This window comes from Marivivens marinus (assembly GCF_035969385.1).
Classification (GTDB): Bacteria; Pseudomonadota; Alphaproteobacteria; order Rhodobacterales; family Rhodobacteraceae; genus SELP01.
Window position 1 is genome coordinate 54,472 of record NZ_JAYKKJ010000007.1, and the last position, 57,671, is coordinate 112,142.

The 57,671-nt window shown below is 64.4% G+C and carries 52 protein-coding genes and 2 tRNA genes (2 of these 54 only partly in view); 33 read left to right on the top strand and 21 right to left on the bottom strand.

What is annotated here, in order from left to right; all coding sequences use genetic code 11:
• Positions 1-137 carry the 3' end of a hypothetical protein gene (locus tag U3648_RS11915; RefSeq protein WP_420859455.1) on the top strand. 226 nt of this gene lie to the left of the window's left edge, so 137 of the gene's 363 nt are visible here — the last part of the coding sequence; its start codon lies off the left edge, out of view; the stop codon is at positions 135-137.
• Between the two features lie 47 nt (positions 138-184).
• Here U3648_RS11915 and U3648_RS11920 read toward each other — a convergent pair.
• The 7 genes from U3648_RS11920 to U3648_RS11950 form a co-directional block, all read right to left on the bottom strand.
• Positions 185-259 (bottom strand) — tRNA-Gly (locus U3648_RS11920).
• A 22-nt stretch (positions 260-281) separates the two neighbouring features.
• Positions 282-356 (bottom strand) — tRNA-Gly (locus U3648_RS11925).
• 94 nt (positions 357-450) lie between these two features.
• The gene (locus U3648_RS11930) at positions 451-1,725 is read right to left on the bottom strand and encodes an aspartate aminotransferase family protein (RefSeq protein ID WP_420859456.1); all 1,275 of its coding nucleotides are present in this window, start codon (positions 1,723-1,725) and stop codon (positions 451-453) included.
• Between the two features lie 5 nt (positions 1,726-1,730).
• Positions 1,731-2,834, bottom strand: coding sequence for a mandelate racemase/muconate lactonizing enzyme family protein (locus U3648_RS11935; RefSeq protein ID WP_420859457.1), 1,104 nt, complete (start codon positions 2,832-2,834; stop codon positions 1,731-1,733).
• Positions 2,831-3,937 carry a mandelate racemase/muconate lactonizing enzyme family protein gene (locus U3648_RS11940; protein WP_420859458.1) on the bottom strand — a complete coding sequence of 369 codons (1,107 nt, stop codon included), beginning with the start codon at positions 3,935-3,937 and terminating at the stop codon, positions 2,831-2,833. The genes U3648_RS11935 and U3648_RS11940 overlap by 4 nt, the downstream gene beginning before the upstream one ends.
• Positions 3,934-5,016 (bottom strand): alcohol dehydrogenase family protein, encoded by a 1,083-nt coding sequence (locus U3648_RS11945; protein ID WP_420859459.1) that lies wholly within the window; start codon positions 5,014-5,016, stop codon positions 3,934-3,936. The genes U3648_RS11940 and U3648_RS11945 overlap by 4 nt, the downstream gene beginning before the upstream one ends.
• A complete protein-coding gene (locus tag U3648_RS11950; RefSeq protein WP_420859460.1) occupies positions 5,013-7,469 on the bottom strand; it encodes an FAD-dependent oxidoreductase in 2,457 nt (818 codons plus the stop codon). Before U3648_RS11950 ends, U3648_RS11945 begins: the two co-directional genes overlap by 4 nt.
• A 74-nt stretch (positions 7,470-7,543) precedes the next feature.
• Here U3648_RS11950 and U3648_RS11955 point away from each other — a divergent pair, with 74 nt between their 5' ends.
• From U3648_RS11955 to U3648_RS11975, 5 genes are all read left to right on the top strand, one after another.
• On the top strand, positions 7,544-8,434 hold the full coding sequence (locus tag U3648_RS11955; RefSeq protein ID WP_420859461.1) for a MurR/RpiR family transcriptional regulator: 891 nt from the start codon (positions 7,544-7,546) through the stop codon (positions 8,432-8,434).
• A 1-nt stretch (position 8,435) separates the two neighbouring features.
• Entirely contained in the window at positions 8,436-9,524 is a 1,089-nt protein-coding gene (locus U3648_RS11960; RefSeq protein ID WP_420859462.1) for an aromatic ring-hydroxylating oxygenase subunit alpha, read from the top strand.
• Between the two features lie 83 nt (positions 9,525-9,607).
• The gene (locus U3648_RS11965; RefSeq protein WP_420859463.1) at positions 9,608-11,059 is read left to right on the top strand and encodes an aldehyde dehydrogenase family protein; all 1,452 of its coding nucleotides are present in this window, start codon (positions 9,608-9,610) and stop codon (positions 11,057-11,059) included.
• 4 nt (positions 11,060-11,063) lie between these two features.
• Positions 11,064-11,486, top strand: a complete 423-nt coding sequence (locus U3648_RS11970) for a GFA family protein (RefSeq protein WP_420859464.1) — start codon at positions 11,064-11,066, stop codon at positions 11,484-11,486.
• 12 nt (positions 11,487-11,498) lie between these two features.
• The gene (locus tag U3648_RS11975) at positions 11,499-11,888 is read left to right on the top strand and encodes a carboxymuconolactone decarboxylase family protein (protein ID WP_420859465.1); all 390 of its coding nucleotides are present in this window, start codon (positions 11,499-11,501) and stop codon (positions 11,886-11,888) included.
• On the opposite strand, the gene U3648_RS11980 is transcribed toward U3648_RS11975, so the two are convergent.
• Positions 11,885-12,754, bottom strand: coding sequence for a LysR family transcriptional regulator (locus U3648_RS11980; protein WP_420859466.1), 870 nt, complete (start codon positions 12,752-12,754; stop codon positions 11,885-11,887). The genes U3648_RS11975 and U3648_RS11980 overlap by 4 nt on opposite strands.
• Positions 12,755-12,861: 107 nt before the next feature.
• Between U3648_RS11980 and U3648_RS11985 the strand changes: the two genes are divergently transcribed.
• Both U3648_RS11985 and U3648_RS11990 read left to right on the top strand, forming a co-directional pair.
• The gene (locus tag U3648_RS11985) at positions 12,862-14,412 is read left to right on the top strand and encodes a proton-conducting transporter transmembrane domain-containing protein (protein ID WP_420859467.1); all 1,551 of its coding nucleotides are present in this window, start codon (positions 12,862-12,864) and stop codon (positions 14,410-14,412) included.
• A gap of 15 nt (positions 14,413-14,427) precedes the next feature.
• Complete coding sequence (locus U3648_RS11990) at positions 14,428-16,836, top strand: YbcC family protein (RefSeq protein WP_420859468.1); 2,409 nt, start codon at positions 14,428-14,430, stop codon at positions 16,834-16,836.
• Between the two features lie 48 nt (positions 16,837-16,884).
• On the opposite strand, the gene U3648_RS11995 is transcribed toward U3648_RS11990, so the two are convergent.
• Positions 16,885-17,343 carry a GatB/YqeY domain-containing protein gene (locus U3648_RS11995; RefSeq protein WP_420859469.1) on the bottom strand — a complete coding sequence of 153 codons (459 nt, stop codon included), beginning with the start codon at positions 17,341-17,343 and terminating at the stop codon, positions 16,885-16,887.
• Between the two features lie 197 nt (positions 17,344-17,540).
• Here U3648_RS11995 and carA point away from each other — a divergent pair, with 197 nt between their 5' ends.
• Positions 17,541-18,701 (top strand): glutamine-hydrolyzing carbamoyl-phosphate synthase small subunit, encoded by a 1,161-nt coding sequence (gene carA / locus U3648_RS12000; protein ID WP_420859470.1) that lies wholly within the window; start codon positions 17,541-17,543, stop codon positions 18,699-18,701.
• Positions 18,702-18,733: 32 nt separating this feature from the next.
• Positions 18,734-19,042 carry a DnaJ family domain-containing protein gene (locus U3648_RS12005; RefSeq protein WP_420859471.1) on the top strand — a complete coding sequence of 103 codons (309 nt, stop codon included), beginning with the start codon at positions 18,734-18,736 and terminating at the stop codon, positions 19,040-19,042.
• A gap of 39 nt (positions 19,043-19,081) precedes the next feature.
• On the opposite strand, the gene U3648_RS12010 is transcribed toward U3648_RS12005, so the two are convergent.
• On the bottom strand, positions 19,082-19,993 hold the full coding sequence (locus U3648_RS12010; RefSeq protein ID WP_420859472.1) for a pirin family protein: 912 nt from the start codon (positions 19,991-19,993) through the stop codon (positions 19,082-19,084).
• Between the two features lie 168 nt (positions 19,994-20,161).
• On the opposite strand from U3648_RS12010, the gene U3648_RS12015 reads away from it, so the two are divergent.
• Entirely contained in the window at positions 20,162-20,644 is a 483-nt protein-coding gene (locus tag U3648_RS12015; RefSeq protein WP_420859473.1) for a hypothetical protein, read from the top strand.
• A gap of 7 nt (positions 20,645-20,651) precedes the next feature.
• Here the strand turns inward: U3648_RS12015 and U3648_RS12020 are convergent, their stop codons facing one another.
• The 3 genes from U3648_RS12020 to U3648_RS12030 are packed head-to-tail and all read right to left on the bottom strand — an operon-like array spanning position 20,652 to position 23,495.
• Complete coding sequence (locus tag U3648_RS12020; RefSeq protein WP_420859474.1) at positions 20,652-21,236, bottom strand: TadE/TadG family type IV pilus assembly protein; 585 nt, start codon at positions 21,234-21,236, stop codon at positions 20,652-20,654.
• A 1-nt stretch (position 21,237) separates the two neighbouring features.
• Positions 21,238-21,753 carry a TadE/TadG family type IV pilus assembly protein gene (locus tag U3648_RS12025; protein WP_420859476.1) on the bottom strand — a complete coding sequence of 172 codons (516 nt, stop codon included), beginning with the start codon at positions 21,751-21,753 and terminating at the stop codon, positions 21,238-21,240.
• 17 nt (positions 21,754-21,770) lie between these two features.
• Positions 21,771-23,495, bottom strand: coding sequence for a pilus assembly protein TadG-related protein (locus U3648_RS12030; protein WP_420859477.1), 1,725 nt, complete (start codon positions 23,493-23,495; stop codon positions 21,771-21,773).
• Between the two features lie 394 nt (positions 23,496-23,889).
• Between U3648_RS12030 and U3648_RS12035 the strand changes: the two genes are divergently transcribed.
• From U3648_RS12035 to ribD, 12 genes are all read left to right on the top strand, one after another.
• A complete protein-coding gene (locus U3648_RS12035; RefSeq protein ID WP_420859478.1) occupies positions 23,890-25,143 on the top strand; it encodes a sarcosine oxidase subunit beta family protein in 1,254 nt (417 codons plus the stop codon).
• Between the two features lie 11 nt (positions 25,144-25,154).
• Positions 25,155-25,415: a sarcosine oxidase subunit delta gene (locus tag U3648_RS12040; RefSeq protein WP_129679761.1), complete on the top strand. Its 261-nt coding sequence runs from the start codon at positions 25,155-25,157 to the stop codon at positions 25,413-25,415.
• The gene (locus tag U3648_RS12045) at positions 25,412-28,342 is read left to right on the top strand and encodes a sarcosine oxidase subunit alpha family protein (protein WP_420859479.1); all 2,931 of its coding nucleotides are present in this window, start codon (positions 25,412-25,414) and stop codon (positions 28,340-28,342) included. The genes U3648_RS12040 and U3648_RS12045 overlap by 4 nt, the downstream gene beginning before the upstream one ends.
• Positions 28,335-28,880, top strand: a complete 546-nt coding sequence (locus tag U3648_RS12050; protein WP_420859480.1) for a sarcosine oxidase subunit gamma — start codon at positions 28,335-28,337, stop codon at positions 28,878-28,880. Before U3648_RS12045 ends, U3648_RS12050 begins: the two co-directional genes overlap by 8 nt.
• 206 nt (positions 28,881-29,086) lie before the next feature.
• Positions 29,087-31,066, top strand: coding sequence for a DNA primase (gene dnaG, locus U3648_RS12055; protein WP_420859481.1), 1,980 nt, complete (start codon positions 29,087-29,089; stop codon positions 31,064-31,066).
• Positions 31,067-31,203: 137 nt separating this feature from the next.
• Positions 31,204-33,192 (top strand): RNA polymerase sigma factor RpoD, encoded by a 1,989-nt coding sequence (gene rpoD / locus U3648_RS12060; protein ID WP_420859482.1) that lies wholly within the window; start codon positions 31,204-31,206, stop codon positions 33,190-33,192.
• An 8-nt stretch (positions 33,193-33,200) separates the two neighbouring features.
• Positions 33,201-33,620, top strand: a complete 420-nt coding sequence (locus tag U3648_RS12065; RefSeq protein ID WP_420859483.1) for a YegP family protein — start codon at positions 33,201-33,203, stop codon at positions 33,618-33,620.
• Positions 33,617-34,000, top strand: coding sequence for a type II toxin-antitoxin system death-on-curing family toxin (locus U3648_RS12070; protein ID WP_420859484.1), 384 nt, complete (start codon positions 33,617-33,619; stop codon positions 33,998-34,000). The genes U3648_RS12065 and U3648_RS12070 overlap by 4 nt, the downstream gene beginning before the upstream one ends.
• A gap of 32 nt (positions 34,001-34,032) precedes the next feature.
• Positions 34,033-34,299 (top strand): HlyU family transcriptional regulator, encoded by a 267-nt coding sequence (locus U3648_RS12075; protein ID WP_420859485.1) that lies wholly within the window; start codon positions 34,033-34,035, stop codon positions 34,297-34,299.
• 4 nt (positions 34,300-34,303) lie between these two features.
• A complete protein-coding gene (locus tag U3648_RS12080; protein ID WP_420859486.1) occupies positions 34,304-34,717 on the top strand; it encodes a secondary thiamine-phosphate synthase enzyme YjbQ in 414 nt (137 codons plus the stop codon).
• Positions 34,718-34,830: 113 nt separating this feature from the next.
• Positions 34,831-35,298: a transcriptional regulator NrdR gene (nrdR, locus tag U3648_RS12085; RefSeq protein WP_420859487.1), complete on the top strand. Its 468-nt coding sequence runs from the start codon at positions 34,831-34,833 to the stop codon at positions 35,296-35,298.
• The gene (gene ribD / locus U3648_RS12090; protein ID WP_420859488.1) at positions 35,295-36,383 is read left to right on the top strand and encodes a bifunctional diaminohydroxyphosphoribosylaminopyrimidine deaminase/5-amino-6-(5-phosphoribosylamino)uracil reductase RibD; all 1,089 of its coding nucleotides are present in this window, start codon (positions 35,295-35,297) and stop codon (positions 36,381-36,383) included. Before nrdR ends, ribD begins: the two co-directional genes overlap by 4 nt.
• Before the next feature lie 24 nt (positions 36,384-36,407).
• On the opposite strand, the gene U3648_RS12095 is transcribed toward ribD, so the two are convergent.
• The 3 genes from U3648_RS12095 to U3648_RS12105 form a co-directional block, all read right to left on the bottom strand.
• Positions 36,408-38,447: a capsular polysaccharide biosynthesis protein gene (locus U3648_RS12095; RefSeq protein WP_420859489.1), complete on the bottom strand. Its 2,040-nt coding sequence runs from the start codon at positions 38,445-38,447 to the stop codon at positions 36,408-36,410.
• Positions 38,444-39,574: a polysaccharide biosynthesis/export family protein gene (locus tag U3648_RS12100; protein WP_484510934.1), complete on the bottom strand. Its 1,131-nt coding sequence runs from the start codon at positions 39,572-39,574 to the stop codon at positions 38,444-38,446. The genes U3648_RS12095 and U3648_RS12100 overlap by 4 nt, the downstream gene beginning before the upstream one ends.
• A 145-nt stretch (positions 39,575-39,719) precedes the next feature.
• Positions 39,720-40,931: a capsule biosynthesis protein gene (locus U3648_RS12105; RefSeq protein WP_420859490.1), complete on the bottom strand. Its 1,212-nt coding sequence runs from the start codon at positions 40,929-40,931 to the stop codon at positions 39,720-39,722.
• A 225-nt stretch (positions 40,932-41,156) separates the two neighbouring features.
• Between U3648_RS12105 and U3648_RS12110 the strand changes: the two genes are divergently transcribed.
• The 4 genes from U3648_RS12110 to nusB all read left to right on the top strand — a co-directional run bounded on the left by U3648_RS12110 (position 41,157) and on the right by nusB (position 44,113).
• Positions 41,157-41,756, top strand: a complete 600-nt coding sequence (locus tag U3648_RS12110; protein WP_420859491.1) for a riboflavin synthase — start codon at positions 41,157-41,159, stop codon at positions 41,754-41,756.
• Positions 41,757-41,986: 230 nt separating this feature from the next.
• Positions 41,987-43,114 (top strand): 3,4-dihydroxy-2-butanone-4-phosphate synthase, encoded by a 1,128-nt coding sequence (gene ribB / locus U3648_RS12115; protein ID WP_420859492.1) that lies wholly within the window; start codon positions 41,987-41,989, stop codon positions 43,112-43,114.
• Positions 43,115-43,118: 4 nt separating this feature from the next.
• Complete coding sequence (locus U3648_RS12120; protein WP_420859493.1) at positions 43,119-43,658, top strand: 6,7-dimethyl-8-ribityllumazine synthase; 540 nt, start codon at positions 43,119-43,121, stop codon at positions 43,656-43,658.
• Positions 43,655-44,113 carry a transcription antitermination factor NusB gene (nusB, locus tag U3648_RS12125; RefSeq protein WP_129679793.1) on the top strand — a complete coding sequence of 153 codons (459 nt, stop codon included), beginning with the start codon at positions 43,655-43,657 and terminating at the stop codon, positions 44,111-44,113. Before U3648_RS12120 ends, nusB begins: the two co-directional genes overlap by 4 nt.
• A gap of 188 nt (positions 44,114-44,301) precedes the next feature.
• Here nusB and U3648_RS12130 read toward each other — a convergent pair whose 3' ends face one another.
• Positions 44,302-45,648, bottom strand: a complete 1,347-nt coding sequence (locus tag U3648_RS12130) for an MmgE/PrpD family protein (protein ID WP_420859494.1) — start codon at positions 45,646-45,648, stop codon at positions 44,302-44,304.
• Between the two features lie 167 nt (positions 45,649-45,815).
• On the opposite strand from U3648_RS12130, the gene U3648_RS12135 reads away from it, so the two are divergent.
• The gene (locus tag U3648_RS12135) at positions 45,816-46,709 is read left to right on the top strand and encodes a LysR substrate-binding domain-containing protein (RefSeq protein WP_420859495.1); all 894 of its coding nucleotides are present in this window, start codon (positions 45,816-45,818) and stop codon (positions 46,707-46,709) included.
• A 5-nt stretch (positions 46,710-46,714) separates the two neighbouring features.
• On the opposite strand, the gene U3648_RS12140 is transcribed toward U3648_RS12135, so the two are convergent.
• The gene (locus U3648_RS12140) at positions 46,715-49,132 is read right to left on the bottom strand and encodes a GcvT family protein (protein WP_420859496.1); all 2,418 of its coding nucleotides are present in this window, start codon (positions 49,130-49,132) and stop codon (positions 46,715-46,717) included.
• Between the two features lie 23 nt (positions 49,133-49,155).
• Positions 49,156-50,406, bottom strand: coding sequence for an aminotransferase class V-fold PLP-dependent enzyme (locus U3648_RS12145; protein WP_420859497.1), 1,251 nt, complete (start codon positions 50,404-50,406; stop codon positions 49,156-49,158).
• 232 nt (positions 50,407-50,638) lie between these two features.
• Between U3648_RS12145 and U3648_RS12150 the strand changes: the two genes are divergently transcribed.
• The 3 genes from U3648_RS12150 to U3648_RS12160 all read left to right on the top strand — a co-directional run bounded on the left by U3648_RS12150 (position 50,639) and on the right by U3648_RS12160 (position 54,214).
• Entirely contained in the window at positions 50,639-51,907 is a 1,269-nt protein-coding gene (locus tag U3648_RS12150; RefSeq protein WP_420859498.1) for an MFS transporter, read from the top strand.
• Positions 51,908-51,972: 65 nt separating this feature from the next.
• On the top strand, positions 51,973-52,560 hold the full coding sequence (locus U3648_RS12155) for a DUF924 family protein (RefSeq protein WP_420859499.1): 588 nt from the start codon (positions 51,973-51,975) through the stop codon (positions 52,558-52,560).
• 112 nt (positions 52,561-52,672) lie between these two features.
• Entirely contained in the window at positions 52,673-54,214 is a 1,542-nt protein-coding gene (locus U3648_RS12160; RefSeq protein WP_420859500.1) for a sensor domain-containing diguanylate cyclase, read from the top strand.
• A gap of 59 nt (positions 54,215-54,273) precedes the next feature.
• Here U3648_RS12160 and U3648_RS12165 read toward each other — a convergent pair whose 3' ends face one another.
• Together U3648_RS12165 and mazG are read right to left on the bottom strand one after the other, a co-directional pair.
• Positions 54,274-55,278, bottom strand: coding sequence for a Fe(3+) ABC transporter substrate-binding protein (locus tag U3648_RS12165; RefSeq protein ID WP_420859501.1), 1,005 nt, complete (start codon positions 55,276-55,278; stop codon positions 54,274-54,276).
• Between the two features lie 68 nt (positions 55,279-55,346).
• A complete protein-coding gene (gene mazG, locus U3648_RS12170) occupies positions 55,347-56,189 on the bottom strand; it encodes a nucleoside triphosphate pyrophosphohydrolase (protein ID WP_420859502.1) in 843 nt (280 codons plus the stop codon).
• A 62-nt stretch (positions 56,190-56,251) separates the two neighbouring features.
• Here mazG and U3648_RS12175 point away from each other — a divergent pair, with 62 nt between their 5' ends.
• The gene (locus U3648_RS12175) at positions 56,252-57,412 is read left to right on the top strand and encodes a M20 aminoacylase family protein (protein WP_420859503.1); all 1,161 of its coding nucleotides are present in this window, start codon (positions 56,252-56,254) and stop codon (positions 57,410-57,412) included.
• Between the two features lie 54 nt (positions 57,413-57,466).
• Positions 57,467-57,671 carry the beginning of an agmatinase gene (gene speB / locus U3648_RS12180; protein WP_420859504.1) on the top strand. Its footprint extends 761 nt past the window's final position, so 205 of the gene's 966 nt are visible here — the first part of the coding sequence; its start codon is at positions 57,467-57,469; the stop codon falls past the right edge of the window.

A 57,671-nucleotide genomic window follows, 5' to 3' on the forward strand; every position in this document is an offset into this window, starting at 1 on the left:
ACTACTACGTCTCTGGGACGAACGACCAAAAAATGGCCGCGATGCGCGGCTTGCAGGACCGGCATTCGATGGCCTCGACCTATTCGATGTTTGAACGCAATGCCAATTGGTGTCTGGCGACATTCCCGATCCGATAGGCCCGGACAAAAACGGCGCCCCGAAGGGCGCCGTGTTTTGGTCCGAATGGAGCGGGCGATGAGATTCGAACTCACGACCCTTACCTTGGCAAGGTAATGCTCTACCCCTGAGCTACGCCCGCGCTGCCATTCGGCGGTCCAATCTGGAGCGGGCGATGAGATTCGAACTCACGACCCTTACCTTGGCAAGGTAATGCTCTACCCCTGAGCTACGCCCGCGCCGATTGGTGCGCGTCAGATAGGAAAACCGCGCGGGACGCGCAAGAGGAAAATGCGCCCCGCCCCCTGATTTCTGATCTGACCAACTTCAGGATCACGACAATTGCGCCGCCGCCGCCCGCATGGCCGCCCGGGTCTGGTCAAGGTCGGCGTCGGTCAGGGCGAGGCAGGGATAGGTCTTGCCCGGCGACTTGAATATCCCGCCAGCCCGCAACGCATCGTTCCAGACCTTGGCCCGTCCCCCGTCCGCCGCCTGAACCGCGCGGTAGTCGCGCGGCGGCTGGTCGGTAAACACCACTTCGAACAGGGTCGGGTCGCCGACGATCTGATAGGGGATGCCGGTCGGGTCGAGCGCCTCGCGCACCATCGTCTGAACTGCCTCTCCCAGCCCGCGCAGCCGGGCGTATTGCCCGTCGCGCCGAAGAACCTCCATCGTCTTCAGCCCGGCAACCGCCGCCACCGGATTGCCCGACAGCGTGCCCAGTTGCATCAGCCAGCGGTCCGCGCCCACGGCGGGCTTGTCGAAATGGGCCATGATGTCCGCCCGCCCCGCGATCGCCGCCAAGGGGAAGCCGCCGCCGATGATCTTGCCCAGCGTGGCGATATCGGGCGTCAACCCGTAAAGGGTCTGCGCCCCGCCATAGTCAAAGCGGAACCCGGTCACCACCTCGTCGAAGATCAGGACGATGCCGTAGTTGTCCGCCTCGTCCCGCAACAGCTGCAGGAAACCGGGCAGGGGCGGGATGATCCGTTGCAGCGGTTCGACGATGATCGCCGCCACCTGATCCCCCCATTCGGCGAGGAGCGAGCGGATATAGTCGAAATCGTTGAAAGGCGCGATCAGCATCTCTGCCGCGACCGAGGTGGGGATGCCCGCGCTATCCGGCACCGCCTGCGGAAAGTTCACCCGCGCGGCGGGGGCCAGCGACATCTGCGCCTCGGCGCTCATCCCGTGGTAGCCGCCTTCGAATTTCACGATCTTGTCGCGGCCGGTGAAGGCGCGGGCCAGCCGCATGGCATACATGTCCGCCTCGCCCCCGGAGGAGACATAGCGGATCTGCTCGGCGCAGGGCACGGCGCGGCAGATCTCCTCGGCAAGGTCGATGCCCGCGGCGTTGTTGGCGAAAAAGGTCATCCCTTTCGGCAGTTGTTCGAACACCGCCTCCAGCACCTCGGGGTGGCCGTGGCCCAGAAGCATCGGGCCGGACCCGATCAGGTAATCGACATAGTCGTTTCCGTCCTCGTCCCGGACGCGGGCGCCTTGCCCGTCGCGGATGACGATGCCGGGGTCGAAATTGCCGAAACCGCCGCCGGGCAGGACGGCGCGGGCGCGGGCGGTCCAGTCGGACTGGCTGTGAATGCGGTTCATCGGGGCTACTCCAGAATCAGGTCGGGCTGGCCAAGCCGGTCGCGGTCGGGGGTGATGCCAAGGCCGGGGCAGTCCGGCGGGGCCAGCCGCCCTGCGCTGCGCACCGGCCCGTCATCGGCAATGCGCGGGGACACATAGCCCGACAGGTCGCAGACGTTCAGCACCCGGCGCGGGTCCGTCGCCGCGCCCAGATGGGACAGGGCGGCGGTGGTGATGTCCGACCCCCAAGTGTCTTCGATGCACATCTTCGGGCCAAGGTGCAGGCACAGGTCGCGCGCCGCCCGCATGGCCGACAGCCCGCCGAATTTCGACAGTTTCAGCGCCACCGCGTCCATCACCCCGGCCCGGTGCCCGTGCAGCAGGCTGGCGGTGTCATGTGCATTTTCATCCAGTTTCATCGGCAGGTTGGTGGCGGCCTTGACCCGGGCGCAATCCTCGATCGTGGCACAGGGCTGTTCCAGCATCACGTCGAACGCGGCCGCGGTCCGTCCGACCCGGATCGCATCGAGCGAGGTCGCGCCGCAGTTCCAGTCCCCGTAGACCAGCGGCCCGGCGCCCACCGCCTCGCGCACGAGCCGCAGGCGGGCCACGTCGGTTTCCCAGTTCGCGTCAGCGCCCAGTTTCACCTGAAACTGGGTGATCCCCTGCGCCTGCGCGTCGCGGGCGATGCGGGCCATTTCTTCGGGGGCGATGCAGGTGATGGAATGGTAAAGCGGCATATCCGCCGCCCGCCGCCCGCCCAGAAGCGCGAACAGCGGCAGGCCCGCCACCTTGCCGGTGATGTCCCACAGCGCGATGTCCAGCGCCGATTTGGCATAGCGGTGGCCGGGCAGCCAGTCGTTCACCTTGGCCATCAGCGCCTCCGGCCCGACCGGGTCGGCCCCAAGGATCACCGGGGCCAGTTCGATCAGGGCAGGGGCCACGCCGCGGGCATAGGCCGGCAGGTAATGGGGGATCGGGCAGACCTCTCCCCAGCCGGTCAGTCCGGCGTCCGTTTCAACCGCGATCACGGCGGTTTCAACGGTGTCGCAGGTCTTGCCATCGGCCATGTAATAGGCCTCGTGGCTGGTCAGGGGCAAGTGCCACAGGGTCAGTCGCGTGATCTTCATCGGTAGACTCCAACAGGGTCGCCAAGCGCATCCTCGTCCGGGTGAACCCCAAGGCCCGGTGCCTCGGGCAAGTGCAGGTGGCCGTCGATGTTCCGGGGGCCGCGCCCGCCCGCGATGTCCACGGTCAGCATGTCCTGACAGGCCCAGACCGCGTGGCAATTGTCATCGGGGATGGTGGCAGCAAGATGCAGCGCCTCGCAATCGGCCAGAACGGAGCCGCCGGTGGCCATGACGAACATATCGATCCCATGGGCAAGGGCGATGTCGCGCATCCGCGCCGCCTTGGTCAGCCCGCCGACGCGATTCAGTTTGATCCCGAAGACCTCTGCCAGACCGTCGCGGGCGATCCGGGCGGCGTCCTGAAGGGTGACAAGGCTTTCATCCACGCTGACCGGGGCGGAATGCAGCGGCCGGATCGCGGCGATATCGTCCAGCGTTTCGCAGGGCTGTTCGAACATGACCTGAAGGTCCTCGGTCGCCCGCATGACCCGCAGCGCCTGCTGCCGGGTCCAGCCCCGGTTCACGTCATAAAGGACGATCTCGCCGGGTTTGCGGATCGATTCCACGTCGCGGATACGGGCGATATCGCGTTCCACATCGCCCCCGATCTTGACCGAATGGGCCACGTATCCGCGCTGGCGGTAGCGGTCCATCACGGCGCGGGTTTCTTCCACGGTCTTTGCCCCGACGGACGAGGCGATGGGCCGCGGCGTGCGGCTGCCCCCGCCCATCAGGTCGGCAATCGGCAGGCCCGCCGCCTGTCCGGCGATGTCCCAGCAGGCCATGTCGATGGGCGATTTCGCATAAAGGTGGCCGGGCAGGGACAGGTCCATCACCCGCTCGACCTCCAGCACCTTGCGCGGGTCGAGGCCAAGGAGGAACGGTGCCATCGTTTCGATGCCCGCCCGGATGCCGGGGCCATGCGCGGGCACATAGGTATGCCCCCAGGGCGTGCCTTCGCCCCAACCGGTGATCCCGGCGTCGGTCTCAAGCTTCACCAGCGTGGCATCAAGGCATTCGAACTTCAGCCGCCCGCCAGACAGCCAATAGGGATGCTCCAGCGGCAGATCGACGTGGTAGACGGTGATCGCGGTGATCTTCATGGGGTCACCACGATGTTGCCGGTGTGCTGCTTGGCGATAAAGGCTGTTTGGGCTGCGTGTAGCTGCTCCAACGGATAGGTGGCGGCCAGCGCCGGGCGGATTGACCCGGATTCAATGTAGGTCACAAGGTTTTCCATCACCTCCGGGTCGATCACGGTCGATCCGGTAAAGGTCAGGTCGCGCAGGTAAAGCGTCCGCAGGTCAAGGTCTACCATCGGCCCGGCAATCGCGCCGGAACAGGTGTAGCGCCCGCCGCGTTCCAGAATGTCGATCAGGGTTGGCCAATAGGGGCCGCCGACCACATCGGCGACGACAGTGATCCGGTCGTCGCCCAGTGCAGCGCGCAGGTTGTCCGGCGCGCGGGGCAAGACCCGGTCCGCGCCAAGGGCCGCGACATCGGCGTGCTTGGGTTCAGAGGCGAGCGCGATCACCCGTGCGCCGCGCCGCTTGGCCAGCTGCACCAGCGCACCGCCCACCCCGCCAGAGGCGCCGGGCACCAGAACAGTGTCCTCTGCCGTCACTTTCGCGCGGGTCAGCATCCCTTCGGCGGTGGAATAGGAACAGGAAAACGTTGCCAGTTCCGCGTCCGACAAATCGGACTGGATGGCGATGGCATTGGTGGCCGGGATCGTCGTGTATTCGGCAAACCCGCCGTCCCGTTCCGACCCGAAATAGCCGGTCTTGTTCTTGTCGGCGGGGTCCGCCGGATCGCGCAGCCAGTTGTCTGTGATCACCCGTTCCCCGATCCGGCCCGCGTCCACCCCGTCGCCTACGGCCACGATCCGGCCGCAGACATCGGCGCCCTGAATGCGCGGGAACTGGATCGGCGATCCGCCCCAGGCCGGGTCGTCGTCGTTCAGGGCGGCAAAGGCGCCACCGGTCGTGGCCTCGGTCACGGCCTTGGAATACCAGCCGGACCGCGTGTTCACGTCGGTGTTGTTCAGCCCGCAGGCACCGACCCGGATCAGCACCTCTCCCGGGGCCGGATCGGGCCGGGGCCAGTCGTCGCGCATCACCATCTGGTCCATGTCGCCATGGCCCATCGTGACCATGGCCCGCATCGTCTTTGGAAGTGTCATTCGGCAGGCTCCACGATTGCGTCGGTTCGGGGCAGAAGGCTTTCGGGATCGTGGGCGGGGGCGCCAAGAATACGACCCTTGCGCGGCTGGCCCGCGATGATCAGGTCAACCTCTTGCCCCGGAACGTTGGCCGCGGGTTTGACATAGGCAAAGGCCAGGATCTTGCCGACCGTATGCCCATAGGCGACCGAGGCGGTGGAGCCCACGACCTTGCCGTCAATCAGCACCGGTTCGCCGCCGTGGCCGTCATGCACCCCGTCCGGGTCGATCTCCAGATAGGCGCAGACCCAGCGCAGGGACGTATCCAGCGTCTTGTCCTTGCCCAGATAGTTCTTGTCGGTCCGGGCAAAGCGCCGCACATCGGCTTCGGCCAAGGTCACCTCGTTCGTCAGTTCGCCCGCGCCCTTGAATGCCTTTTCCATTCGCAGGCTGTTCATGGCGAAACTGCCGTAGTTGGCGATGCCATGATCCACGCCCGCCGCCCAAAGCGCGTCATAGACGGCCAGCGCCCCGCCGCGCGGGATGTGCAATTCCCATCCCAATTCGCCTGCATAGGACATGCGGAACGCCCAGAGTTTTACACCCGCGACGGTGATTTCCTGCGCGGTCAGCCAGCGGAAGCCGGCGTTCGACAGGTCCGCATCGGTGCAGGCCCCCAGCACGTCGCGCGCCCGTGGCCCGTTCAGCGCGATCGCCGCCCAATCGGTGGACAGGCAGGTGATCGTCACCTCTTCACCCGCGCGGTTCTGGGCAAGGTGATCCAACAGCCGCTGTTCAAAAAAGGCCGCGCAGACAAGGTAATAGCGCCCCTCGGACAGCTTTACGACGGTGGTTTCCAACTCGATCCGGCCGGCGCGGTTCAGCATATGGGTCAGGGCGATCCCACCGGTTTTTTGTGGCAGCCGGTTGGCGACCAGCCGGTCAAGCAGGGCTTCGGCGTCGGGGCCCGAAACCTCGACCTTGGTGAAGGCCGAGATGTCCATGATGCCCACGCCGCCGCGCACCGCGCGGCATTCGGCGCCCACCACGTCATGCACCGGGGTACGGGTGAACCCGTAGTAGTCGCGCTGTTCGATCCCGTCCCGCGCAAACCAGCGGGGGCGTTCGTGGCCATAGACCTCTTCATAGACCGCGCCCTTTTCCTTCAGCCGGTCATAGAGCGGGGAGGGTTTCACCGGGCGGCCCGCCAGCCGGTTGAAGTGTGGGAAGGGAATCTCGTGGCGCAGGCAGTAATCCTCGTGCGCCTTCACCACCTGCCAGTCCTTGGTCGCGTAATTGCCAAAGCGGCGCGGGTCATAGTCCCGCATCGAGATGTCGGCGGCCCCATGCACCATCCAGCGGGCCAGCTCGCGGGTCAGGCCCGGGCCCCAGCCGATGCCGATCTGGGTGCCGCAGCAGCACCAGTAGTTCCGCACACCCGGCGCCGGGCCGATCAGCGGATTGCCGTCCGGCGGGTGCGAAATCGCGCCGTGTACCTCGCGCTGGATGCCCAGATCGGCGAAGATCGGCATCCGGTTCAGGCTTTCCTCCAGCCAGGGCATGACCCGGTCGTAGTCCGCGTCGAACAGCCAGTTTTCGTAATCCCACGGGCATTCGTCGTGCCAGACGGAATTCGGGTTTTCCTTTTCATAGATGCCGATCAGCCCGCGCTTCTGTTCCATCCGGATATAGCCCGACACCTTGCGGTCGTCGCGGATCACCGGCAGTTCGCGGTCCAGCGCGTCGAATTCCGGCACCGGTTCGGTCACGAAATAGTGGTGCGTCATCGAGGTCATGGGCAGTTGCAGCCCTGACCATTCGCCCATCTGCCGTGCATAGGTGCCGCCCGCGTTGACCACATGTTCACAGGTGATCGTGCCCTGATCCGTTTCGACCACCCATTCGCCACTGTCGGCCTGGGTGATGTTCGTGGCGCGGCAACGGCGGATGATCCTCACGCCCTTCTGGCGGGCGCCCGCGGCCATCGCCATGGTCACGTTGGTCGGGTCCACGTGGCCGTCGTCCGGGGTGTGCAGCGCGCCTAGAACCCCGTCGAGGTTATAGAAAGGGTGCAGTTCGGCGATCTTTTCCGGCCCGACCAGGTCTATGTTGAACCCAAGGCTTCGGCCCACCGACAGGGTGTGCCGTAGCCAGTCCATCTCGTCCTCGGTATAGGCCAGCCGGAAGGACCCGCAGCCGTGCCATGTGACCGGCTGCCCGGTCTCGGCCTCCAGCCCGCCAGAGTAGAGGCCGATGTTGTAGTCCACGCATTTGCCAAGGCTGTAGGAGCTGGTCGAATGGGTAATCTGCCCGGCCGCGTGCCACGTGGACCCGCTGGTCAGTTCGGCCTTTTCCAGCAGGACGGTATCCGCGCCCCAGCCTTCGTGGCCAAGGTGATAGGCAAGGCCAACCCCCATAACGCCACCGCCGACAATGACGACGCGGGCATGGGAGGGCAGGGAGGAAGAGGACATGGCGCTCGCTTTCCGATGTGAGACTCGCAATTTCTGCTCGACAGGCTAATCGGACAAATATACCATCGTCAATCATGAATGATACAAACATACCATCTGAACCGACAACTGTCCTTGATCGCCTGACCGAGGAATGGGACGCGCTGACGCCCGAGGCGCAGAAGGCCGCCCGCTACGTTCTGGAAAACCCGCAGGATGTGGGCGTGTCGACCGTGCGCGAGATTGCCGAGGCCGCGAAAGTCAAGCCCAACACGGTGGTCCGCATGGCCCGGCAGGTGGGCTTTGACGGCTACGAAGATTTCCGCGCCCCCTTCCGCGAGGCGATCCGGCGCGGCGCGGTGACCTTCGAGGATCGGGCCCGCTGGCTGCAAAGCATCGCCAAAGAGGGCGAGTTGGGCGGGCTGTTCGCCGACATGATCGGCGCGGCCATCCGCAATATCGAGGAAACCTTTTCCGCAACCTCTGCCGAGAAACTGCAAGCAGCGGCACAGGCGATCTGGGCCAGTGACAGCACCTATACGCTGGGCGTCGGGGTGAACAACGCCAACGCCCGCAACTTCACCTATCTCGCCTCGACCGGCATGGTCCGGTTTCACGCGATCCCCCGGCCGGGCAATTCGGCGGTGGATGACCTTGCCTTTGCCGGGCCAAAGGACGTGCTGATCGCCATCACCTGCAAACCCTACCGCGCCGAGGTCGTCGCCGCCGTTGAGGTGGCCCGTGAACAGGGGATGACGGTGATCGGGATTTCCGATAGCCCCGCCTCGCCCATCATCCGCGCTGCCGACCATGGGTTCGTCGTCCGCGCCGACACCCCGCAATTCTTCCCCTCTTCGGTTTCAACCATCGCGCTTCTGGAAACGCTCTTGTCCTTTGTGATCGCGGGCGCCTCGGACGAGATCGTTGGCCGGGTGGAACGGTTTCACGCCCGCCGCCACCGGCTGGGCATCTATCACGAGGACTGACATGACGGCCCCCCTCATTCATTCGCTGGACGCGCGCTACTACACCGATCCGAAGGTCTACGAATTGGAAAAGGCCGGGCTTCTCGCTCAGACCTGGCAATTCGCGGGTCACGCCAGCCAGCTGGAAAACCCGGGCGATTATTTCGCCTTCGATCTGGCGGGCGAAAGCCTGTTTTGTATCAAGGGGCGCGATGGCGAGATCCGCACCTTCTACAACGTCTGCCAGCACCGGGCGCACCAGCTTGTCGAAGGGCAGGGGACGACCCGCGTCGTTGTCTGCCCCTACCACGCCTGGACCTATGAACTGACCGGGGAACTGCGGGCCGGCCCCAACCTGAAGGCGGTCGAAGGGTTCGACCGGTCCAGGGTCTGCCTGACCGGCGTGCGGACCGAGGTTTTCCTGGGCTTCATCTTCGTGAACCTTGATCCCGATGCCAAGCCGATGGACGACTGGTTTCCCAACGTCCGCGCGGAACTGGAAGGGTTCGTGCCGAACTGGGCCGATCTGAAGCCGCTGGAATGGGTGGAAATTCCGGAAAACTGCAACTGGAAGGTCTCGGTCGAGAACTACTCGGAATGCTACCACTGCAGCCTCAATCACCCGACCTTCGCCACCGGGGTGATTAAGCCCGAAACCTATGACATCCAGCCGCAGGGCTATTGCCTGCGCCACACCACCGAATGCAATTCGCTGGAAAACATGACCTATGACATCGATTCCGGCTTTGAAAACAACGAGAAGTATTCGTCGTGGTTCCTTTGGCCGATGTTCAGTTTTCAGGTCTATCCCGGCAATCTTCTGAACACCTATCACTGGCGGGCGGTGGATGCCGATCATGTGGTCGTCTGGCGCGGCTGGTATTCGGTTGGCGGCGAAGACAATGAAACGGTCCGCCGCATGGCGGTGCAGGACCGCGCCACCACGGTCGAGGAAGACATCCGTCTGGTGGAATCGGTGCAGCGCGGGCTGAAATCGCGCGGCTATGTGCCGGGGCCGCTGGTGGTCGATCCCGGCTGCGGGGTGAATTCGGAACATTCCATCATGCATCTGCAAAAATGGATGCGCGCGGCGGTGGACGGCGCTGCCTGACGGCCTGATACCGCATTCAGGCAATCGAAGCGGGGGCGGGCGGGGTAGTCTGCCCCCGAAACACGAACAGCGGAGCCCGACAGATGGCCGACATCAAACCCTATTGGCAGAACTATATCGACGGTGCTTGGGTCGATGGCGGCGAAGGCCGGATCGACGTGACCGACCCGGCGACGGGCGAAAAACTGGCCGAGGCGGCGCTGGCCGACGCGGGCGATGTGGACCGCGCGGTGATGGCGGCTCGCCGGGTCCACCTGTCCGGCGCGCTGACCGCGATGCGCCCTATCGAACGGGGCCGCAAGGTGCAGGCGATGGGCCGCTGGATCCTCGACCGCAAGGACGAGATCGCCGAGGTGCTGACCCGCGAACAGGGCAAGCCCCTTTGGGAAGCCATGATCGAGGTCGAGGGCGCGGCGCTCTACTTCGAATATTACGGCAATCAGGCCAGCACCGTCGAAGGCCGGTCGATCCCGCTGGGCGCGGGCTATTTCGACTTTACCGACCATGAACCCTTTGGCGTGTCGGCCCAGATCATCCCGTGGAATTACCCGCTGGAAATGACCGCGCGGTCGCTGTCGGCCTCGCTGACCACGGGCAATACGGCGGTGATCAAGTCGCCTGAAATGACGCCCCTGACCAACACCTATTTCGCCCTCGCGGCCGAGGCCGTGGGGTTCCCGACAGGGACCGTGAACGTGATCTGCGGGCTGGGGCGCACGGCGGGCGCGGCGCTGGCGGGCCACCCCCATGTCAACCAGATCGTCTTTACCGGGTCGGTCCCCACCGGCATCGCCATCGCCAAGGCGGCGGCAGGCAATGTAGTGCCCTGCGTGCTGGAACTGGGCGGCAAATCGGCGGCCATCGTCCATGACGACGCCGATCTTGACGCGTTCGAGACCGACATCCGCTGGGGCATCTATTTCAACGCCGGGCAAGTCTGTTCGGCCATGTCCCGCGTGATCGTCCACGAAAGCCGCCATGCGGAACTGGTGGAACGGGCGACGGCAATCGCCAAATCGTTGTCGGTCGGGCCGGGGATCGAGCGGACTGAATTCGGTGCCAACATGGGCGCGATGGTGTCGGACGGGCAGCGCGACCGCGCCGCCGGCATGGTCCGCGATGCCGAGGGGCAGGGGGCCACGGTGGCGGCAGGTGGCCGCCCGCTGAACCGCCCCGGCGCGTTTCTGGAACCCACCGTCCTGACCGGGGTGACCCCTGATATGACCATTGCTCGTGAAGAGGTGTTTGGCCCGGTCCTGTCGGTCCTGTCCTTCCGCGATGATGCCGAGGCGATCGAGATCGCCAATTCCACCGACTACGGGCTGGTTTCAGGCGTCTTCACCCGCGACCTGGACCGCGCCACCCGGGCCGCGCGGGCGCTGCGGGCCGGGCAGGTCTTCGTGAACCAATGGTATGCGGGCGGGGTCGAAACCCCCTTTGGCGGTTACGGCAAATCGGGCTACGGTCGCGAAAAGGGGCGCGAGGCGCTTTGGAACTACGTCCAGACCAAGAACGTGGCGATCAAGCTGGGGTAAAACGATGGCCAGATTGACGGGGCGCTGCCTGTGCGGCGCGGTGCGCTGGGAAACAGACGGGCCGGTCCTTTGGGCCGGGCACTGCCATTGCGACAGTTGCCGCCGCGCGACATCGGCCCCGTTCACGTCATTCTTCGGGGTGCCCCGCGACGGGGTGGTCTGGACCGGCCAGCTGGCCGAGCATCTAACCAGCGGCGGATCGGTCCGGCGGCAGTTCTGCCCGGACTGTGGCAGCCAGATGACCTATCAATCCACCCGCTGGCCAGAGGAAACCCACCTCTACGCCGCAACGCTGGATGACCCGTCCCAGTTCGCCCCGGCCGCCCATTTCCATTTCGAGGAAAAGCTGCCCTGGCTGGTGATCGCCGACGACCTGCCGAAGTATGCCGCCACCGCCGATGGGGCGGCGCCGATCCAAGACCAATGAAGGAACCCAAGGATGAGCGCATTTGACGAAGACCTGTTCCTGAAGGGGCTAGCGCAGCGCAAGGCCACGCTTGGCGCGGAATACGTCGAAAAGAACCTTGCCGCGGCGGATGAGTTCACCCGGCCTTTCCAAGAGGCGATGACGGCCTGGTGCTGGGGCTTTGGCTGGGGCGATGACGTGATCGACCCGAAGACCCGCAGCATGATGAACCTGTCGATGATCGGCGCGCTGGGCAAGATGCACGAATGGGAATTGCACTGCCGCGGCGCGATCAACAACGGGGTCACCAAGGACGAGATCCGCGCGATCATCCATGTGATTGGCATCTACTGCGGCGTGCCGCAGGCGCTGGAGTGCTTCCGTGCGGCCCGCAAGGTGCTCGAGGCGGAAGGGCTGCTTTAGCCCTCTGCCAGCAGGTCCTGCACCACCGGGTTCGGGAACCGTCGCCGCAGGGTGATGGCGTAGAAGGTTTCGACAATGGCCGGGTGATCCCGCGCCTCGACCAACCGGCCCGAGGCGAGTTCATCTTTCACTACGATAGGCGGCACCAGCGCCAGCCCGATGTCCTCGCGGGCCAGAAGGCGCATCATCGCCATGTCGTCCACCTCGGCCACCACCTGCGGGCTGATCCCAAGGCGGCTGGCCAGCGCGTCAAAGGCCATGCGCAGGGTGCTGTCGCGGGTCGGCAGGATCACCGGCTGATCCCGCAGGAGCCGGGCCAGCGGCAGATCGGGGTTCAGACGGGCCGGGGTGCCCACAAGGCTGACCGGCTGCTCGGCCAGACGGTGCGTTTCAAACGGGGCAAGGCTGTCATCCGGGGGTTCCCGGTTCAGAAGCACAAGGTCGAAGTTCAGGGTCGCCAACCCCTCGAGCAGTTCGCTGGGGTGGCCCGACCGCAGGATCACCTCGACATCCGGGCGCGACAGGATCGGCCGCAGGAACCCGATCTGAAAGTTGCGGGATAACGTCGCCTGTGCCCCGACGCGCAGCGCCTGTCGGCTGCGCCCGCTGTCCTGCAAGGTCGCCACCAGTTCCTGCCCGGTGGCAAAAATCGCATCGGCGTGGTCCAGCGCGATGCGCCCGGCCTCTGTCAGGTGCAATTGCCGCCCGCGCCGGTCAAACAGCGCATGGCCCAGCCGGTCCTCCAACTGCTTGATCTGGGTGGACAGGGCCGATTGCGACAGGTTCAACCGCTCCGCCGTGCGGGTCAGGTTTCCATCGTGGGCGACGGCCCAGAAATAGCGCAGATGATGATAGTTCAGCGGCATACGTTCTAAATAATAGAGCGAAAGTCATCAAACAATGAATTTTTATTAAGTCATGCCAGGCCCTATCCCTCCGGCAACTCGTTTGACCGCGTGGAAGGACCCCGACCATGATTCACCTTTTCCTGCCGTTCCTTGGCCCGATCCTGTTGCTTCTGCTGGCGCTGCGTGCCCGCACCATACCCGGACGCAGACCCGGCATGCTGCCGCGACTGGCGGAATGGGTGGCACTGGCGGGTTTCGGGATCGCCGGCCTTTCGGTCGCGGCCCTTGTCGCATGGGGCGGCGGGACCTCCCTGTTGATCGGGATCTGGGGCATCGGCCTGTCGGTCCGGCTGGACGCGGTCAGCGCGTCGATGCTGACCCTCGTCAGTTTTATCGGCTGGGTCGTGCTGCGCTACTCGGCCACCTATCTGGACGGCGAGGACTGGCAAGGTGCCTTCACCGGCTGGATGGCGGCGACGCTGGCGACGGTCCTTCTGCTGGTCACCGCGGGCAACCTTGTGCAGCTGTTCCTCGCCTGGGTCGCGACCAGCGTCTTTCTGGACCGACTGCTTCTGTTCTACCCCGACCGGACCACGGCACAGCGGGCCGCCCGCAAGAAACGGGTCGTGGCCCGGGCAAGCGAAGGGCTGTTGGCACTGGCGCTGATCCTGCTGGCCTTCGCCTATCAGACAACAGACATCGCGGCCATTCTGGCGGTTGCGACGCCCAGCCTGCCGACCCTTGGCGCGGCGCTGCTGATCGGGCTGGCGGCGGTCCTCGCCTCTGCCCAGTTCCCGGCTCACGGCTGGCTGACCGAGGTGATGGAGGCGCCCACGCCGGTATCGGCCCTGCTGCACGCGGGCGTCATCAACGCCGGGGGCTTCCTGCTGATCCGCTTTGCCGATGTGATCCTCGTGGCCCCCGGGGTCATGGCGGCGTTGGTGATGCTGGGCGGGTTCACGGCGCTGTTCGGCGGACTGGTGATGCTGACGCAACCGGCGGTCAAGACCTCGCTGGCGTGGTCGACCATCGCCCAGATGGGCTTCATGATCCTGCAATGCGGGCTGGCCCTGTTCCCGCTGGCGCTGCTGCACATCGTTGCCCATTCGCTGTACAAGGCCCACGCCTTCCTCAGCGCGGGCGAGGCGGTGCGCAACGTCGCCGCCCTGCACAGGCCCGGTCCGGTTGCCGTGCCCAGCGGCCGCAATGTGGTGCAGGCCTTTGGCGTGGCCATCGCGATCTATCTCGGGATCGGTCTGCTTTTGGGCTTTGACGGGAAATCGGTGCAGGCGATTGCGCTGGGCGTGATCCTGATCTTCGGGGTGGCTTACCTGCTGGCACAGGGGCTGGCCGATGCCGCGCCAATGGCGCTGACCCGGCGGACGATCCTTTATGCCGGGGCCACGTCGCTGGGGTACTTCGCGCTGCAAAAGATTGCCAAGACGCTGACAGAGGGCGCTTTGCCCGCCGTGCCCGCGCCCGGGCCGCTGGAATGGGCACTTATCCTTCTGGCGCTGATAAGCTTTGGGGCTGTCGCTGTCGCGCAGGCGACCTTCCCCCTCTGGGCCACCCATCCGGCGGCGGCGGGGCTGCGGGTTCACCTGTCCAACGGACTTTACGCAAACACGGTATTCGACCGGCTTCTCGCGGGCTGGTCGAAGCGGTCCAACGCCTGAGACGGAGATCACACCATGTTCATGAAGCACGAAACCTATCCCGCCGAACTCCTGTCGCTGGTCGCAACCGCGAACGAGGCTGTCCGGCAAATCCCGCCGCTGTTCCCGCTGGAGGCCAGCGTCGCGGTCAACCCCTTTCTCGGTCAAGTGCAGGAACCGCTGGCGGTGACGGCGGCGCGGCTTGCGCGGGTCGCGGGCGTGCCGGTGTTCCCCGACCGGGCCATGCGCGCGGCGCAGGTGGACAGCGGCCAGATCACCGATATCGACCTGACAGAGGCCCTGGCGGCCCAACCCGCATTTGGCCCTCTGACCCTAGCCGAGGTGAAAGCTGCCCTGAATGTCACCCCCGCGGCGCCCGTTGCCCTGCCCACGGTGGCTGATCTTGCGGCAGAGGTCTCCGGGATCGACTGGCCCGGACTGATCGACGACCGGATCGGCCATTGGGCCGCCAGCCATTTCGACCGGGGGCAGGCCCTGTGGCAGCCGGGCCGCGCCGGGGGCGTCTATGCCGCGTGGCGCGCTTACGCGATGCGCGACCTGACGCCGGAAATTCAGGGGCTGGCCGGCTTTGGGGCCTTCGTCGCCGCGACCCCGGCCTCGCCCTGGCGGGCAATGGGCCGCGCGGTCGAGGGGCTAGGGATCACCCCCGCCGCGACACCCACCGCGCTGCACCGTCTGTTGATGTCTCTGGGCGGCTGGGCGCAATACGCGCGGCACCTGTTGTGGCAGGCGAAACTGGGTGGCGACACGGACCCGACGACCATCGAACTGCTGACCATCCGGCTGGTCTTTGAAGAGGCGCTGTTCCATCAGTATCGCGACCAGATCGCAGCCCGCTGGGCCGACGTCATCGCGTCCCATGAACAGCCCGTCACCCCCAGCCGGGACCAGCAGATCGACGCCATCCTGCAAGAGGCGGCGGAACGGGCCGAGCAACGGCGGTTGGCGGACACCCTTGCGGCCGCCATGCCGCGCGCGCAACCGGACCGTCCCGCACTTCAGGCCGCGTTTTGCATCGATGTCCGGTCAGAGGTCTTCCGCCGGGCGCTTGAGGCGCAGGATGCAGGCATCCAGACGATTGGCTTTGCCGGGTTCTTCGGGCTTGCCACGTTGCATCACGGGGCAGGTTCGGACGTGGGCGAGAGCCGCGGGCCGGTCCTGTTGACGCCCGGCGTGTCCTCCTCCAGTGCCGAGCCAAAGGCGACCGATCTTGACCGCCGCTACAAGGCGAGGGCGAAGCGGGCATGGGGGCGGTTCAAACTGGCCGCCGTGTCGTCCTTCGCCTTTGTCGAAGCGACCGGCCCGGTCTACGCGGGCAAGCTGTTGCGCGACACGCTGGCGTTGGGTGGCGCGGGGGGCAAACCGGACCCGATGCCGGAACTGGACCCGTCGATTGACCTGCCCACACGGGTGAAAACGGCGGCGGCGATCCTTCGGGCGATGTCGCTAACCTCGGGCTTTGCGCCGGTGGTGCTGCTGGCCGGACATGGGGCCAGCGTGACCAACAACCCGCATGAAAGCGCCCTGCATTGCGGCGCCTGTGGCGGGCACAAGGGTGACGTGAACGCGCGGCTTCTGGCCGGGCTGTTGAACGATCCGAACCTGCGCAAGGGCCTTGCCGGGGAAGGGATCGAAATCCCCGCCGATACGGTCTTCATTGGCGCCCTGCACGATACGACGACCGACGCGGTCACCCTTTTCGACGGTGACCTGCCCAAGGCGGGCCACAGGCCCGACCTTGCCCCCCTGCGGCGCTGGCTGGCGGCGGCGGGGCGTCAGGCGCGGACCGAACGGGCCGCCCGCCTGCCGCGCGCCCGTGGCGAAGGTGATGTGTTGCGCCGGGCCGCTGACTGGTCCGAAGTGCGGCCGGAATGGGGGCTGGCGGGGTGCCGGGCATTCATCGCGGCCCCGCGCGGGCGGACCGATGGCACCGGGCTGGACGGCCGGGCCTTCCTGCACAGCTACGACTGGCAACAGGACGACGAGTTTCGGGTGCTGGAACTGATCCTGACCGCGCCTGTTGTCGTGGCCAGCTGGATCAGCCTGCAATACTACGGATCGACCGTTGCGCCGCAGGCGTTCGGCGGCGGCAACAAGCTGTTGCACAACGTGGTCGGCGGGATCGGCGTGCTCGAGGGCAACGGCGGCGCGCCGCGCCCGGGCCTGCCGTGGCAATCGGTGCATGATGGCGAGGGGTTCCAGCACGACCCGCTGCGTCTGTCGGTGGTGGTCGAAGCCCCGCGCGAGGCCATCAGCGCGATCCTGACCCGCAATCCGCAGGTTCGGGCGCTGTTCGACAACGGCTGGCTGCATCTTCTGACGATGGGGGACGACGGGCGGCCGGACTGGCGCTATGTCCCCGGCGGGTCTTGGGCACCTATGCCGGACCGGGACGACGCCCGGCCCGCGATGGCAGCGGAATAAACCAAAAAGGGCCGGTCAAACCGGCCCTTTTCTCATCTGCAAGACCTGTCAGCCCAGCTGATCCTTGACCAGCGGCCCGACCTTGCCGAAATCCATCTGCCCGGTATAGCGGGCCTTCAACGCGCCCATGACCTTGCCCATGTCGCGGATGCTGGTGGCGTCAACCTCGGCAATTGCGTCTGCCACGGCTTTGGTCACCTCGTCCTCGGACAGCTGCCGGGGCAGGAATTCCTCGATCACGCGGACTTCGGCCAGTTCCTTCTCCGCCAGTTCCAGCCGGCCGCCTTCTTCATAGGCGCGGGCCGATTCCTGGCGCTGCTTCACCATCTTGCCAAGGATGCCAAGGATCATGTCGTCGCCGACCTCGCCCTCGTCGCCGTCGCCACGGGCGGCAATCTCGCGGTCCTTGATCGCGGCGTTGATCAGCCGCAGGGTCGAAAGCCGTTCGGTGTCCTTGGCCTTCATCGCCTCTTTCAGGGCGTCGCTGACCCGCTGTCGCATTTCCATCGTTTCGGTTCCCGATTGTCCCATCCGTTTGCGCAAACGCAGGCCGTTCCTTTATCCTGACGGGGCAGGGGTTACAACCTTTCGAAGCGACAGGCTGTCGCAACGGCACGACCTTGCCGCAAAGGGGCTTTGGCCCCTTGACCCCCCCGCCGCCAGACCTTAGGACCGCAACAATTTGCGCAAATGGGAGTCGTGTGATGCCGGATCGGAACCAGAAGAAACCGACTGCCTGCCTCGCCCTTGCCGATGGCACCGTATTCTACGGCAAAGGATTTGGTGCGACCGGGCAGGCCGAGGCGGAATTGTGCTTTAACACCGCCATGACCGGGTATCAGGAGATCATGACCGACCCGTCATATGCCGGGCAGATCGTGACCTTTACCTTCCCGCACATCGGCAACACCGGCGTGAACGTCGAAGACGATGAAACCGCCGAACCGGTTGCTGCCGGTATGGTGGTGAAATGGGACCCGACCGAGCCATCGAACTGGCGCGCGACCGAAAACCTGACCGCATGGCTGACCGCCAAGGGCCGGATCGGCATCGGTGGCATCGACACCCGCCGCCTGACCCGCGCGATCCGCCAGCAGGGCGCGCCGCATGTGGCGCTGGCCCATGATCCCGAAGGCAATTTCGATGTCGAGGCGCTGGTCGCCGCCGCGCGCGGGTTCAAGGGGCTGGTCGGGCTGGACCTAGCCAAGGACGTGACCTGCGCCCAATCCTACCACTGGAACGAAATGCGCTGGGCCTGGCCCGAGGGCTACAAGCCGCAGGAGGCCCCGCGGCATAAGGTTGTCGCTCTGGACTATGGCGCAAAGCGCAACATCCTGCGTTGCCTTGCCAGCGCGGGCTGCGACGTGACCGTCCTTCCGGCAACGGCCACCTCGGAAGAGGTGCTGGCCCACAATCCCGATGGGGTGTTCCTGTCGAACGGCCCCGGCGACCCGGCGGCGACCGGCACCTATGCCGTGCCGATGATTCAGGACATCCTGAACAAGACCGACCTGCCGGTCTTCGGCATCTGCCTTGGGCACCAGATGCTGGCGCTGGCGCTGGGTGCCAAGACGATCAAGATGAACCACGGCCATCACGGGGCGAACCATCCGGTGAAAGACCACGAAACCGGTAAGGTCGAGATCACTTCGATGAACCACGGGTTCGCGGTGGACAGCCAGACCCTTCCCGACGGCGTGCGCGAAACCCATACCTCGCTGTTCGACGGGTCGAACTGCGGAATCCGCATGACCGACCGGCCGGTATTCAGCGTGCAGCACCACCCCGAAGCCAGCCCCGGCCCGCAGGACAGCTTCTACCTGTTCGAACGGTTCGCCGAGGCGATGGAGGCCCGGAAGGGCTGACAACAGGTAGGCGAACAGGGTAGGATGGGCCTATGGATCATCCGCTGATTGACCTGATCACCGCCCGCATCCGCGCGGCAGAGGCCGAGGGCCAGTTCGACAACCTGCCCGGCGCGGGCAAACCGCTGCCGCCCTGTGATGATCCGGAAAACGCGCTGATCAACCGGCTGATGAAGGAAAACGGCGCGACGCCCGAATTCGTCAACCTGTCGCGCGAACTTCAGCGCCTGCGCGAGGAATTGCGCGATACCGGCGACCGAACCCGCCGACAGGACATCATGAAAGAAATGTCGATGATGGAAGCGAAAATCGCGATCGCGCGTCAGGCCTGGCGGAAGTAGTCAGGGTCCGCAGCGCCGCCGCGGACCCAATCACAAAAGCTAGTGCGCCGGTTTGATGAAGGTGCCGTTGCGCAGGTCGCGCATCGCCTGCCGCAGTTCGTCTTGCGTGTTCATCACGATCGGTCCGTGCCAAGCCACGGGTTCCTCGATCGGCGCGCCCGAGATCAGCAGGAACCGGATGCCCTCTGGCCCGGCCTGCACCGTGACTTCCTCGCCCGTGCCAAAGCGGACCAGCGTGCGGTTGCCCGACAGGTCGCGGATGTTGACCTCTTCGCCCATCACCTCTTTTTCCAGCAGGACGCCGAAGGGGTCAGACGCATCGGCGAACTTGCCCGATCCGTTGAAGACATAGGCGAAGGCCCGGCGGTAGGTGTCGATCTTGAACGTCTTCTTCACCCCGGCGGGGACAAAGATATCAAGGTATTGCGGGTCGGCGGCGATTCCGTCGACCGGGCCAGACTTGCCCCAGAAACTGCCGACGATCACCTTCACCCGCGTGCCGTCATCGTCGATGATTTCGGGAATGTCCTTGCCCTTCACGTCCTGATAGCGCGGCGCGGTCATCTTCAGCGACGAGGGCAGGTTCGCCCAAAGCTGGAACCCGTGCATCTGGCCCGCGATGTTCCCCTTCGGCATCTCCTGATGCAGGATGCCCGACCCGGCGGTCATCCACTGCACATCGCCCGCGCCCAGCGTGCCCTCGTTGCCAAGGCTGTCGCCGTGTTCGACGGTGCCCTGCAGGACATAGGTGATCGTTTCGATCCCCCGGTGCGGGTGCCATGGGAAGCCGCGCAGGAAATCCTCGGGCCGGTCATTGCGGAAATCATCGAACAGCAGGAAGGGGTCCAGCTCGGTCGGGTCCTGAAACCCGAAGGCGCGGTGCAGCTTGACGCCTGCGCCCTCCATCGTGGGCATGGCCTTGCGCAGTTCGACTGTGGGACGAATGGACATGGTGTGTCTCCTTTCACGCTCAAAGGTAGGGCGCGGCGGCCGGGTCGGCAATCTGGCGGGCTGTGTGCAGGCGCATGGTGCCCCTGCGCAAATGATAGAAGCACTGGCAATGGTCCCGAAGCGCGGGTAGGGGTGGGGCGACATTTCCACCAACAAAGGTGCCCGCCCATGTTCCATCCAGACGACAGCGGAGTCTACGCCCGTGCCGCCGCCTCACCCGGCCGCCGGTGGCTGGGGGTGGGGATGCAATACCTGCTGGGGCTGCTCGTGCTCTATGTTCTCCTCATGCAGCCGCCCGCGCCGGTCTGGGCGGTGCTGATGGCGGCCGTCGGGATCGGGGCACTTGTACTTGCCGAGCGGATGCGGCGGGCCACCACCCGTGGGCTGGAACTGCGGGCCGAGACGCTTTGCGACGATACCGGACAGGTCATTGCCCGGATCGAGGATGTCGTCGCGGTCGAACGGGGGGTCTTTGCCTTCAAACCGTCCAACGGTTTCGTGCTGGTGATGAAGGAAAAGGGCGGCCGTGCATGGGCGCCTGGCCTGTGGTGGCGCGCCGGACGGCGGGTTGGTATCGGCGGGGTGCTGCCGCAGACCGAAACCAAGTTCATGGCCGAGGTGATCGCGACCTGGATCGCGCAACGCGGCTAACCCCGCGTCAGCAGGTTGCCGTCGTATAGTTGCCGTCGTTTTCGCTGTTCCAGCACAGCTGTTCGGGCGTAAAGCGCGGGCGTGTGAAAACCATGTTTTCAAAGGTGAACGCTTCCAACCCGATCGAGAAGATCGGCTCGTAGACGATCCAGTTCTGGTAGAGGATCAGGATCTCGTTGTCTGGCATCACAGGAAGCTGGTCGCGCATTGCTTCGACCATCGGAGTGTTCAGACGACCGGCACCGCCACGTTGCTGCGACCAGACGACATTGTATTTGTCCTGATCCGCGTCATAGCGAATGATCGTGACCCGGATTTTCGTGTTATGGTTCGACGTCGTCAGGCCTTCGTGCAGCCGGTAGAGCGAGGTCAGGTATTCCGGCGTGATGTATCCGGTTTCGCGGCTCAGCGCGTCTGAGATCGTATAGGCGGCCTTCACATTGTTGGACTGCGACCGGAACGCATCGAAATAAACGAACGTCGCCAGCACGGACCAAAACAGCAGCGGAAAGACAAGGATCGCCTCGACCGCGATGGATCCTTCATCGTCGCGCCGGAATCGGCGCAGGTATGACCGGACCTTTCCCAGCATCTTATAGCGGCTCCATCACGAAGGCGCTAAGCGAGATCAGCGCATATTGGTCGCCGGACTGACGCGGGATGTGATAGCCGATCCCGGTCGTGGGAAAGATCGGGCTGAACAGCGAGCAGGCCCGCAGGATCATCAGCTGGTTCTGCTGCCCGTTTTCAAAGTTGCGCACCGGCGCGAAGGGACGGTCGACATCAACACAGTCCGCGCGGCGGGCAAAGTTGGTCCAGTCACGGGGGTCCAGCACGATCATTTCCAGTTTCAGGCTGTCCATGCAATTCGGGATGATCCCGGCACCATTGCAGATCATGCGTTTGATCTGTTCGTGGTTCGCGTTCACCGCCGTGTTCAGTCGGATTTCGCGGATGGTCATGTCCAGTGCCCGTTCCAGCATCGCGTGTCTGGTCATCATCAGCCCCAATTCGAAGGCCGAGACGAACAGGATCATGAAGGCCGGGAAGACCAGCACGAATTCGACCGAAGCCGTGCCATCTTCGTTGCGCCGGAAGGCCCGGAACATATTTAGGAAACGCCGGATCATTGTGTCAGCTTCAGTTGGCGGATGTCGGTCGCGATGGCAGAGAAGGCTTCGGAAATGTCGGTTCCGGAGGCCAGGAAGAAGTGGTTTGGCGTGCTGGCGCAATCGGCCAGGGTCGCCTGCCCGTGCGACGGGGCCTCGAAAGCGACGGTATAGATCACGACCCCTGCCTGACGCGCCGCCGAGCAGATTTCGGACAACCGGTCGTCCGCCGTGGACCCGCCCACGATCGCCTCGAGCGCGTAGTCGGTCGAGATATACGAGCTGTAGTTCAGCCAGCCGCGCTGGTAGGGTTCATAGAGAAGTTCGTTGTTGACCCGGCTGTAGACCCAGGTGGCAAAGACATCCTGCCAGCTCAGATGACGGACCCGGTTGGAATAGTCGATGCCATGCCCCGGTACCGCGGTCCCGTTGGATTGCGACTGATAGTCCGAATACCCCTGCGGGTAGTCGTAGACCGGAGGATTGTAAGAGCTGTAATACCCCTGATCCAGCCAATAGAACCGGTCGTCGCTGCGCGTTGTGGTATGGGCGCCCTGGACCTGGATCGAAAACCGGTCCTCTGGGACATCGCCGATCTGCTGGCTGTCGTATTCCTTGTGAATCCAGATGATGGACAGGTCTTCCTTGAACTCTTCCTTCAGGTCGTATTCGGTCGTGTTCTGTCCGTCGGTCATCAGGACCATGATCTTCAGCACGTCGCTGGTTGCCGGGTCCAGAGGCCGGTCAGATACCAGGGTTCCAGAGCCGACGACGCCTTCGACAACGTTCTGCATACCCGGATCAAGCATCGCCGTGGCCCATTTTGCGCCAAGATCGATAGCGGTATTCCCGAAGGGCTGCAGGTTATTGATCGCGGTGTGCAGGTCGGATTCGCTGGTGGAATGCACCATCATCTCGTTTTCGCTGCCGGGGAAGCACCACGGCCGCGTGATCGGCGTCGCGTAGTAGTTCGTGCTGGCGCCATAGTCGAAATGCCCAAGCCGTTCATAGGTGCGCGACTGGTCGAAGGTGATGGAGTTGAATTCGCTGTCAGGGAAGATCAAGCACGCGGAATGATCGTGAGTGTTCGTCACGTTCAGCTGTGCCGCCACATCCGCACCGGGGTTCACGACCGCCGAATATGCGATCATCGAAACGCTGACGAGCCCGTCCGGCGCCGCGCCATTGTTGTCCAGAACCGTGGTGACGAATTCACGCGCTGCCGGCTTGAGGTTGTTGAACCGGTTGTTTGACAGCATCGAAGACGACACGTCCAGAACCAGCGACACCTCGACGTTGCTGACCCGCTCCTCGGCGGTGCCCGCGGCCGGGGCCGACAGGACGGGTGTCACCGGCGTATAGGGGTTTGTATTGTTCGTGACCGCATTCAAGATGCCGCCGAAAAGCATCGGGGTGTCCACATGCGCAGTGGCCGAAACAGTGCGATAGTTCAGACCCTCGTCCACGATGATGTCCGCCGGGTCGATGGCGAAGGCCATGTTGGATTTTGCGAAATAGTCCAACACGACCTCGCGGGCCGGCAGGGGTTGATCAAGGTCAGCAGCCGCCAGAAGCGCCCGGTCCAGTGTCCCCTGCAGCTTGGTGCGGTTCGTTTCAAATCGCATCAGGTCCACGGCAAGCCCAGCCGCGGCCAGCATCAGGACAAAGATCATCAGTGCGAAGATGATGATCCCCCCGTCTTCGGATTTTCGGAAGCTGTGGAGACGTGACAGATCCGCCAAGCGAATCCTGCCGGAGGTGATAGGGCGACGTTCACACATTGTTAACCAGTCCTCGATGACGGTCCGAACTGCAGGCAGACTCGGGCCTTTGGAGATGCTTGTCGCAAACTCTCGTGGCAAGAATTGGGCGAAGAAGGGCGAAAGAAGGGCATTTCGGTTGCGGATTCGGAAACAATAGGGGCCAAGGGCAGGGGCGATCCCGACATCGGAAACACCTTGCAACCGCGAACGACAGGGTTCGGCCCTATGATCCAGCCGGACTGTCATGCCCCCCTTTTTCATGTGTCGCAGACAGCGATTTTTTGTCGGCAGTAGCCGTTGAACGACCGGCCTGAATTGATAGTGTCGCGCGCAGGACCGGCCTGGAAGGGCCGCAGATGCGAAGGGGCGTTCGATGGGCTATTCCGGGTTCAGGGTGCTGAAGGAAGGGCTGTTTGGCCAGAAAGGGTGGAAGCCCGTCTGGCGCGATCCGGACCCAAATCCCGAATATGACGTGATCATCATCGGCGGCGGCGGACACGGGCTGTCCACGGCCTATTACCTGGCCAAGAACCACGGGATCACCAATGTCGCGGTGCTGGAACGGGGCTACCTTGGCGGTGGCAACATCGGCCGCAACACCACCATCGTGCGCGCCAACTATTTCCTTCAGGGCAATTCGGAATTCTATTCCCATTCGCTCAAGCTCTGGGAAGGGCTGGAACACGAGCTGAACTACAACGTGATGCATTCGCAGCGCGGGCTGATCAACCTGTTCCATTCCGACGGGCAGCGCGATGCCTTTGTCCGGCGCGGCAATTCCATGGTAAATCAGGGCGACGACGCGATCCTTCTGGATCGTGAAGGGGTGCGCAAACATCTGCCCTATCTGGATTTCGACAACCACCGTTTCCCGGTCTACGGGGGGCTCTATCACCCGCGCGGCGGCACTGCCCGCCATGATGCGGTCGCCTGGGGCTATGCCCGCGGGGCCGACCGGCGCGGCGTGGACCTGATCCAGAACTGCGAAGTCACCGGCATCGACATCCAGAACGGCAAGGTCACGGGCGTTCAGACCTCGCGCGGGGCGATCAAGGCCAAGAAGGTGGCGATGGTCGTCGCGGGCCGGTCCAGTCAGGTCGCGGCGATGGCCGGGATGCGCCTGCCGATCGAAAGCCACGTGTTGCAGGCCTTTGTCACCGAAGGGCTGAAGCCGGTCATCGACCATGTGGTCAGCTTTGGTATGGGCCATTTCTACATCAGCCAGTCGGACAAGGGCGGGCTGGTGTTCGGGGGCGATCTGGATTTCTACAGCTCCTACGCGCAGCGCGGCAACCTGCCCATGGTCGAACATGTGATGGAAGCGGGGATGTCGCTGATGCCGATGATCGGCAAGGCGAAGGTGCTGCGCAGCTGGGGCGGGATCATGGACATGTCGCCCGATGGCTCGCCAATCATCGACAAGACCCATGTGGACGGGCTGTTCCTGAACTGCGGCTGGAACTACGGCGGGTTCAAGGCGGTTCCCGCCTCGGGCTGGTGCCTTGCGCATCTCATGGCCACTGGCAAACCGCATGACGTGGCCGCGAAATACCGGCTCGACCGGTTCGAAACCGGCCGCAGCATCATGGATGAAGAGGGCAAAGGCTCTCAGCACAACCTGCATTAGGAGACGGGCACATGCGTATCACCTGCCCACATTGCGGCACGCGCGACGGGCGCGAGTTCACCTATCAGGGGGCTGCCGAGATCCTGAACCGCCCCGACCGGGACGCCGATCTGGCGGTCTGGGCCGACTACCTGCACAACCGCGACAACCCCGCCGGGGACACCCGCGACATGTGGTATCACAACCCCTGCGGCGCATGGGTGGTCGTTGACCGCAACACCGTGACCCATGCCGTGCAGGGGTCCACGCTCGCCTCGGAGGCCCGGACATGAGAGTCGCAGGCAAGGGTCTGATCGACCGCTCCCGCTCTGTCCCGTTCGAGTTTGATGGCGAACGGATGACCGGCCACGCAGGCGATACGCTGGCTTCGGCGCTTCTGGCCAATGACGTGCGGCTGATCGGGCGGTCGTTCAAATATCACCGCCCGCGCGGCATCCTGACCGCCGGGTCGGAGGAACCCAACGCACTGGTGACAATCGGCAACGGGGCCGCGACGGACCCGAACGTGCGGGCCACCACGCAAGAGTTGTTCGAAGGTCTGACCGCCCGCAGCCAGAACCGCTGGCCCTCGCTGCGGTTCGACCTTCTGTCGGTCAACGACCTCGTGTCGCCCTTCCTTGGCGCGGGGTTCTACTACAAAACCTTCATGTGGCCGCGCAGCTTCTGGGAAAAGGTCTATGAACCTTTCATCCGCCACGCCGCCGGTCTGGGTGCGCTGAGCGAGGAATCGAACGCGGACCACTACGAAAAGGCCTTTGCCTTCTGCGACGTTCTGGTGATCGGGGCCGGGCCTGCCGGGCTGATGGCGGCGCTGACCGCCGCGCGGGCCGGGCTGGACGTGATCCTGGCCGATGAGGACAGCCGGATGGGCGGGCGGCTACTGGCCGAAACCCATCAGGTTGGCGGGATGGCCGGTGCCGACTGGGCCGCGCAGGTCGTGGCCGAACTGGAAGGGATGGACAATGTCCGCCTGATGACCCGCACCACTGTCACCGGGGCCTTCGACCAGGGCACCTTTGGCGCGCTGGAACGGGTCAGCCACCACCGGGCGCGAGCCGACGGGCTGCCGCGCGAATGCTTCTGGCGGATCGTGGCGCAGCGGTCGATCCTGTGCGCCGGGTCGCTGGAACGCCCCATCGCGTTTCCCAACAACGACCGGCCCGGCATCATGACCGCTGGGGCCGTGCGCGCCTATCTCAACCGTTGGGGGGTCGTGGGCGGCAAAGAGGTCGCGATCTTTGGCAATAACAACGACGCGCATCAGACCGCGCGTGATCTGACCGCCGCCGGGGTCAAGGTCACGGCCCTGATCGACAGCCGGGCCGATGCCGATGTGTCGGGCGATTTCCCGGTCTACACGGGCGCTCAGGTGGTCCAGACCGCCGGGCGGCTGGGGCTCGACAGCGTGACCATCGACCAGAACGGCAAGCGGACGAAAATCCGCGCCGATGTTCTGGGCATGTCCGGCGGCTGGAACCCGACCGTGCACATGACCTGCCACATGAACGGGCGACCTGTCTGGAACGAGGCGATCCAAAGCTTCGTGCCACGACCCGACATGATCCCCGGGATGACCGTGGCCGGGGCGGCGAACGGCACCTTCTCGACCCACGGCTGCCTGTCCGCCGGGGCCGAGGCCGCGAATGCGGTCGCGCAGGCCTTGGGCAAGAAGGCGCAGAAGATCGACCTGCCGCAGTCTGAGGACGCGCCCTATCGCCTGACGCCCCTTTGGGCGGTCGAAGGCAAGGGCCGCAAATGGCTCGACTTCCAGAACGACGTGCATGTGAAGGACGTGCGGCTGGCGGCACAGGAAAACTTCCGCTCGGTCGAACATATGAAGCGGTACACGACGCAGGGCATGGCCACCGATCAGGGCAAGAACTCGAACGTCTCCGCCCTTGCGGTACTGGCCGATGCGACCGGCCGGGGCATCCCCGAAACCGGCACGACGACCTTCCGGCCGCCCTATTCGCCGGTTGCCATCGCGGCCATGGGGGCGGGCGGGCAGGCGGCGGGCTTTGCCCCGCAGCGGTTCACCACCAGCCATGACGCCAGCACCGAACGCGGCGCGCCCATGATCGAGGCGGGGCTGTGGTATCGCCCGTCCTATTTCCCGAAAGCGGGCGAAACCCACTGGCGGCAATCCTGCGACCGCGAGGTCAACATGGTGCGCGAGGCGGTGGGGATCTGTGATGTCTCGACCCTTGGCAAGATCGACATTCAAGGGCCGGATGCGGCCGCATTCCTTGATTTCGTCTATGCCAACACCTTTGACACGCTGAAGGTCGGCCGGGTCCGTTATGGGCTGATGCTGCGCGAAGACGGGCACGTGATGGACGACGGCACCACCGCGCGGCTGGGTGAAAATCACTATGTGATGACCACGACCACCGCCGCCGCCGGTCTGGTGATGAGCCACCTTGATTTCGTGGCACAGGCGCTGCGGCCCGATCTGGACGTGCAGATCGTGTCGGTCACCGAACAATGGGCGCAATTCGCCGTTGCCGGCCCGAAATCGCGTGACCTGCTGAACGGGGTTCTGGACACAGCAATTGACGACGACACGATGCCCTATATGGGCTGCGCGCCCGCTGGCGTTTCCGGGGTGGATGGGCGGCTGTTCCGCATCTCCTTCTCGGGCGAACACGCCTACGAGGTGGCCGTGCCGTCCCGCTATGGCGAAAGCCTCTATCGGCTGCTGCTGGCACAGGCCGAAATGCTGGGCGGCGGTCCCTACGGGATGGAGGCGCTGAACGTCCTGCGGATCGAAAAGGGCTTCATCACCCACGCTGAAATCCACGGGCGGACCACGGCCTTTGACATCGGCATGGACCGGATGGTCAGCCAGAAGAAGGATTGCATCGGCAACGCCCTGTCGCGGCGCCCGGGGCTGATCGACGAGGAGCGGGAGCAGCTTGTCGGGCTGAAACCCAACGGCGCGTCAAAGCAACTGACCGCGGGCGCGCATCTGTTCAACCCCGGCGACAAGGCCGAACGGGTGAACGATCAGGGCTATGTGACCAGCGTCTGCTATTCGCCCACGCTGGGGACGATGCTGGGGCTTGGGTTCCTGAAAGGGGGCCGGGCACGGATCGGGCAGACGGTGCGGCTGGTCGATCACCTGCGCGGGGTCGAAACCCTGTGCGAGGTCTGCGACCCGGTATTCTTCGACCCGGAAGGAGGGCGGCTTCGTGGCTAAACTGATTGCGAAAACCCCGTGCGAGGGGCTGCTGCCCAAGACGATCGGCGCGGTGGAACTGTCCGAGGTCGTGATCGACCGGGCCTGGTCTGTGGCCCCCTTCAAAGGGCAAGAGGCGGCGGTCGGCGAGGCGCTGACCAAGGCGCTGGGGGTCGGCTATCCGGCCGCGAACCGGGCGCTGTCCAAGGGCGGTGCGCGGGCGATCTGGGCCGGCGCGGGCCGGGCGCTGGTGATCGGCGCGGAAATGCCGGACCTGTCGGGGCTGGCGGCGGTGACGGATCAGGGCGACGGGATCGCCGCGGTCCGGATCAACGGGGACGGGGCCGAGGCGGTCCTGGCCCGGCTGGTGCCGCTGGACCTGCGCGCGGGCAGCTTCAAGCGCGGGCACACGGCACGAAGCTTCGTCAACCACATGACGGCCAGCATCACACGGCTGGGACCGACCAGTTTCGAGGTGATGGTCATGCGGTCGATGGCGCGCACGCTGGTGCACGACCTGACCGAGGCCGCATCCGGGGTTGCCGCTAGGGCCGTCTAGGGGCGGCGTGTCAGGGCCTCCAAAGGCCGTTATCAATCCAGAACCGCCGGGTCGCGCGGCGGCCCGGCACACGCCCGCCCGCCCCCAAGGCGGGCGTGTTCCACGCCCACCCGGGCGGTCGCGTGCCTGCCGGTCGAGCGGTCAATGCCCGCCTGAGCCGCGGCTTCCGGCTTGCCGATGACGCGACAAAGACCGATATTGCCCCCATGAGCCTGCCCCCCGGATTCCTTGATGAGCTACGTGGCCGCCTGTCCCTTGGGCAGGTCGTGGGCCGCAAGGTTATGTGGGACACCCGCAAGTCCAATCAGGGCAAGGGCGACCTCTGGGCCCCATGCCCCTTCCATCAGGAAAAGACGGCCAGCTTCCACGTCGACGACCGCAAGGGCTATTACTACTGCTTTGGCTGCCACGCGAAGGGCGACGCGATCTCCTTTGTGCGCGAGACCGAGAATGTCGGCTTCATGGAGGCGATCGAGATCCTTGCCCGCGAGGCCGGGCTGCCCATGCCCGAACGCGACCCCAAGGCACAGGAAAAGGCCGACCGTCGCACCCAACTGGCCGAGGTGATGGAAGAGGCGGTGAAATTCTACCGCCTGCAGCTGAAGACCGGGGCCGGGGCCGAGGCGCGCGATTACCTTGCCCGGCGCGGCTTGTCAGAGGCGGCGCAGGACCGTTGGGGCATCGGGTTCGCCCCCGCCGGATGGGAGGGCTTGCGCGAACATCTGACGGGCAAGGGGATCGACGTGGAGCTGATCCTTGCCGCCGGTCTGGCCCGCCCGTCCGACAAGGGTCGCGCGCCCTATGACACCTTCCGCAACCGGATCATGTTCCCGATCCGCGACCTGCGCGGGCGCTGCATTGCCTTTGGCGGCCGGGCGATGGACCCGAACGACAACGCCAAGTATCTGAACTCGCCCGAAACCGAACTGTTCGACAAGGGCCGCAGCCTCTACAACCACGCCCCCGCGCGCGAGGCGGCGGGCAAGGGCCACTCGCTGATCGTGGCCGAAGGGTATATGGACGTGATCGCCCTGTCCGAGGCCGGGTTCCCCGCCGTGGTGGCCCCCCTTGGGACCGCCATTACCGAGGATCAGCTGCGGCTGATGTGGCGCATGGCGCCGGAACCGGTGATCGCGCTGGACGGGGATACGGCGGGCTTGCGGGCGGCGATGCGGGTGATCGACAACGCCCTGCCGATGCTGGAAGCTGGGCAGTCGCTGCGCTTTGCCATCATGCCCGAAGGGCTGGACCCCGACGACCTGATCAAGGCGCAGGGGGCTGGGGCCATGCGCAAGCTGGTGGAGGAGGCCATACCGATGGTCCGCCTCTTGTGGCAGCGCGAAACTGAGGGCCGGGTATTCGACAGCCCCGAACGCCGGGCCGCGCTGGACAAGGCACTGCGCGAAAAGATCAGGCTGATCCGCGACCCGTCGATCCGGGGCCACTATGGCGAGGCGATCAAGGAACTGCGGTGGGAACTTTTTGGCCCCAGATCACGCGCTTCTGCCCGCCCGGCACAGGGGCAATGGCGGTCGGGCGGGCGCTGGTCGCAGGCACCGCTGCCGCCCCTGGCTGCAACAAAGACATCGGCGCTGGTTCAGGGCGGCGGGATCGAAGACCACCTGCGAGAAGCGGTGATCCTTGCAACCCTGTTGGTCACGCCCACGGTTCTGCCCACGTTCGAAAGCCAGATCGAAGTGATGGATTGCACCGATCCGGCCCACCGGGCACTGCTGTCCGCGATCCTGCGGGTGGCCCATGACGGTGCGGGCGATGACATGCGCGCCCGCGTGGCCGAGGCAATCGGCCCCGATGCCCTTGAAAAACTGTTTGCCCAGACCCACGTTGCGATCAGCCCGGCGGTGCGCCGTCCGGGGGACGATGAAATCGCGCGCCTTTGCCTTGCCGAAGAACTGGCCAAGCTGAACGCCCGCCGCGGCCATGCCCGCGAACTGGCAGAGGCGGTGGAAGACCTGACCGGCGTGGCCGACGAAGGGCTGACATGGCGGTTGGGGCAGGCGACCGAGGCCCTGCATCGGGCCGGGCGCGGTGATACCGAAGACCGGGCCGAATTCGAGGTTGGCGCGAATGGCGCGCGGATGAAGAAAGAGGAACGCACGGCCTTTGACCGACTTCTGTCGCAGATCGACTATGGGAAGGGGGGCCGCAAGGGCCGCCCGCACTAGCGCTGCAACAGTTCAATGAAAATACAGGCCGGGTGGTTGCGAATCACCGGCGCGCAAGATTGATTCGGCACGAACGAATCGCCTGATTCGAACGATGGCGGCCCGAAATCCGCCCAGCAGCCCGTGAAGGAGCCATCATGGCCGCGAAAGACACCGACGACAGCAACAAGACCGACGATCAGGACACCGACGTTTCCATGGATGTCAGTCAGGCCGCGGTCAAGAAGATGATCGCCGAGGCCCGCGAACGTGGCTACATCACCTACGACCAGCTGAACGCCGTCTTGCCGCCCGATCAGGTCTCGTCCGACCAGATCGAGGACGTGATGTCGATGTTGTCGGAAATGGGCATTCAGGTGACCGAGGACGACGAAGAGGCCGAAGAGACCGACGAGAACAGCAGCTCCACCGATGTGGTTGCGGTCAGCGGTGGCCGCGATGTGGCCCTGTCGTCGGGCGAAACCGAAAAACTGGACCGGACCGACGACCCGGTGCGCATGTATCTGCGCGAAATGGGCAGCGTCGAACTTCTGTCCCGCGAGGGCGAGATCGCCATCGCCAAGCGGATCGAGGCCGGCCGCAACACGATGATCCTTGGGCTTTGCGAAAGCCCGCTGACCTTCCAGGCGATCACCATCTGGCGCGACGAACTTCTGTCCGAAGACATTCTGCTGCGCGACGTGATCGACCTCGAAGCGACCTTCGGCAACCAGATGGACGAGGATGACGACGAACCGGTCGTCGATACAGCTGCCGCCGGGACCGCCGAAAAGAAAGAGGACAGTCCCGAACTGGATGCCGACGGCAACCCGATTTCGACCGACGACGACGATGACGACGACGACGATCAGGCCAGCATGTCGCTGGCCGCGATGGAAGCCGCGCTGAAGCCGCGGGTTCTGGATACGCTCGAAGTGATTGCGCGCGACTTTGCCGACCTGTCGGACATGCAGGACGCGCGGATGTCAGCCACCCTGAACGAAGACAACAGTTTTTCGGACAAGGACGAAGCAACCTATCAAAAGCTGCGGTCGGAAATCGTTGAACTGGTGAATTCGCTGCACCTGCACAACAACCGGATCGAGGCGCTGATCGACCAGCTGTACGGGATCAACCGCCGGATCATGTCGATCGACTCCAGCATGGTGAAACTGGCCGACCAGGCCCGGATCAACCGCCGCGAGTTCATCGACGAATACCGCGGGTCCGAGCTTGACCCCAACTGGCTGGACCGCATGGCCGAGAAATCGGGCCGTGGCTGGCAGATGCTGATGGAGAAATCCACCGACAAGATCGAAGAGCTGCGCTCGGAAATGGCGCAGGTCGGCCAGTATGTGGGCGTCGACATCTCGGAATTCCGCCGCATCGTGCAGCAGGTCCAGAAGGGCGAGAAAGAGGCCCGTCAGGCCAAGAAGGAAATGGTCGAGGCGAACCTGCGGCTCGTTATCTCCATCGCCAAGAAATACACGAACCGTGGCCTGCAATTCCTTGATCTTATTCAGGAAGGCAACATCGGTCTGATGAAGGCCGTGGACAAATTCGAATACCGGCGTGGCTATAAATTCTCCACCTACGCGACATGGTGGATCCGGCAGGCGATCACCCGCTCCATCGCCGATCAGGCGCGCACCATCCGTATCCCCGTGCACATGATCGAAACGATCAACAAACTGGTCCGCACGGGTCGCCAGATGCTGCACGAGATCGGCCGCGAACCGACGCCCGAGGAACTGGCCGAAAAGCTGCAAATGCCGCTGGAAAAGGTCCGCAAGGTGATGAAGATCGCCAAGGAACCGATTTCGCTCGAAACCCCGATCGGGGACGAGGAAGACAGCCAGCTTGGCGATTTCATCGAGGACAAGAACGCCGTCCTGCCGCTGGACAGCGCCATTCAGGAGAACCTGAAGGAAACCACGACCCGCGTGCTCGCCTCGCTCACCCCGCGCGAGGAACGGGTACTGCGGATGCGGTTTGGCATCGGCATGAACACCGACCACACGCTGGAAGAGGTCGGCCAGCAGTTCAGCGTGACCCGTGAACGGATCCGCCAGATCGAGGCCAAGGCGCTGCGCAAGCTGAAACACCCCAGCCGGTCGCGCAAACTGCGGTCGTTCCTAGATCAGTAGGAGGCGAAATGACCGGAAAATTTGAGCTTTATAGAGATGCGGCTGGGGAGTTTCGATTTCGACTGAAGGCAAGCAACGGCGAAATATTACTAGTTAGTGAGGGCTACAAACAAAGGGCCAGCGCCATCAACGGTATCGCGTCGGTGAAGAAAAACGCAGCCATAGACGCCCAATTCGAGCGAAAGGAAACCAAGTCCGGTAGCCACATGTTCAATCTAAAGGCGTCAAACGGACAGGTTATCAGCCACAGCGAAAGCTATACTTCAACCTCAAGCCGCGACAACGGTATTGAATCGGTAAAGAAGAGCGCACGATCCGCGGAAATTATCGATGCCTCTATGACTGGGGCTTCAAAAGTATCTAGACGCACAATTGAGAAGATTTCAGAGGATTATCGAGACGAGTTAAGGCGGCTCGTTGATCGTTGACAGCTCATTACCGGATAAAGTTTAGCGATGCTATTGCTGCACATCAATACGCGTTGCTTTTCGGTGGGCGAGCTGGGATAATAAACGAAAATGGGCTGCATTCGGCCATTTCGCGTCCATATAATGGATATTTCCGTTTCATACATGAAAAATCGGCGGCTCTAATGCACGCTGTTATCGCAAATCATCCTTTTGCGGACGCAAATAAACGTACTGCACTGCAACTTACGCTGCTTCTTATTCGTCGATCAGGATACGAGCTAAACTTGATGCCCGGCGAACGACTGGATGACATAGTTGTAGATGTTGCAGCGAAAAGATTGGAGTTCAAAGGACTGTGTGAATGGTTCGAATGCAGATTGGTGCGTGCAAACCGATAACCATTTGTCTTAATCGTATGCGGAGCGTCTTCATGAACATTTTCTCCAAGCTTTTCGGTGGCGGCAAACCAGCGCCAGAGCCCGTCGTCTACAAGGATTTCCGCATCTTCGCTGACCCGGTGAAAGAGGCGGGGGGCTATCGCATTTCCGCCCGCATCGAGAAGGACTTCGGGGACGAGACCAAGACCCATCAGATGGTTCGCGCCGATACGGTCCCTTCGTTGGAAGAGGCATTGGGCGCAACCGTGGACAAGGCGAAATTCTTCATCGACCAGATGGGCGACCGGATTTTCGGCTGACCGGATGCATGGGGCCTTCACCATCCGCACCTCTGGGCAGGGGCTCTATGAATTCACCGATCAGGTGGCGGATTGGGTGACGGGCTCTGGCCTCCTCACGCTGTTTGTCCGTCACACCTCCTGTTCGCTCCTGATCCAGGAAAACGCCGACCCCGAGGTGCAGACCGACCTGGCCGCGTTTTTTCACAGGCTGGTGCCGCCCACGAGTGACCCATCCATGGCCTATCTGACCCATACCTACGAGGGGCCGGACGATATGCCGGCCCATATAAAGGCAGCGATGCTGCCGGTCAGCTTGTCGATTCCTGTCGAAAATGGGCGAATGGCTCTGGGAACATGGCAAGGAATTTACCTTTTCGAACATCGGGACCGGCCCCATCAGCGCACCATCGCTGCCCATCTGATGCGCGACCGATAGCCCCACGATCTGGTGGGTGACAATTCGGGCTACCCAAATCCTGCCAAGCCCCCTATAGTGGCTGTGGATAACTGGGACAAAATACCCAGACGGCAGTAGATGAGGACAGGACCATGCGTTGCCCGTTTTGTGGAAACGTCGATACACAAGTGAAGGATTCACGCCCCGCCGAAGACCATGTCGCCATTCGCAGGCGGCGGTTTTGTCCGGCCTGTGGCGGACGTTTCACCACCTATGAGCGGGTGCAGCTGCGCGACCTCGTGGTGATCAAATCGAACGGCCGGCGCGAGGATTTCGACCGCGACAAGCTGGAACGGTCGATCCGCATCGCGCTTCAGAAACGCCCGGTCGAACCAGAGCGGATGGACCAGATGATTTCCGGCATTGTGCGCAGGCTGGAAAGCATGGGCGAAACCGACATCGCGTCCTCGACCATCGGCGAGATCGTGATGGAAAGCCTCGCCCGGATCGACACCGTGGCCTATGTCCGGTTTGCCAGCGTTTACAAGAACTTCCAGGCCGCCGACGACTTTGACAAGTTCATCGACGAACTGCGGCCCGATCCCAAGCCGGAAGGGTGACCCCCGCCGCTGACAGGCGGTTCATGGCGCTTGCGCTGGCCCTTGGCCGGCGCGGGCAGGGCCGGGTCTGGCCCAATCCGGCGGTGGGATGCGTCATCGTCCGCGGTGGGCGGATCGTCGGGCGCGGCTGGACCGCCGATGGCGGTCGGCCCCATGCGGAACCGCGGGCCCTGGCGCAGGCCGGGGATGCGGCGCGCGGTGCCACCGCCTATGTCACTCTGGAACCCTGCGCTCATTACGGAAAATCCCCCCCCTGCGCCGATGCGCTGATCGCGGCGGGTGTCGCGCGCGTGGTCGTCGCCACCGGCGATCCGGACCCGCGCGTCGCGGGCCGGGGCATTGCCCGCCTTCGCGACGCGGGGATCGAGGTGGTCGAAGGCGTTCTGCAGGCCGAAGCTGACCGCGACCATGCCGGGTTTTTCCTGCGGATCACTGAAACCCGCCCCTTCGTCACCCTGAAACTGGCCCTGTCCATCGACGGGCGGATCGCCACGGGCAGCGGCGACAGCCAGTGGATCACCGGACCCGAGGCCCGGCGCATGGTCCATGCCATGCGGGCGCGGCATGATGCGGTCATGGTCGGCGCGGGCACCGCGCGGGCGGACGACCCGGCGCTGACCGTGCGTGGAATCGGGATCACTCGGCAACCGGCGCGGGTCGTGGTGTCGCGCAGGCTGGACCTGCCGCGCGACGGGGCGCTGGCCCGGACCGCGCACGAGGTGCCGCTGTTCCTGTGCCACGGCCCGGATGCCGAAGTCGGTCCTTGGCACGATCTGGGCGCGGTTCTGCTTCCGGTGCCGGTCGAGGGTGGTCAGGTGGACGCGGGCGCGGCCCTGTCGGCGTTGGCGGGCGAGGGGATCACGCGGGTCTTCTGCGAAGGCGGCGGGACGCTGGCCGCCTCGCTTTTGTCGGCCGATCTGGTGGACGAACTGGTGGTCTTTGGCGGCGGCGTGGCCATCGGCGCCGAGGGCACGCCGGGACTGGCCGCAATGGGCATCGCAACCCTATCCGAGGCGCCGCGATTCACCCTGTCCGAGACCCGGAACGTCGCGCAGGACGTGCTGACGGTCTGGCGCCGGACTTGACCTTTTCGAATATTGCGGTCCCGACTACCGCCATAAATGCGCGTATGTGGCAAAGGCGCCTTGCAGTTTTGCGACAATACGATTGATCCGCCCCGGCGCGGGGATCGCACCCAATTCCAGCCGGTCCAGCGCCACTTCTACCGGGCAGGGCAGCCCGGTCAGCGGGTCGAAATAGCGCGGGTAGTCGATCAGAACGGCATGGGCGAGCGCCACAAGATCGGGCCGCGCCTGCCGGTGCGGCACCGGCTTCGCCCGGTCTTCGGTCAGCCCCCATCCGGCATAAAACGGCCGCCCAAGGCATGTCACCCGCTTGCCCCGCAACAGCGCCTCGAACCCGAGGGTCGAAGTGATGGTCCAGACCTCGTCGACCGCATCTATCGCCGCGACCGGATCTGTCCGGGTCAGCACCGCATCGGCCAGCGCTTCGGCCCCTGCGACTGCACCCTCTCGCAACCCGGCCTCGACGTCCGGGTGCGGTTTATACAGGATCACCGCCGCCGGATTGGCCCGACGCGCGGCCTCGAGCAGGGCCTGATTTGTCGCCACCTCACCCGCGCCAAGCTGGATAGAGGCGTCGTCTTCCACCTGTCCCGGCACGAGGATCCGCCGCCCGGCGGGCAGGCCGGGGGGCAGGGCCGCGCCGCCCAGATTGTATTTGGTGACACCGGATTTCGCGATCCGGCGGATCAGGCGTTCGGCCCGCGCCCGTGCGTCACCGGGCAGCCCCTCTGCCGCCTCGATCAGCCGGTCCAGCCGGCTTTCCCGCGTCGGGTCATAGTAGATACCCAGATCGTCGCAAACGAGGCTGAGCGGCGGGATCAGATCGGCGCCCAATCCCCGCGACCGCAGGAACCCGTCCTCGACCCGGACCGCGGCGGGGTAGGGGGCGGATTTCCCGGCCCAGACCATCTGCCGCCGCCCGTCCATTTCGGCCCGCGCCGTGGCCCGGTCGGGCGCATCCTCGAACACCATCTTGCGGTGCCGCCCAAAGGCGCGCTGTAACGGCCCGCGCTTCCACAGCCGCATCCCGGACGCGACCCAGCCGTGATGGTCCTCGCGCCAGCCGCGGGTCAGCGCCTCGAGCGTGGTGATCGCCTCTTCCAGCGTGCACAGCCGGTCGCGGTAGGGATCGTACCAAGTCGGGTAGAGGATCATCGCGCCCGCGAACAGCTGCGCCCGGGTCAGCCGCCGCTGCCGCCGGTCCAGCGGCATCCGGTCGTCCGTCAGGCCCCAGCCGGCATAGAACGGCTGGCCCATGACGACCGGCTTGTGGCCCGCAAGGATCGCCTCGAACCCCAGTTGCGAGGACACGGTATAGACCGCCACGGCCCCCTCCAGCAGGCACCAGGGGGACAGGGCGGCGTCGATGATCGCGGTGTTGTCGTCGCAGTCGTCCGTGGTGAAATAGCCCTGCCGGTGGCCCGCGTCACTTTCCGGGTGTGATCGGATCAGGATGCGGGCGCCGGGGTTTTCGTCGCGGGCCAGAAACAGCATCTCGCGGAAGGTGTTGCGATCCGCCCGGCTCGCCTTGATCGAGGCATCGCCACGGGTCTGGTCGATTACAAGGACATAGCCAGGGTCGGGCGCGGGCAGGGCGGGGTCGAAGGCGTTGTATTTCGACAGATGCCCGGATTTCAGCCGCTCTATCGCCGCGCGGGCGCGGTTCAGGATCGCCGTGTCGTCCAGCGGGTCGTCGGTTAGAATCCGTTCCAGATCAGAGGGTTGCGCGGGGTCGAAATGCACGCCGGACCGGTCGAGGCACAGGCCAAGGGGCGGTTCCCCATCGCGCCCCGGCAGGACCGACCGCAGAAAGGCATCTTCGACCCGCAGCACCGGTGCGCCGGTCCAATCGGCCACCTTTTCACCGCGTGGGCTGGTCGGGCTTTGGCCCCAGACGCCAATCATGTCCCCCTCGGCCCCCGGCTTACCGATCCGGATGTCATAGCCCGACAATTCCAGTATCCGGCGCACGGTGCCCTGCGTCAGGAACCCACCGTTATAGACGAAAAGCCGCCGCGAGGTGTCCCCCGCGGCGGGCGTTTCCGGGTTTGACCGCTGTGTCACTGGCCAAGATTTGCGGCAGCATCCACCTGTTGCAGCGACCCGAAGATGGCGGCGATCGTCTTGTTGAACTGGACGAACGGGGCCTCGGTCACATAGACAGTGTCGCCGTCGCGGATTGCGAAATCGCGGGCCATGAACATGCCGTTGGGCTGGGTCAGATCAAGGACGTAGATCATCCGCTGGGTGCCGATCAGGGTCGGGTCTCCGACCAGTTGCTGGGCGATCTCCTCGGGTTCGTTGCGGAACACGAAGACGCCGGTCGGGTCGGCCACGTTGGACGACAGGCCACCGACCTGGGCAATCGCCTCGATCGCCGAAATCGACTGGCTTTCAAAGGTCAGGCGGCTTTGCGACCCGGTGGCGCCGAGGGCGGTAAAGCTGCGGGTGTCTTCCTCGACGATGATCCGGTCGCCGGGGCGCAGGGCGATGTCATGGGCGGGGTGGTTGTACAGGTCTTCGAACCAGACCGATCCGGTATGGTCGCCGCGCACCACGCGGACCTGCGCAATCTCGGGGCGGATCGCGATGCCGCCCGCGCGGGCCAGCATGGACGACAGGGTCCGGGTCGGCCGTTCGATGGCATAGACGCCCTGACTTGCGACGCCCCCCACGACGGACACGGTACCACCATCGCCGGCAAGGCGGCGGACCTGCACCTGCGGGTCGGGGGTCTGTTCGCCCAGTTTCTCGGTAATGATCCGGCGGATCGCCTCGGGCGTGTTGCCTGCGGCGCGGATTCGGCCCGCGTAGGGAACAAAAATGAACCCGGCACCATCCACCTGCACTTCTTCCAGCACCGTCGCGGGCTGGCCCGCGGGCACCAGAAGCCCGTCATCCACGTTTTCCCAGATGGTCAGGCCCAGAACATCACCGGGGCGGATCGTATCGGACCCGACAAGAGACGCATTCAGGAAGCCCTCGGAAAAACCAAGCGCAGGCGTGACAGAGGCGATCCGGTTCACCCGGTCGTCAACAGCAAGGACAAAGGCATCGCCTTCACGCAGGACGGAACCCGCGAAAATCTCGTTCTTGTTGGGCCCCGATCTGGGCAGCCCGCAAGACATGACAAGGGTGCAGGCGGCAACGATGGCCGCGCCCCGTGCAAGGCGCAAACGGATGGAAGTCACTGCTCGGTCTCCTCGACCTGTTATTTTTCTGCCTCAAGTTTTGACGCTAAAGTATCGCAATCGGGAGACTATTGCTAGCCATAGGTCTGGTGTGGGCACCAGTTGCACACACAACTGTTGCCGTGCCGCCGCGCTGTCTGTCAGCCTACTTGACCACGCGAAGTGTCTGACGCGGCGGGGATTTCCCGGTTGTCAGCGCGTCATAGGGGTCGTCTTCGTCGAGCATCATGTCGACGACCTGCCGCAGCAGTTGCCGGCGTCCACGCGCCGAATAGAAGCCGCCGGGCACCTGGCTGGTTTCCAGTAGGAACCGCCGATAGTCGCGATAGGCCAGCGCATCGGGGCGTCCGGGGTGGGCAAAGAATTCCGCCAGCGGCAAGGTCGAAACGAACTCCGGCTTGTCATAGACCGCCCGGCCAAAGGCCTTGAGCGGGATGCCCCGCCACAGCACCTGCTGCGCGGCAGTGGAATTGACTGTCACGGCGGTGCGGGCGTTGTCCAAAAGCCGGGCAAGCTTGCCCCCGCGGATGTAATGCACCCGGGCTCCGACCCCGCGCCGGGCCGCTTCACGCCGGATGATCGCCTTCATCGGCGACCGGCCGTTTTCCAGCGGATGCGCCTTGAAAACAAGGTGATGATGGCGCGGCGCGCCCTCGGCAAAGCCGTCGATCAGCAGCGTCAGGAACTCTTCCATCCGGGTAAAGGGGGAATGTTCCCGGAAACTCGCGTCATGTTCCAGTTGCAGCAGCGCAAGGTGATAGGGAAAGCCGCCAAACCGGACCCGCGCCGTTGCAATCCGCCGGTCCAGCGCGATCAGCGGCATCAGGAACAGGCGGCGGGTATAGAGCCAGGCTTCGGTCAGGACCGGCAGTTCCCGGTGTGGGCGGAAGTTACGATAGTCGCCATTCCGGAACAGCACGAACCAGTGATACAGCGCGCCATAGAACACATGGTGGCGCATGTCCCCCCAATGGGCGGGCGGTTCCGGCAGGTCCATTTGGCTGACCCGTAGCCGGTCGCGCATGTCGGCGATGCTGAAGTCCATCAACCGGGAATGGCCGTTCGACCCGCCTCTCTCATAGGTCACCCAATAGGGCCGCATGTAACCTTCTTCGAAGACATGGACCGTCAGCCCGGCGGCTTTCGCGATCTCGACCGCCTGCGCGTGGATCGGGCGGGTGTCGCCATACAGGGCGATGTCGGTGATGCCGTGGTCGGCCACGATCTGGCGAAAGGCCTCGGGCCAGTCTTCGGGCGTGCCGCGAAAGGGGATATAGCCCGGACCGCCGAACCAGAAGGCCCGGTCGCCCGCGTTGAACCCGACGCGCCAAACCTGCGCGCCCGCGGCCCGCAGCATCTTGGCAAGCCGATGGAAGAAGGGCCCGTGCGGTCCTTGCAGGAACAGAAATCGCCTGTCTGAAGGGGAACCTGTCAAAACCCGTTTTCCCTCATACCCTTGTTCCGCCTGTCATAGCGTTTCGTTAAGGCAAAATTAAGACCCTTGGGGCTGCGGCCCCGCCGCATCTGCTTGTCTGGCATCTGGCGACAGGCTAGGTCAGGGGAAAGAACGAAGGATTAAGGCATGTTCACCGGCATCATCACCGATCAAGGGGAGGTTCTGCACCTCGAACAGCGGGGCGACCTGCGCGCGCGGATCGGCACCGCCTATGACGTGGCGGGGATCGACCTTGGCGCCTCGATCGCCTGCAACGGGGTCTGCCTGACGGTGATCGCCACGGGAACCGAGCCGAAAAACTGGTTCGACGTGGAGATCAGCGCGGAGTCCGTGTCGCTGACCAATATCGGCGACTGGGCTGTGGGGACCGTCCTGAACCTTGAACGGGCGCTGAAGGTCGGGGACGAATTGGGCGGCCATATCGTGTCGGGTCATGTGGACGGGGTGGCGACCATCACCGCGATGAAGGACGAAGGGGACAGCACCCGCTTCACCTTTGACGCACCCGCCGCGTTGGCCCGTTTCGTTGCGCCGAAAGGGTCGGTCGCGCTGAATGGCACCTCGCTGACCGTGAACGAGGTCTCGGGCACGACCTTCGGGGTCAATATCATCCCCCACACCAAAGAGGTGACCACCTGGGGCGCGGCGCAGGTCGGTGACCGGGTGAATATCGAGATCGACACGATGGCCCGTTACGTCGCCCGGCTGCGGGAGTTCGAAGGCTAGAATTTAGGGGACCCAGCGCAGACCTTTTCTCTGAACCACCCCGCCGGGTCGCTTGCGGCCCGGCACACGCCCACCCGGTTGGGCGCGTGCCTGCCATTCGTGGGCAGACCACGCGCATAGGTGACGGCAATCCGGGAAAACATGTCTCAAAGCGGCGGGCGCGGGGCGGCGGCCTCTTTCAAAAAGGGCCGTGCCGGGTTATCTGCCCGTGACAGCCCAAAGGAACGCCCATGACCAATCCCTTCGACGCCCCCGGTCCGGTAGAACGCGATCTGGCCGCCGCCATTTCCCCGATCGAAGAAATCATCGAAGAGGCGCGACAGGGCCGGATGTTCATCCTTGTCGATCACGAGGACCGCGAGAACGAGGGCGATCTTGTGATCCCCGCGGCCTATGCCGACGCCAAGGCGATCAACTTCATGGCGACCCACGGGCGCGGGCTGATCTGCCTGACCCTGCCCGCCGAACGGATCGAACAGCTGCGCCTGCCGATGATGGCGGTGAACAATTCCTCGCGGCACGAAACCGCCTTCACCGTCTCGATCGAGGCCCGCGAGGGCGTTAGCACCGGCATTTCCGCCGCCGACCGGGCGCTGACCGTGGCGACAGCGATCAACCCGCAATGCACCTCCGCCGATATCGCCACGCCGGGCCATGTGTTCCCGCTGCGGGCGCGGCGGGGCGGCGTTCTGGTGCGTGCCGGCCATACCGAAGCCGGCTGCGACGTGGCGCGGCTTGCCGGCCATTACCCGGCCTCGGTCATCTGCGAGATCATGAAGGAAGACGGGACAATGGCCCGGCTGCCCGACCTTGTGGATTATTCCGCCACCCATGGGCTGAAGATCGGGACGATCTCGGACCTGATCACCTACCGGTCCCGCAACGACTACCTCGTGCGGGAAACCAGCCGGTCCAATGTCACCTCGGAATTCGGCGGCGACTGGGACATGCGCATCTTCACTGATCAGGTGCACGAGGTGGAACACGTGGTGCTGGTCAAGGGTGACATCACCACCCCCGACCCGGTTCTGACCCGGACCCACGCCCTGCACGAGGCGCAGGATGTGCTGGGCCTTGGCCCGAAACCGGCCGGTGAACTGGCCCGCGCCATGCAGATCATCGCCGAGGAAGGGCGCGGCGTCGTCTGCCTGTTCCGGCAGCCGCGCAAATCGCTCTATGCGCATGAAGACGATGGCCCCCGCACCATCAAACAGACGGGCCTTGGGGCGCAGATCCTGTCGGACATGGGGCTGCGCGACCTGATCCTGCTGACCGATTCACCGCAGACCCGCTATCTGGGTCTGGACGCCTACGGGCTGAACATCACGGGCACCCGCCCGATCCTATCAAAGGGCTGAACCCATGGCTGGCGCATCTCACTACATCCTTCCCCGCCCCGAGTTTGACAAGCCCGTCAAGTTGCTGATCGTCGTGTCGCCCTACTACAAGGATATCGCCGACAACCTGATCGCCGGGGCCACGGCAGAAATCGAAGCCGCAGGCGGCACATGGGAGATCGCCGAGGTGCCCGGCGCGCTGGAAATCCCGACCGCCATCGGCATGGCCGAGCGGATGTCCAACTTTGATGGCTACGTCGCGCTGGGCTGCGTGATCCGGGGCGAAACCACTCATTACGAAACCGTCTGCAACGACAGCAGCCGCGCCATTCAGTTGCTGGGCCTTCAGGGGCTGGCCATCGGCAACGGCATCCTGACGGTCGAGAACCGCACACAGGCCGAGGTCCGCGCCGATCCGGCTGACCAGAACAAGGGCGGCGGCGCCGCCGCTGCGGCCTTGCACCTGATCGCGCTGGGCCGTAAGTGGGGCCGCGCCGACAAGGGGGTCGGCTTTACCGGGGACATCCTGCTCGCCCGGTCCGGTGAAGGAAAGACGACCGCATGACCACCAACAGCCGCCAGATGAAATCCGCCGCCCGGCTCTATGCCGTGCAGGCGCTGTTCCAGATGGAAAGCTCTGGCCAAACGGTGGAACAGGTCTGTTCCGAGTTCGAGACGCACCGGTTCGGCGCCGTCTATGAAGGCGACGAAATGGCCGAGGGCGACGTCAAGCTGTTCCGGGCGCTGGTGGACGAGGCGGTGGACGAACAGGCCAAGATCGACCAGATGACCGACCGGGCGCTGGTGGCGAAATGGCCGATCGCACGGATCGACCCGACCCTGCGGGCGCTGTTCCGGGCCGCCGGGGGCGAGCTGTCTCTGGCCAAGACCCCGCCCAAGGTGGTGATCGTCGAATTCGTGCAGGTGGCCGAGGCGTTCTTTCCCGACGGCAAGGAACCGAAATTCGTCAACGCCGTGCTGGACCACATGGCCCGCGAAGCCCGGCCCGAAGCGTTCTGATCAACCGGACCCCGCGCGGGAACAAGGCCGCAGGCCGCCCGCGCATCGCCTGCCCGTCCCGGCGGGCTGGCGATTTGGTGATCGACGCCCGCAGACCCGACCTTGCCCTGACATTGCACGATAAACCGCGCAGCAAATCCGGCGCATCGCCACCCCACGGGCAGGCAATGCGCGGGCTTTGTCTCATCCTAAGGTGCTTCGAAGATCAGCGGCGCAAGGTCCGACAACCGGCTGCCCGCCTCCGTCAGCCCCAATATCGCATCCCTGATCCGGCCCGCCCGCTCTGCGCCGACCACCGGGTCGGCAAAGCTGTGGTATTTCGCGATCACGTCACCATCCGAAAACGGCGCTTCCGGCCCACCCCGCGCGTGTACGTCGCCGCTGTCCAGCCGCCGCCCGTCCGAGGTGACAATCGTCACATCGGCCCAGCGACCCAGCGGGAAGCGGTCGGAATGGCGCTTGTCCTCAGCCACCGTGATCCGCTCCATCATGGCGATGACCGCCGGGTCGGACAGGCCCGCGCCGATGATCTGGTCCACAAGGATCGTGCCGTGGGTCAGATAGGCCGCCACTGCAAAACGCAGCGAATACTGCGCCTTTGACGTGGTGTCGGGCACGCCGTCGAACAGGCAGGCCGCCTGATGAAAGCTGCGCACCTCGACCCGCGCGATATCCGTCGCGGACAGCCCATGCGCCAGAACCACCGACCGGACCGCGTCGATTGACCCATGCGCCCAGCGGCAGATCGGGTAGGGCTTCACATATTGATGTTCGACCTGCCAGAACTGCCCCAGATCTTCCCAGAACGGCGCGGCCTCCTCGGCCTCGATGGTGATGGCCGGGGCCCCGGTGAACCCGCGTTCGGCCATCATGACCGAGGACAGCCCGACCAGCGCGCCCCAGCCCGACCCGTCGTGCAGCATGGTCGGATTGGCGATTTCGCGCATCATCTGGCTGCGGGGGCCGTGGTATTCGGCGATCCCCAGCGCCTCGCGGAACCGCCTGCGGCCCATTCCCCGCATCCGTGCTGCCATCGCCACCACCCCCAGCGCGTTCCACGCGCCAGAGGTGTGATAGTCGCTGACCGTGGCATGTAGGGTCATCGCCGCGCGGCCCGCCACCTCGTAGCCAACCGCGACCGTGGCCAGCGCCTCTGGCCCCGGCATGTCGGGGCAGACCTGCATCAGGGTCGCCAGCGTGGGCAGAACCACCACGCCGATATGGCCCTTGGTCGGGTTGTATCCATCGTGACCGTCCAGATTGTCGATCTGGCTGGCAAGGGCAAAGGCCGCGCCGGGGATGCCCGCCTTCCGCCCGTCGAACATCATCCGGGCGCGGGCGTCAGGATCGTCCGAATTGAACATCAGGCAGGCGCTGTCACGGGCGATGCGGCCTGCCTCCATCGGGGCTGCGGCAATGGCGATGCCCATCGTGTCCAGCATCATCCGCGCCGCCGCCGACAGGGCCGAGGCGGGGAAATCCCCGGCGCCGCGCGTCAGGGTGAGGGCTGCTACCTCGTCGAAAACCCGCGTCATCCCGTTTTCTCCTCCCCGGCGCTGATGCGCTATTGAGGATTGGCGCCGGTCCGGGTTCACGAAAACAATTTGGGGTCTGAGGCATTGTTTTCGTTTCTCTTGCCGCCATTCCACGCCAGTATGAACCGCAACGAGTCGCCCGCAGGGGCACCACCGAAAGGGACCGCGTGAAACATCGTCCGCACCTCAGCTATATCCGCTCGTTCGAGGCGGCGGCCCGGCACCTGTCCTTCACGCTTGCGGCGGAAGAGTTGAACTATACGCAAGCGGCGGTGAGCAACCATGTCCGCTCGCTTGAAGAATACCTTGGCCGGCCCCTTTTCATCCGCCACGCCCGCAGCCTTGAATTGACCGGGTTGGGGCAGGCCTATCTGCCCGGCGTCCGGCAGGCCCTGCGCCAGATCGAAGAGGCGACCGAGGCGATCATTTCCCGCACCCATGACAAATCGGTGGTGATCTCCAGCCCGATCAGCTTTGCCGAAAACTGGCTGGCACCGCAGGTGGCACGGTTCATGGCCGGGCATCCGGAATATTCGATCACCATGCACGGCACCATCTGGGGCGATGTCGAGGACGAGGTCGCGGACCTGTCCATCGCCATCAAGCATGACGACAGCGCCCGGCCCGGCGAGCAGAAGCTGTTCACCGACGGGCTTTGCGTGCTCTGCGCGCCCGACTACCGGATTGATGGCAAGCCGCTGACGCACCCCAAGGACCTGCACAGGGCGCAGCTGATCCACATCCTTGCCCGGCAGGATTGCTGGAAGCCCATCGCCACGGCGCTGGGGCTGGAGGAATTGGGCGTCGAAGGCGGGCTGAAAAGCAATTCGTCCAACATCGGGCTGGAACTGGCCGCCAACGGGCTCGGCTGCGTGGCGATGCTGCGGTCACTGGCGCGGCCCTATCTGGACCGTGGGGTTCTGGTGGAACCCTTCCCGGTGTCCGTGCCAAGCCCTTGGAACTATTACCTGACCAATCGAAACGGCGGGTCGAAACCCGCCGTGAAGACATTTCAGAAATGGCTGGTGGATCAGGCCGCCCGCTACAGCGTGGCGGCCTGATATTCCTATCCCCGCAGCCGCTCGCCCGAGGGGTCGAACGGCGGTTCTGACAGGATCACCGCCTTGTGCGGATGCCCAAGGATATAGACCTCGACCGCGTCACCCGGTTTGGCCACGCCTTCCTTGATCATCGCCAGCGCCAGCGACTTGTCCACGTGATATCCGTAGGCGCCGGAACTGACCTTGCCCGCCGGGGTGCCATCGGGCAGGAAGATCGGTTCGCCACCGCTGGCGTCGGCGTTCTGGTTCGCCTCGACCGCCAGAATGCGCAGCTGTTCGCGCGGCGCGCGGTCCATCAGCGCGGCATAGGCGGCTTTGTTCAGGAAATCCTTGTCCATCTTCACCAGCCTCTCCAGCCCCAGCTCCTGCGGCCAGTATTCGGGGCTGTATTCGCGGCCCCACGACCCATAGCCCTTTTCAATCCGCAAGGAGGCAAGCGCACGCCCGCCGACAGGCCCGCCGCCCAATTCGCGGGCGGCCTCGACCAGCGCGGTGTAAAGGGTCACCTGATCTTCCTGCGCACAGTGCAGTTCCCAGCCCAGATCGCCGGTGAAGGACACGCGCAGCGCCACCACCTCGACCCCGGCGACCGTGATCCGTGCCGACCGCATGAAGCGGAACGCCTCGTTTGACAGGTCGGCGTTGGTCAGCCGTTGCAGCAGGTCGCGCGCCTTTGGCCCGGCCACGTTATAGCCGCAGATCACGTCGGTCTTGTTTTCAAAGGTTGTGCCTGCGGGCAGGGGGACCATGTCAAAGAACCGGCGGTGATAGCGTTCGGCAAGGCCCGAGCCGACCATCATGTATTCATCCTCGGCCAGCTTGGTGACGGTGAAGTCGCCCGCCACGCCGCCGCGCACGCCGATCAGTGGCGCAAGGCAGGACCGGCCCACCTCGGTCGGGATCTTGTTGGCCAGAAGCTGGTCCAGCCAGTCAAAGGCGCCCGGCCCCTTGATGAAGTAATTGGCAAAGTTCGAGATATCCAAGACGCCGACGCTATCCCGCAGCATCCGCACCTCGCGGCCCACCGGTTTCCACCAGTTCTGGCGCGTAAAGCCGTTGGTCTCTTTCACGCCCGGCTCATCGGCAAACCACAGCGGGTGTTCCCAGCCGCAGTTCAGGCCAAAGACCGCGCCCATGCCCTTTTGCATCTCGTAGGCGGGGCGTACGCGGGCCGGACGGCCGGCGCTGCGTTCCTCGTTCGGGAAATGGATGGAAAAGCGGTTGGCATACTGGTCCTGCACTCGCGCCTTGGTAAATTTCTTGTCCGCCCAAGTGCCGAACCGGGCAAGGTCCCAGCCGAACATATCAAGGCTCGACTCGCCGGTAACGATCCATTCGGCCGTCATCTGGCCAAGGCCGCCCGACTGCGAAAATCCGGGGATGATCCCGTTGCAGCAGAAGTATCCCTTCAGTTCCGGCACCGGGCCGAACAGGGCGCTGCTGTCCGGTGACCAGATCATCGGGCCGTTGATAACCCGCTTGATCCCGGCCTCGGCGGCGGCGGGGACACGGTCCATCGCCCGCATGACGTTGTCCATGATCCGGTCAAGATCGTCGGCGAACAACTCATGGCCGAACCCGCCGGGGGTTTCATCCTCGGCCCAGAAACGCATGTCCTTTTCATAGGCGCCGATCAGCAAGCCATTGCCTTCCTGACGCAGGTAGTACTCGCCGTCCCGGTCCGCGACCGAGGGCAGGCGGCGGCCTGCATTGGCCACACCTTCGATGGTTTCGGTCACGAAATACTGGTGCTCGGTCGGCATCAGCGGTAGTTCGATCCCCGCCAGACGGGCGACCTCGCGGCCCCAAAGACCGGCGGCGTTGATGACCCACTCCGTCTGGATGTTGCCCTTGGGGGTTTCGACGATCCAGCTGCCATCGGGTTGCTGAACGGTGGCGGTGACAGGGGTAAAGCGGTGAATCTCGGCCCCGCGCGCCCGCGCCCCTGCCGCATAGGCCATGGTCACGCCCGAGGGGTCGACGTTGCCGCCATCGGGTTCATACATGATACAGCGTATGCCGTCGAAGTTCACCAGCGGGTGCAGGCGCTCGGCCTCGTCCCGGCTGATCTTGTGGAAATTCATGCCGTAGTAACGGGCCTTGGCCTCTTGCAGCAGCAACTGATGCTCCCGTGCTTCGGTCTGCGCGAGATAGAGCGACCCCGGCTGAAACACGCCGCAGCCCTGACCGGTCTCTGCCTCCAGCTCCTTATACAGGTTCATCGTGTAGTGCTGGATGCGGCTGATGTTGGTGTTGTCATGCAGGCCGTGGATGTTGGCCGCCGCATGCCAGGTAGAGCCGGAGGTCAGCTCGTCCCGCTCAAGCAGCACCACATCCGACCAGCCCAGCTTGGCCAGATGATACAGGATCGAACAGCCGACCAGCCCGCCGCCGATCACCACTGCCTGTGCATGGGTCTTCATCTTGTGTTCCTTTTCAGGGTTGCTCAGGAGGTAATCTCGGCCATGACCGCCAACAGGCGGGCGACCTCTCCCTCGGTGTTGTAATGGCACAGCGAAATCCGCACGCAGTCGGCCCGGCCGAGCGGCGCAAGGATATTGCCGGAATAATGGTCCGCCTTGCGGATGTGGCAGCGGATGCCCGCCGCGTTCAGCCGCTCGACAATCTCGGCCGAGGCGACGGTGTCGGACCAGACCGAGACCAGCCCTTCGCGCGCCGGGTTGTCGACCCCGCCGACGATGTTCAGCCCCGGCAATTCGGCTAGCCCCTTCAGGTTGCCGGTGCCGTGCAGAATCGCCTCGGTCAGGTCGTGTTCATGGGCGTGGATGGCGCGGCCCGCGGCCTCGATCCGCTTGCGGCGGTCGGTCTCGTCCGACACCTCGCCGCCCAGCCAGTCCAGATAGTCCACCACGTCCGACAGGGTGGCATAAGCGCCCGTGTCGCGGGTGCCGAATTCCCAGTTCAGCGCCGGGCCGCCGTCAAGGCATTCGTGGGGCAGGGCGGCCAGACGGTCCGATACCCAGGCCACGCCGTAGCCATGCCGCGAAAACATCTTGTAGGGAGAGATCGCATAGCCGTCGATCCCGTAGGACGCGATGTCGATCCGGCCATGGGCGGCATGCTGAATACCATCGACGATGATGAAGCAGTCAGGCGATTTTTCGCGGATCGCGGTGGCGACTGCGGCCACATCCACCCCCATCCCCGTCACGGGCGAGGTATGCAGGATCGTGGCAACGCGGGTGTCCGCGGTGATTTCCGGCAGGTAGTCCGCGGCGGTCACCACGCCCGTTGCATCGTCGTGGGGCACCAGCACATGGGCGCGGCCCGACCGGTCCGCCCAATGTTGCGCCGCGCTGCGCGATGCCGGATGTTCCAGCGTCGACCCAAGCACGCGGCCACCCGGCGCGGCCCCCATGCAGGCGGTGCGGATCATCCGAAACAGCATCTCGGTCCCGCTTTCGCCCACCACGATCTGCCCGCCCGGTGCATTCAGCAGCAGGGCCATGTCGGCCCGCGCCTTGGCGATGATCTCGACCAGCGCCCGGCTCGCCACGTTGTCGCGGCCCTGATTGTCCGGGATCGCCGCGAACCTGGCAGAGGTGTCGACCACCGATTTCAGGGTCAGCGCCCCGCCCGCGTTTTCGAAAAAGATACGTTCGCCCGCGAAGGGGCAACTGTCGACATGGGCGAAACGGTCGCGCACGGCCGCAAGAAGTTCGGGGGATTTCAACATGGGCATATTCCGGAATTTCAGGTGAAAGGACTATGGTGCACAGGCGCGGTCGTCACTCAAATATTTTCCTACCTCAGGGGGCGGAAATTTTGCGGCAGACTTGTCAGGTAGAGGCAAGACCGACAGGGTGGGGGACAAAGGGCCGAACCGGGTATGAAATGTCGTTTCCGGCGGGTCCGGTGCAAACGCATTGGCCCAATGAGGGCGCAGGCAGCAAGGAAAGCGACGCGAAATGATTCAGGTTTTTACAGGGTCTTGGGCGCTTTTCCTTGGCATGTTCATGCTGATGATCGGCAACGGGCTTCAGGGCACGCTTCTGGGGGTGCGGGGCGAATACGAAGGGTTTTCGACCTTGTCGATGTCGCTGATCATGTCCGCCTATTTCGGCGGGTTCCTCCTGTCGTCGCGGATGGCGCCCCAGATGATCCGCCGCGTCGGACACGTGCGGGTCTTCGCCGCGCTTGGGTCCACCATTTCGGCCGTGCTGATCCTTTACCCGGCCCTGACCGAACCCTGGGCCTGGATCATCGGGCGCGCGGTGATTGGTTTCTGTTTCTGCGGGGTCTATGTCACGGCGGAAAGCTGGCTGAACAACGCCGCCACCAATGAAAACCGGGGCAAGGCCCTGTCACTTTACATGATCGTGCAGATGGCCGGGATCGTGGCCGCGCAATACATTGTGACACTTGGAGATATCAACGGGTTCATCCTGTTCATCGTGCCCTCGGTCCTCGTGTCACTGGCCTTTGCGCCGATCCTTCTGTCGATCAAGCCAACCCCGGCCTTCGACACGACCAAGCGGATGTCGCTGAAAGACCTGATCGCCGCCTCGCCGCTGGCCTGCGTGGGGATGTTCCTTCTGGGCGGGGTCTATGCCGCCCAATTCGGGATGTCGGCGGTCTATGGCGCGCGGGCTGGGCTGTCGATCGGGCAGATCTCGCTCATGGTGTCGGTGATTTACGTGGCCGCGCTTGTCCTGCAGTATCCCATCGGCTGGCTGTCGGACCGGATGGACCGGCGGCTTCTGATTCTCGGGCTTGCCGCGGTGGGCGGGCTGGGCGGTGCCGTGGCGATTTTTCTGGACAGCTATATCGTGATCCTGTTCAGCGCCGCGATCATGGGAGGCACGTCGAACCCGCTTTACGCGCTGCTGATCGCCTATGCCAACGACTACCTCGAACACGAAGACATGGCCGCCGCCTCTGGCGGGTTACTATTTATCAACGGGGTGGGTGCTATTGCTGGCCCGTTGATCGTGGGTTGGGCCATGGATTGGGTCGGCCCGAAAGGGTTCTGGATCTACGTCGCCGCGCTGATGTGCGGGCTGGCGATCTATGCCGCATGGCGGATGACCCGTCGCCGGACCGTGACCGCCGTGTCGGACATGGTATCCTATGCCCCGATCACCGCTTCGGCGACCCCGGTCGCCGCCGAACTCGCCCAGGAAGTCTATATCGAGACTGACCTGGAAGAACAGGCAACCGAAGGCGCGGGGGGATAAATCCTTGCGTCAAGACCGCCGGTGTGTTGGACTTTCCCCAATACCACCGGGCAAGGAGAAGAGCAGTGATCACCCCGGAAGACATCCTGCGCTATTGGCTGGACGAGGTCGGGCCGCGGGGATGGTATGGCGGCGGCGAAGATCTTGACGCTGAAATCCGCGAGAAGTTTCAGGAAACATGGCTGGAAGCGATGGAAGGGGCCTGCGGTCTTTGGTTGACGTATCCCGCTGGAACGCTGGCCTATATCATCCTGACCGACCAGTTTCCGCGCAACATGTTCCGCGGTCAGGGACGGGCCTTCGCCTCGGATAAATCGGCGCGGGCGGCGTCCAAAATCGCGATTACGCGGGATTGGGATCTCAAGATCAAGGAACCGGCACGGTCGTTCTTCTACCTGCCGCTGGTGCATTCGGAAAACCTGATCGATCAGGACCGGGCCGTGCGGCTGATCTGCACGCGGATGACAGAAACCGGGCAGGGAAACCTGCTGCATGCCAAGGCCCACCGCGAGGTGATCCGCAAGTTCGGGCGCTTTCCGAACCGCAACGCCGCGCTCGGCCGGCCAACGACCGGGGCCGAACAGGCCTATCTGGATGCCGGCGGCTACGCCTCTACCGTAGAAGAGATAGAAGCCCGCGAAGCCGCGGCCTGAAGCCTGTCAAATTGTTCCTAGGTTTCGGCGGGACGCGGCCCGACATTAACCGCTGAAAAAGGGTTCCGCTTCAGGATTGCACCTGTGTGCCAGTCGGAGTGGAGCTGTATTCGTGAAACATGAAAAGATCGCACCGCCGGGGAAAACCACCTCGAGCTGGGCTGACGACGATGATCCCTGCGCGGGCGCGCATGGGGCGATGGACCTTGCGACCGAGATCATGAACATCATGGAACAGGGTATCCTCGTCTGGTCCAAGGACGGGATTTGCGAGTTGCACAACACCCGCATTTTCGACGTTCTAGAATTGACCGGCGGCGACCTTCAAATCGGGTCCGAGCGGGAAGAATTTCGCGAACGCGCCCTTGCCCGTGGCGAGATGAGCGCGGAAGACCGCCGCATGTCCGAGGCGCAGATCAGGGCGCATCAACCCTATTCCTTTGACCGGCACCTGCCATCGGGCCGGGTTGTCCTGACCAATGGCCGCCCCGCGCGCGGTGGTGGCTATGTCGTGACCTTCACCGATGTGACCGAAGCGCGCCGCGTCGCCCGCGAAATCGCCAAGGCGAAGCAGGACGCAGAAGATGCCGAACTGCGCGCGCGCGAGGTTCTGGCCTCGGAACGGGCCCGCCAGAACGAGGCGCGGATGCTGGGCCAGCTGGATGAATGGTTGCAATCCTGCAAATCCCTGAACGAGCTTTACATGATCGTGTCGCGGTTCATGGAACGGCTGCTGCCCGGGTCCAAGGGCGAGTTGTACATCTACTCCAACAGCCGCGACGCGCTGGACGGGGTCTGCAACTGGAACACCATCGACCTGCACCAGTCCATCGCCGCCGATAGCTGCTGGGCGTTGCGCCGGGGCCGCGCCTATGAATTCGAAGCAGACGGGCTGTGTTTCGTCTGCGACCACGTCGAGGCGCATAATCACGGCGTCGACACCAACGAATATATCTGTGTCCCGATCGTGGCGCATGGCGACACCGTGGGGCTGATGCACATGCGGTTCGATCACGCCTCGGATGGGGCGGCCCATGTGCGCGACAGCGCCCAATTCGCGGTGCGCTGCGGCGAACATATCTCGATGGCCATCGCCAACGTGAAACTGCGCGACGAACTGCACGACCAGTCGATCCGCGACCCGCTGACCGGCCTCTATAACCGGCGCTACTTCATGGATGCGATCCGGCGCGAGATTTCCATGTCCGACCGGCGCGGGCGGACCTTCGGCCTGATTTCTTTCGATGCCGACAAGTTCAAGAATTTCAATGACAACCACGGGCATGACGCGGGCGACATGGTGCTGCGGGCCATCGGCACCCGGTTGCAAGAGGTGATGAATAACGGGGAAACCGCCTGCCGCTTCGGGGGCGAGGAATTCGCCGTTCTGGTGCCGGAGGCGAGCCTGGAAAAGACGGTGGACCTTGCCGAAACCCTGCGCGACGCCATTGCCGCAACGCAGGTGCGCTACCTCGACGGGCCGCTGCCGCGGGTCACGATCTCGGCCGGGGTGTCTTCCTATCCCAATTGCGGGAACACGCCGCAGGCGCTTCTCAAACGTGCGGACGAGGCGCTCTATCGGGCCAAGGAAGACGGGCGTAACTGCGTGCGCACCGCCACCGCCAAGAAGGCGGCCAAGTCAAAACCCAGATAGAACCGACAAGAAGGGCCGGCCCCAAGGGGACCGGCCCGGCAAAGATCAGTTGGGCGGTATCAGCCGTCGAAGTTCACCTCCTCCATGATCCGCAGCGCGGCGGGCCGATGGCTGGCCACGTCCGACAGGTTCACGTCATCGGCGACAAAGCTGCCCCAGTCCGCAACAAGGTCCGACACCTCGGCCCCCGGCACGACCGGATATTCGTTGTTCAGCTGGGCATAGATCGCCTGCGCCTTGGGCGAGACAAGGAATTCCATCAGTTGCAGCGCCTCGTCCCGGTTCGGCGCGGCCTCGGTCATCGCAACGCCCGACACGTTCACATGGGTTCCGCCGTTTTCGAAGGTCGGAAAGATGATCCGCACGCTGTCGGCCCATGCCTTCTGTTCCTCGTCGCCCAGCATCAGGCCCATGTAATAGGTATTGCCAAGGCTGATGTCGCATTCGCCCGCCCAGATCGCCTTGACCTGTGCGCGGTCGTTGCCTTCGGGCTTGCGGGCCAGGTTTTCGCGGACACCGGCGGCCCAGTCACGGGCGCCGTCCTCGCCGTGGTGGGCGATCATCGCCGACATCAGGGCAAGGTTGTAATCATGCAGGCCGGAGCGGGTGCAGATGCGGCCCTCCCAAGCGTCGCTGGCCAGATCTTCATAGGTGGTCACCTCGCCATCGGCCACGCGGTCGCGGCTGGCATAGACGATCCGGGCGCGGGTGGTCAGACCGAACCACAGGTTATCGGGGCTGCGCAGGTCCGCCGGGATGGCCGAGGTCAGCGCCTCGGAGGTGACCGGCTGGACCACGCCCGCATCGACGATCTGCTGCAGGTTGGCGATATCGACGGTCATCACCAGATCGGCGGGCGACCGGCGCCCTTCGGCCTTCAGTCGCTCCACAATGCCTTCGGAGACAAAGGCGAGGTTCACCGCGATGCCGGTTTCCTCGGTAAAGGCGTCCATTACCGGCTGGATCAGCTCGGGTTGACGGGTGGTATAGATGTTCACATCGGCCAGCGCGGGCAGGGCGGTTGCAGTGGCCAGAAGGCTTGCCAGAAGGGTGCGAGTTTTCATCTCGGGCTCCGTTGTTTCTATGGCTCCGATAAATCCGAGTCTTTTGGTCAGGTCAATACCTGAATTTTTTACTCGGAATAATCTTGCCCAGCTTTCTCGGCCTGTTTGATCCGGGTCCAAAGCCCATCCATCTCGGCCAGATCGCTCTCGGCCGGGGTCTTGCCTCGCGCCGCAAGAACGTCCTCTATCTTGTTGAACCGGCGCGTGAATTTGGCGTTGGCCGCGCGCAGAGCGACCTCGGGATCGACCTTCAGATGCCGGGCAAGATTGGCCATGACGAACAAAAGGTCACCCATCTCCTCCTCGATCTCGGCCTGGGTCAATTCGTCCCGCGCCTCGACCAGTTCGCGCGATTCCTCGACGATCTTGTCGATCACCTCGTCGGTCGAAGGCCAGTCGAACCCGACCCGCGCCGCCCGCTTTTGCAGCTTCACCGCCCGCATCAGCGCCGGCAGGCCAAGCGCCACCCCGTCCAGCACCCGCACCTCGGCCTTGGCCGCGCGTTCGGCGGCCTTGATCTTTTCCCAATCGGCGGTCTGCTGGTCCGCGCTCTTGTCGCGGGTTTCGTCGCCAAAGACATGCGGATGACGGGCAACCATCTTGTCGGCCATACCCTGCGCCACCTCGTGAAAGGTGAACAGCCCGGCCTCCTCGGCCATCTGGGCATGGAACACCGACTGGAATAGCAGGTCGCCCAGTTCGCCCTTCAACTCGTCCCAGGCCTGCCGGTCGATCGCATCGGCGACCTCATAGGCCTCTTCGATCGTATAGGGGGCGATGGTGGCGAAATCCTGTTCGATGTCCCAGGGGCAGCCGCTGTTCCGGTCGCGCAGCCGCCGCATGATCTCGACCAGCCGGTCGATCCCGCCGTCTGGGTCATGAACGATGGCGTCCGATGTCTTTTGATCCATTGTGCAATCCGTCCTTTCCGGGTCAGATGGCAGGGTATTGTCCCCGCTGGAAGAGTCCACCCATGCCGATCATCAACCGCATCGCCGATTACGCGCCCGACCTGACCGCATGGCGCCGCCACCTGCACATGCACCCCGAACTGGCGCTGGACTGTCACGAAACCGCCGGGTTCGTTGCCGCGAAGCTGCGGGAGTTCGGCGTGGATGAGGTGCACGAGGGCATTGCCCGCACCGGCATCGTCGCCCTGATCCACGGGTCAAAGGGGCCGGGGCCCGTCACCGGGCTGCGCGCCGACATGGACGCCCTGCCCATGGACGAAGAAACCGGGGCCGACCATGCCTCGACCGTGCCGGGACGGATGCACGCCTGCGGCCACGACGGGCACACGACGATGCTTCTGGCCACCGCCCGTTACCTGTCGGAAACCCGGAATTTCCGGGGCACTGCGGCACTGATCTTTCAACCGGCCGAAGAGATCATCGGCGGCGGGCGGATCATGGTGGAAGAGGGGATCATGGACCGTTTCGGCATCGAGGAGGTCTATGCCCTCCACACCGACCCCTTTGGTGAACTGGGGCAGCTGCGCACCCGCCCCGGCCCGATCATGGCGGCGGTCGATGATTTCGTCATCACGCTGACCGGGGTCGGCGGCCACGCCGCCTATCCGCATGAATGCGTCGATCCGCTGGCCGCCGCCGTGTCCCTGTATGGCCAGTTGCAGACCATTGTCAGTCGGTCGGTCAAACCGCTGGACCCGCTGGTGGTCTCGGTCACCCAGATCCACGGCGGGTCGGCGATGAACGTGATCCCGGAAGCCGCGCAGGTCATGGGCACGGTCCGCAGTTTCGACCCCGAGGTGCGGCAGATGGCCGAGGACCGGATTCGCGCGATCTGCACGGGCGTGGGGCAAAGCCACGGGGTCGCGGTCGATCTGGACTATGACAAAAGCTATCCGCCCACCGTCAACCACGCCGCCCAGACCGCCAAGGCCGTGGAAATCGCGGCCGAGGTCGTCGGGCCGGAGCGGGTCTATGACGACTACGGCCCGGAAATGGGGTCCGAGGATTTTTCCTATATGCTGAACGCCCGGCCCGGCTGTTTCCTGTTTCTGGGGCAGGGGATCGGCCCGTCCTGCCACCACCCGAAGTTTGATTTCAACGACGAGGCCGCGCCGATCGGGGCCTCTTTCTTCTGTCGGTTGATCGAACGGCTGCACGCTTGATTTCTGCCCGCGCTTGCGGCAAATTTGATCAAATTTCAGCCGGGAGCAGATGACATGGCCCTTGAAGACGCGAAAACCCAGATGGATCTGGCCTTTACCCGGGCCGAGATGCGCGGGCTCGCCTATGAAAACGCGTTTTCTGGGGCGACCAGTTTCATGCGTCGCCGCTATACCAAGGATCTGACCGGGGTCGATCTGGCGGTGACCGGCGTGACCTTCGATCAGGCCGTGACCCATCGCACCGGCACCCGGTTTGGCC

Coding starts and splice junctions, on each gene's coding strand:
- U3648_RS11930 (WP_420859456.1), bottom strand. CDS start 1,725: ATGAACCGCATTCACAGCCAGTCCGACTGGACCGCCCGCGCCCGCGCC.
- U3648_RS11935 (WP_420859457.1), bottom strand. CDS start 2,834: ATGAAGATCACGCGACTGACCCTGTGGCACTTGCCCCTGACCAGCCAC.
- U3648_RS11940 (WP_420859458.1), bottom strand. CDS start 3,937: ATGAAGATCACCGCGATCACCGTCTACCACGTCGATCTGCCGCTGGAG.
- U3648_RS11945 (WP_420859459.1), bottom strand. CDS start 5,016: ATGACACTTCCAAAGACGATGCGGGCCATGGTCACGATGGGCCATGGC.
- U3648_RS11950 (WP_420859460.1), bottom strand. CDS start 7,469: ATGTCCTCTTCCTCCCTGCCCTCCCATGCCCGCGTCGTCATTGTCGGC.
- U3648_RS11955 (WP_420859461.1), top strand. CDS start 7,544: ATGAATGATACAAACATACCATCTGAACCGACAACTGTCCTTGATCGC.
- U3648_RS11960 (WP_420859462.1), top strand. CDS start 8,436: ATGACGGCCCCCCTCATTCATTCGCTGGACGCGCGCTACTACACCGAT.
- U3648_RS11965 (WP_420859463.1), top strand. CDS start 9,608: ATGGCCGACATCAAACCCTATTGGCAGAACTATATCGACGGTGCTTGG.
- U3648_RS11970 (WP_420859464.1), top strand. CDS start 11,064: ATGGCCAGATTGACGGGGCGCTGCCTGTGCGGCGCGGTGCGCTGGGAA.
- U3648_RS11975 (WP_420859465.1), top strand. CDS start 11,499: ATGAGCGCATTTGACGAAGACCTGTTCCTGAAGGGGCTAGCGCAGCGC.
- U3648_RS11980 (WP_420859466.1), bottom strand. CDS start 12,754: ATGCCGCTGAACTATCATCATCTGCGCTATTTCTGGGCCGTCGCCCAC.
- U3648_RS11985 (WP_420859467.1), top strand. CDS start 12,862: ATGATTCACCTTTTCCTGCCGTTCCTTGGCCCGATCCTGTTGCTTCTG.
- U3648_RS11990 (WP_420859468.1), top strand. CDS start 14,428: ATGTTCATGAAGCACGAAACCTATCCCGCCGAACTCCTGTCGCTGGTC.
- U3648_RS11995 (WP_420859469.1), bottom strand. CDS start 17,343: ATGGAAATGCGACAGCGGGTCAGCGACGCCCTGAAAGAGGCGATGAAG.
- carA (WP_420859470.1), top strand. CDS start 17,541: ATGCCGGATCGGAACCAGAAGAAACCGACTGCCTGCCTCGCCCTTGCC.
- U3648_RS12005 (WP_420859471.1), top strand. CDS start 18,734: ATGGATCATCCGCTGATTGACCTGATCACCGCCCGCATCCGCGCGGCA.
- U3648_RS12010 (WP_420859472.1), bottom strand. CDS start 19,993: ATGTCCATTCGTCCCACAGTCGAACTGCGCAAGGCCATGCCCACGATG.
- U3648_RS12015 (WP_420859473.1), top strand. CDS start 20,162: ATGTTCCATCCAGACGACAGCGGAGTCTACGCCCGTGCCGCCGCCTCA.
- U3648_RS12020 (WP_420859474.1), bottom strand. CDS start 21,236: ATGCTGGGAAAGGTCCGGTCATACCTGCGCCGATTCCGGCGCGACGAT.
- U3648_RS12025 (WP_420859476.1), bottom strand. CDS start 21,753: ATGTTCCGGGCCTTCCGGCGCAACGAAGATGGCACGGCTTCGGTCGAA.
- U3648_RS12035 (WP_420859478.1), top strand. CDS start 23,890: ATGGGCTATTCCGGGTTCAGGGTGCTGAAGGAAGGGCTGTTTGGCCAG.
- U3648_RS12040 (WP_129679761.1), top strand. CDS start 25,155: ATGCGTATCACCTGCCCACATTGCGGCACGCGCGACGGGCGCGAGTTC.
- U3648_RS12045 (WP_420859479.1), top strand. CDS start 25,412: ATGAGAGTCGCAGGCAAGGGTCTGATCGACCGCTCCCGCTCTGTCCCG.
- dnaG (WP_420859481.1), top strand. CDS start 29,087: ATGAGCCTGCCCCCCGGATTCCTTGATGAGCTACGTGGCCGCCTGTCC.
- rpoD (WP_420859482.1), top strand. CDS start 31,204: ATGGCCGCGAAAGACACCGACGACAGCAACAAGACCGACGATCAGGAC.
- U3648_RS12065 (WP_420859483.1), top strand. CDS start 33,201: ATGACCGGAAAATTTGAGCTTTATAGAGATGCGGCTGGGGAGTTTCGA.
- U3648_RS12075 (WP_420859485.1), top strand. CDS start 34,033: ATGAACATTTTCTCCAAGCTTTTCGGTGGCGGCAAACCAGCGCCAGAG.
- U3648_RS12080 (WP_420859486.1), top strand. CDS start 34,304: ATGCATGGGGCCTTCACCATCCGCACCTCTGGGCAGGGGCTCTATGAA.
- nrdR (WP_420859487.1), top strand. CDS start 34,831: ATGCGTTGCCCGTTTTGTGGAAACGTCGATACACAAGTGAAGGATTCA.
- U3648_RS12105 (WP_420859490.1), bottom strand. CDS start 40,931: ATGCTGCGGGCCGCGGGCGCGCAGGTTTGGCGCGTCGGGTTCAACGCG.
- U3648_RS12110 (WP_420859491.1), top strand. CDS start 41,157: ATGTTCACCGGCATCATCACCGATCAAGGGGAGGTTCTGCACCTCGAA.
- ribB (WP_420859492.1), top strand. CDS start 41,987: ATGACCAATCCCTTCGACGCCCCCGGTCCGGTAGAACGCGATCTGGCC.
- U3648_RS12120 (WP_420859493.1), top strand. CDS start 43,119: ATGGCTGGCGCATCTCACTACATCCTTCCCCGCCCCGAGTTTGACAAG.
- nusB (WP_129679793.1), top strand. CDS start 43,655: ATGACCACCAACAGCCGCCAGATGAAATCCGCCGCCCGGCTCTATGCC.
- U3648_RS12130 (WP_420859494.1), bottom strand. CDS start 45,648: ATGACGCGGGTTTTCGACGAGGTAGCAGCCCTCACCCTGACGCGCGGC.
- U3648_RS12140 (WP_420859496.1), bottom strand. CDS start 49,132: ATGAAGACCCATGCACAGGCAGTGGTGATCGGCGGCGGGCTGGTCGGC.
- U3648_RS12145 (WP_420859497.1), bottom strand. CDS start 50,406: ATGTTGAAATCCCCCGAACTTCTTGCGGCCGTGCGCGACCGTTTCGCC.
- U3648_RS12150 (WP_420859498.1), top strand. CDS start 50,639: ATGATTCAGGTTTTTACAGGGTCTTGGGCGCTTTTCCTTGGCATGTTC.
- U3648_RS12165 (WP_420859501.1), bottom strand. CDS start 55,278: ATGAAAACTCGCACCCTTCTGGCAAGCCTTCTGGCCACTGCAACCGCC.
- mazG (WP_420859502.1), bottom strand. CDS start 56,189: ATGGATCAAAAGACATCGGACGCCATCGTTCATGACCCAGACGGCGGG.
- U3648_RS12175 (WP_420859503.1), top strand. CDS start 56,252: ATGCCGATCATCAACCGCATCGCCGATTACGCGCCCGACCTGACCGCA.